This window comes from Halanaerobium saccharolyticum (assembly GCF_003053565.1).
In the GTDB taxonomy this organism is placed as follows: Bacteria; Bacillota; Halanaerobiia; order Halanaerobiales; family Halanaerobiaceae; genus Halanaerobium; species Halanaerobium saccharolyticum_B.
On sequence record NZ_QAXS01000014.1, the window covers coordinates 1 to 57,671 of the forward strand.

Annotated in this window: 41 protein-coding genes and 1 pseudogene (1 of these 42 running past the window's edge); 2 read left to right on the top strand and 40 right to left on the bottom strand. The window is 36.1% G+C overall.

Annotated features, from left to right (window positions below; genetic code table 11):
- Window positions 1–352: 352 nt before the first annotated feature.
- The 3 genes and pseudogenes from C8C76_RS07040 to C8C76_RS15490 all read right to left on the bottom strand — a co-directional run bounded on the left by C8C76_RS07040 (window position 353) and on the right by C8C76_RS15490 (window position 4,308).
- Window positions 353–1,384: a LacI family DNA-binding transcriptional regulator gene (locus tag C8C76_RS07040; RefSeq protein WP_108140024.1), complete on the bottom strand. Its 1,032-nt coding sequence runs from the start codon at window positions 1,382–1,384 to the stop codon at window positions 353–355.
- Window positions 1,385–1,534: 150 nt separating this feature from the next.
- Window positions 1,535–4,096 (bottom strand): annotated as a pseudogene (locus C8C76_RS07045) (pullulanase); the annotation flags it as partial.
- Window positions 4,006–4,308 (bottom strand): pullulanase-associated domain-containing protein, encoded by a 303-nt coding sequence (locus tag C8C76_RS15490; protein ID WP_108140108.1) that lies wholly within the window; start codon window positions 4,306–4,308, stop codon window positions 4,006–4,008. The pseudogene C8C76_RS07045 and the gene C8C76_RS15490, both read right to left, overlap by 91 nt.
- A 407-nt stretch (window positions 4,309–4,715) precedes the next feature.
- On the opposite strand from C8C76_RS15490, the gene C8C76_RS07055 reads away from it, so the two are divergent.
- On the top strand, window positions 4,716–4,871 hold the full coding sequence (locus C8C76_RS07055; protein ID WP_108140028.1) for a XapX domain-containing protein: 156 nt from the start codon (window positions 4,716–4,718) through the stop codon (window positions 4,869–4,871).
- 60 nt (window positions 4,872–4,931) lie between these two features.
- Here C8C76_RS07055 and C8C76_RS07060 read toward each other — a convergent pair whose 3' ends face one another.
- On the bottom strand, window positions 4,932–5,477 hold the full coding sequence (locus tag C8C76_RS07060; RefSeq protein ID WP_108140031.1) for an outer membrane beta-barrel protein: 546 nt from the start codon (window positions 5,475–5,477) through the stop codon (window positions 4,932–4,934).
- Between the two features lie 243 nt (window positions 5,478–5,720).
- On the opposite strand from C8C76_RS07060, the gene C8C76_RS07065 reads away from it, so the two are divergent.
- Window positions 5,721–6,941, top strand: a complete 1,221-nt coding sequence (locus C8C76_RS07065; RefSeq protein WP_108140033.1) for an EAL and HDOD domain-containing protein — start codon at window positions 5,721–5,723, stop codon at window positions 6,939–6,941.
- A 111-nt stretch (window positions 6,942–7,052) separates the two neighbouring features.
- Here C8C76_RS07065 and C8C76_RS07070 read toward each other — a convergent pair whose 3' ends face one another.
- The 36 genes from C8C76_RS07070 to C8C76_RS07245 form a co-directional block, all read right to left on the bottom strand.
- Window positions 7,053–9,041 carry a methyl-accepting chemotaxis protein gene (locus C8C76_RS07070; protein WP_258222440.1) on the bottom strand — a complete coding sequence of 663 codons (1,989 nt, stop codon included), beginning with the start codon at window positions 9,039–9,041 and terminating at the stop codon, window positions 7,053–7,055.
- A gap of 288 nt (window positions 9,042–9,329) precedes the next feature.
- Window positions 9,330–10,412 carry an aldose epimerase family protein gene (locus C8C76_RS07075; RefSeq protein ID WP_108140037.1) on the bottom strand — a complete coding sequence of 361 codons (1,083 nt, stop codon included), beginning with the start codon at window positions 10,410–10,412 and terminating at the stop codon, window positions 9,330–9,332.
- Window positions 10,413–10,538: 126 nt separating this feature from the next.
- Window positions 10,539–12,722, bottom strand: a complete 2,184-nt coding sequence (locus C8C76_RS07080) for a glycoside hydrolase family 3 C-terminal domain-containing protein (protein WP_108140039.1) — start codon at window positions 12,720–12,722, stop codon at window positions 10,539–10,541.
- Window positions 12,723–12,839: 117 nt separating this feature from the next.
- Complete coding sequence (locus C8C76_RS07085) at window positions 12,840–14,924, bottom strand: alpha-glucuronidase family glycosyl hydrolase (protein WP_108140110.1); 2,085 nt, start codon at window positions 14,922–14,924, stop codon at window positions 12,840–12,842.
- Window positions 14,925–14,974: 50 nt separating this feature from the next.
- A complete protein-coding gene (gene uxuA / locus C8C76_RS07090) occupies window positions 14,975–16,042 on the bottom strand; it encodes a mannonate dehydratase (RefSeq protein ID WP_108140041.1) in 1,068 nt (355 codons plus the stop codon).
- Between the two features lie 45 nt (window positions 16,043–16,087).
- Window positions 16,088–17,104 (bottom strand): ABC transporter ATP-binding protein, encoded by a 1,017-nt coding sequence (locus C8C76_RS07095; protein WP_108140043.1) that lies wholly within the window; start codon window positions 17,102–17,104, stop codon window positions 16,088–16,090.
- Entirely contained in the window at window positions 17,104–18,111 is a 1,008-nt protein-coding gene (locus C8C76_RS07100) for an ABC transporter ATP-binding protein (RefSeq protein WP_108140045.1), read from the bottom strand. The genes C8C76_RS07095 and C8C76_RS07100 overlap by 1 nt, the downstream gene beginning before the upstream one ends.
- Window positions 18,112–18,143: 32 nt before the next feature.
- On the bottom strand, window positions 18,144–19,268 hold the full coding sequence (locus tag C8C76_RS07105) for an ABC transporter permease (RefSeq protein ID WP_108140047.1): 1,125 nt from the start codon (window positions 19,266–19,268) through the stop codon (window positions 18,144–18,146).
- 13 nt (window positions 19,269–19,281) lie between these two features.
- Window positions 19,282–20,265, bottom strand: a complete 984-nt coding sequence (locus tag C8C76_RS07110; protein ID WP_108140049.1) for an ABC transporter permease — start codon at window positions 20,263–20,265, stop codon at window positions 19,282–19,284.
- Window positions 20,266–20,332: 67 nt separating this feature from the next.
- On the bottom strand, window positions 20,333–22,321 hold the full coding sequence (locus C8C76_RS07115; RefSeq protein WP_108140051.1) for an ABC transporter substrate-binding protein: 1,989 nt from the start codon (window positions 22,319–22,321) through the stop codon (window positions 20,333–20,335).
- 308 nt (window positions 22,322–22,629) lie between these two features.
- Window positions 22,630–23,313 carry a GntR family transcriptional regulator gene (locus tag C8C76_RS07120; RefSeq protein ID WP_108140053.1) on the bottom strand — a complete coding sequence of 228 codons (684 nt, stop codon included), beginning with the start codon at window positions 23,311–23,313 and terminating at the stop codon, window positions 22,630–22,632.
- Window positions 23,314–23,387: 74 nt separating this feature from the next.
- The gene (locus C8C76_RS07125) at window positions 23,388–25,265 is read right to left on the bottom strand and encodes a sialate O-acetylesterase (RefSeq protein WP_108140055.1); all 1,878 of its coding nucleotides are present in this window, start codon (window positions 25,263–25,265) and stop codon (window positions 23,388–23,390) included.
- Window positions 25,266–25,334: 69 nt separating this feature from the next.
- Window positions 25,335–26,279, bottom strand: coding sequence for an aldo/keto reductase (locus C8C76_RS07130; RefSeq protein ID WP_108140057.1), 945 nt, complete (start codon window positions 26,277–26,279; stop codon window positions 25,335–25,337).
- Between the two features lie 107 nt (window positions 26,280–26,386).
- Window positions 26,387–29,011, bottom strand: a complete 2,625-nt coding sequence (locus tag C8C76_RS07135) for an endo-1,4-beta-xylanase (protein ID WP_108140059.1) — start codon at window positions 29,009–29,011, stop codon at window positions 26,387–26,389.
- Window positions 29,012–29,165: 154 nt separating this feature from the next.
- Complete coding sequence (locus C8C76_RS07140) at window positions 29,166–30,065, bottom strand: carbohydrate ABC transporter permease (RefSeq protein WP_108140061.1); 900 nt, start codon at window positions 30,063–30,065, stop codon at window positions 29,166–29,168.
- Between the two features lie 19 nt (window positions 30,066–30,084).
- A complete protein-coding gene (locus tag C8C76_RS07145; RefSeq protein ID WP_219909373.1) occupies window positions 30,085–31,008 on the bottom strand; it encodes an ABC transporter permease in 924 nt (307 codons plus the stop codon).
- Between the two features lie 117 nt (window positions 31,009–31,125).
- Window positions 31,126–32,742, bottom strand: coding sequence for an extracellular solute-binding protein (locus tag C8C76_RS07150; RefSeq protein ID WP_108140063.1), 1,617 nt, complete (start codon window positions 32,740–32,742; stop codon window positions 31,126–31,128).
- Between the two features lie 78 nt (window positions 32,743–32,820).
- Window positions 32,821–33,942, bottom strand: a complete 1,122-nt coding sequence (locus C8C76_RS07155; protein ID WP_108140065.1) for a glycosyl hydrolase family 8 — start codon at window positions 33,940–33,942, stop codon at window positions 32,821–32,823.
- Window positions 33,943–34,047: 105 nt separating this feature from the next.
- Entirely contained in the window at window positions 34,048–35,043 is a 996-nt protein-coding gene (locus tag C8C76_RS07160) for a LacI family DNA-binding transcriptional regulator (RefSeq protein WP_108140067.1), read from the bottom strand.
- Between the two features lie 189 nt (window positions 35,044–35,232).
- Window positions 35,233–36,552: a xylose isomerase gene (gene xylA, locus C8C76_RS07165; protein ID WP_108140069.1), complete on the bottom strand. Its 1,320-nt coding sequence runs from the start codon at window positions 36,550–36,552 to the stop codon at window positions 35,233–35,235.
- Between the two features lie 156 nt (window positions 36,553–36,708).
- Window positions 36,709–37,848, bottom strand: a complete 1,140-nt coding sequence (locus C8C76_RS07170) for a sugar ABC transporter permease (RefSeq protein WP_108140071.1) — start codon at window positions 37,846–37,848, stop codon at window positions 36,709–36,711.
- The gene (locus C8C76_RS07175; protein ID WP_108140073.1) at window positions 37,841–39,370 is read right to left on the bottom strand and encodes a xylose ABC transporter ATP-binding protein; all 1,530 of its coding nucleotides are present in this window, start codon (window positions 39,368–39,370) and stop codon (window positions 37,841–37,843) included. Before C8C76_RS07175 ends, C8C76_RS07170 begins: the two co-directional genes overlap by 8 nt.
- Before the next feature lie 68 nt (window positions 39,371–39,438).
- Complete coding sequence (gene xylF, locus C8C76_RS07180) at window positions 39,439–40,473, bottom strand: D-xylose ABC transporter substrate-binding protein (protein ID WP_108140075.1); 1,035 nt, start codon at window positions 40,471–40,473, stop codon at window positions 39,439–39,441.
- A 216-nt stretch (window positions 40,474–40,689) separates the two neighbouring features.
- Entirely contained in the window at window positions 40,690–43,041 is a 2,352-nt protein-coding gene (locus C8C76_RS07185) for a glycoside hydrolase family 3 N-terminal domain-containing protein (RefSeq protein ID WP_108140077.1), read from the bottom strand.
- Between the two features lie 39 nt (window positions 43,042–43,080).
- Entirely contained in the window at window positions 43,081–43,908 is an 828-nt protein-coding gene (locus C8C76_RS07190) for a carbohydrate ABC transporter permease (RefSeq protein WP_108140079.1), read from the bottom strand.
- Window positions 43,909–43,915: 7 nt separating this feature from the next.
- A complete protein-coding gene (locus C8C76_RS07195; protein ID WP_108140081.1) occupies window positions 43,916–44,806 on the bottom strand; it encodes a carbohydrate ABC transporter permease in 891 nt (296 codons plus the stop codon).
- 63 nt (window positions 44,807–44,869) lie between these two features.
- Window positions 44,870–46,147: an extracellular solute-binding protein gene (locus C8C76_RS07200; RefSeq protein ID WP_108140083.1), complete on the bottom strand. Its 1,278-nt coding sequence runs from the start codon at window positions 46,145–46,147 to the stop codon at window positions 44,870–44,872.
- Between the two features lie 293 nt (window positions 46,148–46,440).
- A complete protein-coding gene (gene dapA, locus C8C76_RS07205) occupies window positions 46,441–47,331 on the bottom strand; it encodes a 4-hydroxy-tetrahydrodipicolinate synthase (RefSeq protein ID WP_108140085.1) in 891 nt (296 codons plus the stop codon).
- Window positions 47,332–47,358: 27 nt separating this feature from the next.
- Window positions 47,359–49,113: a dihydroxy-acid dehydratase gene (gene ilvD / locus C8C76_RS07210; RefSeq protein ID WP_108140087.1), complete on the bottom strand. Its 1,755-nt coding sequence runs from the start codon at window positions 49,111–49,113 to the stop codon at window positions 47,359–47,361.
- A complete protein-coding gene (locus C8C76_RS07215; protein WP_108140089.1) occupies window positions 49,113–51,083 on the bottom strand; it encodes a right-handed parallel beta-helix repeat-containing protein in 1,971 nt (656 codons plus the stop codon). The genes ilvD and C8C76_RS07215 overlap by 1 nt, the downstream gene beginning before the upstream one ends.
- Window positions 51,084–51,151: 68 nt before the next feature.
- Window positions 51,152–52,570 carry a family 43 glycosylhydrolase gene (locus tag C8C76_RS07220; RefSeq protein ID WP_108140091.1) on the bottom strand — a complete coding sequence of 473 codons (1,419 nt, stop codon included), beginning with the start codon at window positions 52,568–52,570 and terminating at the stop codon, window positions 51,152–51,154.
- Window positions 52,571–52,920: 350 nt separating this feature from the next.
- A complete protein-coding gene (locus tag C8C76_RS07225; RefSeq protein WP_308812583.1) occupies window positions 52,921–54,156 on the bottom strand; it encodes a transposase in 1,236 nt (411 codons plus the stop codon).
- A 147-nt stretch (window positions 54,157–54,303) separates the two neighbouring features.
- The gene (locus tag C8C76_RS07230; protein ID WP_181248163.1) at window positions 54,304–54,774 is read right to left on the bottom strand and encodes a helix-turn-helix domain-containing protein; all 471 of its coding nucleotides are present in this window, start codon (window positions 54,772–54,774) and stop codon (window positions 54,304–54,306) included.
- Between the two features lie 133 nt (window positions 54,775–54,907).
- A complete protein-coding gene (locus tag C8C76_RS07235) occupies window positions 54,908–56,113 on the bottom strand; it encodes an ISL3 family transposase (protein ID WP_108140098.1) in 1,206 nt (401 codons plus the stop codon).
- 117 nt (window positions 56,114–56,230) lie between these two features.
- On the bottom strand, window positions 56,231–56,629 hold the full coding sequence (locus C8C76_RS07240; RefSeq protein ID WP_108140100.1) for a cupin domain-containing protein: 399 nt from the start codon (window positions 56,627–56,629) through the stop codon (window positions 56,231–56,233).
- Between the two features lie 259 nt (window positions 56,630–56,888).
- A protein-coding gene (locus C8C76_RS07245; protein WP_108140102.1) for a response regulator transcription factor crosses the window boundary here: on the bottom strand, window positions 56,889–57,671 show its final stretch. It continues 831 nt past the right edge of the window; the window shows 783 of its 1,614 coding nt (coding positions 832–1,614); its start codon lies beyond the right edge, outside the window — the gene reads right to left on this strand; its stop codon occupies window positions 56,889–56,891.

Below are 57,671 nucleotides of genomic sequence, written 5' to 3' on the forward strand. Positions count from 1 at the left end.
CAAATAATTAATTCAACGGAGCCAGGCAGATGCCTTTTTTTATTTAGATATTTTTAGATTTACATTTTTTTCTTCACAACATTAATTATACAACCAAAAATATTAACGGTGCTTTTTTAAATTAATATTTAATAAGGAGTTATTACTAATCTAAACTTTTCCAAAAATGTAATAATCGAACTTTAGGAAAACAATTTCCATAACGAGAATAAAAAAAGCAATAACTTTTATTCACTATCTATATTATAAATAATCGTCTGTTAATTGTCAAACAATTTTTAAATATTTTTTTAAAAAAACCAATTCAATCTCCACAGATTAAAACTGTGAAGACTGATATAACAGGCTTTATCTAGCCTATATTTTTTACTGAATTTCTTTCAATTAATTTTAATTCTATATTTGAAAAGTCAGAATTTTTCTTCTCCTTTAGATTTTCCAGTAAATACTTTCCAATATTTGTGCCCAGCTGATGGATGGGTAGGGAAACCGTTGTAAGTGGTGGATAAGAGTATTTTGCTTCCGGTAGATCATCAATTCCAACCACTGAAATATCATCTGGAACCTTAATCCCCTGATTATTTAATTCCCAGATTAAACCTAAAGCCGTAGCATCATTGGCAGCAAATACAGCAGTAAACTGATCTATTTTATCTATTAATTCAAGCGCAGCTTTCCGACCACCCTCAAAACTAAAATCTCCGGCAAAAATAAGTTCATCTGGCAGCTCAAGCCCATTTTCTTTTAGCTTATCTTTTAAACCTTCTCTTCTTAAGAAACTTGTATAAAGTTTTTCCGGGCCATCAACAAATGCAATCTCCCGATGCCCATTTTCCAGTAAATATTCAGTAATAGTCTCGGCTGCTTTTTTGTTGCCCAGATTTATATTATTAATTTCAAAGGGGTGAGGTGTAATTCCTAACAAAATAGTTCCCTGAGCTTTTAGCTGCTCAATCAGGGTATACATCTGCTGTTCATATTCTTTATCCATTAAAGCTCCCCCGGCTAAGACTATGGCGTCAGCTCGATTTGCTTTTAACATCTTTACAGCATGAACTTCTTTTTCCACACTGCGGCTGGTATTATAAATATTAACAATATATTCATGCCCGGAGATAAATTCTTCTATCCCCTTTACCATCTCGGCAAAATAGGAGTCACAGATATCATGGACAATAACTCCAATGATATTTGACTTATCACTTTTTAAACCCTGGGCAATTCTATTTGGTGAAAAATTTAACTTCTCAATAGCTGCCTTTACTTTGTCTTCTGTATCTTTGCTGACAGGATGATCACTATTATTAATTACTCGTGAGACCGTAGTTGGTGAACATTCTGCCAGTTTCGCTACATCTTTAATAGTTACTTCTTTATTTGCCATGATAAACTCCTTCCAAATTCTATCAGTTGTCAGAATAATTTTATCATAGTTTAATTTAGCTTTCAATAAATATGGAAAACGTTTTTCTTTTTTCAAAAAAGAAAGGGCAGTTTTTAGTTTTTAACTGCCCTTTTTAGAATAAATCTATTTTTATTTGTTTTCTAACCTAATAACTGTTCCAGTCAGAGCTTTCAGCTCAATCTGGTCGTTATTTATCCTGACACCGACTGGATTTTCTATCTTTTCTAACCTGGCCTGCTTCTGGTCCACAAGAATTTCAGCCTCACTTAAATTTAGGGGTATTGAAAATTCTCGTTTTACCTGATCTGCATTAACAATTACATAGTAGTTATCTTTTTCTCCTTTCAGCTGGTAGGCAGCTGCCAGATCCTGATCTTCAATTTCTTCTGCAGAAAGGGCCTGAACCTTTGCTTCGATTGATTCCATTTCTCCCAGCCTAAAAACTTCGTCTGACTGACGGAGTTTAATTAAACCTCTGGTATAATCAATAGTCTGCTGGTGCAGCTTGCTCTCATTTATTTTATCCCACTCAATCATATTAACTGCATCTGTGGAGTCATAACTGTCATCAATAAAATATGGATATTTAAATTCTTTCCCCTTTTGGTTAACGCCAACAAAGGAAGAAGGTGGTGCTTCTTCTGTCTCAGTTCTAAACTGCTTTGTTCTGCCATATTCCTGACCGGCATGCAGAAAAATTCTGCCCTGAGAAGTTAAAACCATCAGATTTGCCAGCCGCAAACGCTGCTGAATTTCTGCTTCTTCACTGTCAGGATCACTTTCAGTGGCAATGGCAATTACATCATGAACAGTCATATTATCATGAGATTCAATATAGGTAACCACATCTCCCGGATCATCAGCTTTAAAGTTGAGGGGCTGGGCCTTAATATTACTGATAATTCGATCTGTACTAACCTCACCACCAGTCACAAAACGGGGTTCTGCCTCTGCTCCAAAGCCTGACTTGATCATATTTCTGTAATCATCAGAAAAACTGGCTACTGAATCTGTATGCTGCATCCAGTCCTGATCAGCAGGCTGCACATTTGGATAAAGGTCATCTCCCTCATAGGTTCTCCAGCCTTCACCAATCATTAAGATATTTGGATTTATTTCTTTTGCCTTCTGATAGGACAGCTCAATACTTTCTGCATCGTGATCTCCCATCATATCAAAGCGGAAACCATCCACTTTAAATTCATCCACCCAGTAAGAAATTGAATCCAGCATCAGCTTTCTAGTCATCTGATGAGTAGTTGCCAGTCTGCCGCCGCCAAAACTGGTTTTGGCTGAACCATCGAGCTTCATAAAATGATAGTAGTCAGGCTGCAGATCTTCAAATAAATGTACTCTCGCTGTGTGGTTAAATACTACATCCAGAATTACTCCCATATCTCTTTTGTGAATTTCTGCAATTAGTTCTTTAAATTCTTTAATTCTCCGGGCCGGGTCTTCCGGCTTTTCTGAGTACATTCCACTCAGAGAAAAGTAACTGTGGGGATCATAACCCCAGTTGTAGTTATTATTGGCCGAAGAATATTCTAAAAGCCGCTCATCATTTGCAGTTTCATCGCCAAAATAATAGCTCATTACAGGCAGCAGTTGAATGTGAGTTACACCCAGGTCTTCAATATAGTCCAACTTTTCTTTAAAAGCTGCAAAAGTTCCAAACTGTGCCTCAAGCTCATCGGCAATCTCAGGATCAGAGGTTAAATCTCTGACATGAACTTCGTAAATTACTGCATCTTCTCTTTTGGCAAAATTATCGATCTCAGGAAACTCCAGTTCCGGACCAATATCTGCTGGATCGACAATTGCAGCTTTTCCGGCCTTATATTCCGGGCCTTTATCTTCAGGGTGATATTTCCAGGCTGCCATAGAAGGTGCATAGGGATCTAAAGCAATATTAGTTTCTCCATCATGCTCAATTAAATAGTGATAATAGTATCCTTCCAGATTTTCAAGCCCTGTATTCTCTTTCGTCAAAGTTAGTTCCCAGACTCCATTTTCAGTTTTAGACATTTCTAAATTATCTTTTACTACCTGATACTGGTCATTTTTATCATATAATCTAAGCTTTACACTCTCAGCTTCTGGTGACCAGAGCTTTAAGACTGCAGTTCCATCTTCTTTTAATTCAGGTCCTAAATCACCCTCATAACTGTATTTTTCGTCGATAAGGCGCCAGCTTCTAATTACATCATAATTATTTTCCCCAATTGTTATCTCATAGGGTGCATCTTCTAAATGAAAGGCTCCATAAACTTCTACCTTATTTTGATCAATAATTTTTATCCGATCAATTTTAGGCTGGAGCTTCCATTTGTTCTTTACAGTTATCAGTTCCTCCAGTTCTTCTGCTGTCAGTCCATCTGTGGTAGAAAATCGCAGATCAATTTTTGAATCTAATAACCTCGCAGTTATTAAGCTTGATTCGGAACTGTAATAAGGATTTTTATAAACTTTTTCTAAATCCTGATGAATAAATAGCTGTCTAGCTTCTAAGTTTGAAATATTCATATCTGCTGTCTGCTCTCCTGTTTCGGTATTTACTGCTAAAAAGTTAATCTGTTCTGCATCTTCTTTAATCTTAATATCTAAATAAGCTCCATAATCAGAAATCTGATCTTCGGGAAAAGGTGCGGCAGCAGTGGGCCACTCGCCCTGATCTTCTGAAATCTGAGCAACATCTCCCCACTTAAGTTTTCACCCTGAGTATTGTTGATTAAAAAACCAACTTCTTCAGGATTCTCAGTAAGTTCAACATCTAGATAAGGCCCATAGTCATTCTGAGGCGCTTCTTCGATGTTTTCTGCACCCTCCGGCCAGGCCCCTTTAGCTTCCGACCACTCCGCTACATCCTGCCAGAACCAGAGACCTAAATCCCCTAATTTTGAAATATTAAAATAAAAAAAGCTACTCCCCCTTTTTGAGAAAAGTAACTTAAGTTATATTAATTATAAAGTTATAGTTTAAATTGTATTAAAAGAATAGATTAGATAAATTAAAACAAAGCTGGACTAATAATCCATTTAGATAAGTAGTATTGTGCAGAGAAATTTCCACTTGTATTAGTTATTGAATTATAAAAACAGCTTCCGAATAATTGGAAATTTTTAGTGTTCAAACGTTTGCACAAATACTAATATTAAATAAATATTAACATTTTCAATTAATAAAGTCAAAATTATCTAGAAAATTTACATTATCCTTTGACAAATCAAGCTAAATATATTAAAATAGATGATGGTGTTAGTTGTCTGACGTCTAACGAAACTATGAAATTTTATATAAAGGAGAATCAATTATGAATCAAGCATTTTTAGCAGCGATTTCGGGTTTAATTGTAGGAGGTCTTTTTTCTTTTCTAAAATTACCTATTCCTGCTCCACCAACTCTATCCGGAGTAATGGGAATTGTAGGGATCTATGTTGGCTTTATGATCACAAAAACAATATTTTAATCAGAAAAAAGGCCCTCTTCGCTTAAGAAGAAGGCCTTTACTTTATTTGTTTTAATTTATTTAGAATCTCATACCTACAGAAACTGTAAATTTAGAATAATCTGCATCACTAGTTTCACCATCGGCATATTCAATTTCTCCACTATTATTAGTGTATAGGATATCTGCTGTATACTGATCTGTTACATACATACCAGCACCTAAAGCATAATACAAACCACCACTACTGTCCTCAACCTCAGGATATTCAAGTCTAAAAGAAGCAAATCCCAGATGACCGATAAAATAAAGAGGGCCATTGTCCATAGTATACTCGGCCAGTCCATAAATTGGAGTGAAGCCAAAGTTACCATCATAATTTTCAAAATCTCTATCCAGCTGTAGTGTTATTCCAGCTCCAAGGTCAAATCCATTGCGATAAGGCATAATATATTCACCAGTTACACTATATCCCATTTCAGTATCATATGATTCTTCGTCAACATCCATTTCCGAAGCAAAATCAATTCCAAGCTTAACTGACCAGCTGCTCTGTGCCTGTGCAAAAACATTGAAAGAGAATAAAAACATTACCATTACAAGTAAAACCACCATAGTTTTTTTCATTAAAAAATCCCCCTTCTTAATTTATAATCTGTTTTCTATTTAATATATTCAATACCTGTAGAGATTTTCCTTCTTTATTTGGGCGAAAAAGTTAATTTATTTTCAATTTTTGTAATTTTAGCAAAGATATTGTCGAAAATCTTTATTTTTAAAATTTATTGAAGTTAAAAAAAGGGTTTTGAGCCTTTTTTGTGTAATAGATAATAGATAGTAAATTATATTTTTAAGAAAGCAGGCTGATCAATGATGCAGAATTCAATAGTCGCCAGACAGCCAATTTTAAATAGAAAAAAAGAAACAGTGGCCTATGAGCTGCTTTTTAGGTCTCTAAGCAAAGATGAATTTGACGGCAGCCAGGCCACAGCTGAAGTCTTAACCAGCAGCCTCGATTTAATTGGACTTGATAACTTAACCCGGGGCAAACAGGCTTTTATTAATTTCACAGCAGAGCTGATTAAATCAGAAATTGCTGAACTGCTGCCCCAGCAAAAAATTGGAATTGAAATTTTAGAAGATGTAAGTGTTGACCACGAAATTATTAAATGTTCAAAAAACATAAAAGCCGCAGGTCATATTCTACTCTTAGATGATTTTGTCTATCAAAAAGAATTGATACCGCTGATTGAAATTGCAGATATAATAAAAATTGATTTTCTGCAGACCACAGGTAGAGAAAGAAAATATATTATGGAGTTAATTAAAAAGAAACACAATCCTGAGGCAAAATTTCTGGCAGAAAAAATTGAAAATTATGAGGAATTTAAAACTGCCTATGAGATGGGTTATGATTATTTTCAGGGCTACTTTTTTACCAGACCGGACACTATCTCAACCCGCAAAATACCTTCCTATAAATTTAATTATCTGGAAGTAATTAATGAGCTGAATTCTCTCGAACCTGACTTTAAAAAGCTTTCAAAGATTATTAAAAATGACCTTTCTATGTCCTACAGTCTTTTAAGAACGATTAATGCAGCAATCTATGGCTATCAGGTCTCTTCAATTCAGCAGGCTGCTGCTTTACTGGGGATTAATAAATTAAAAAAATGGGCTCTACTATATTTTATTAAAGGCTTAAGTGAAGATAAACCGGGTGCATTATTTACCAATACTTTAATCAGAGCTAAGATGGCAGAGCTGCTTGCTAAAAATATTAATCAGGCTGATAAATCTTCTGAATATTATACTGTCGGAATGCTTTCCATGCTTGATGCTTATCTAGACCGGCCACTGGAAAATATAGTTAAGGAATTATCTTTAACAGATGAGGTTAAAAAGGCAGTGCTGAATCTGGATGGAAAAATGGGAGAAATTCTGAAATTAATTATTCTTTATGAACAGGCCAGATGGAGCGAATTAGAAAAAATTGAAATAAAATATCACCTGGATAACGAATTATTAGCTGGCGTCTATCAGGAAGCAATTGACAGTGCTTCTGAAACAGTTGAAAAGATAATTAGATAAATTAATCCCCGCCAATTTTTAAACTGACGGGGATTTTTTAGTTCTGCAGATATTTAGATAGTTTTTAAAACTAAATAATTATTTTCAGCAGATAGTATTATTTGCTGATCCTTAAACATCAAACTTTTCTATTAAAGTTTCTAAATGAGCAGCTCTGGCTGCAAGTTCATCAGCAATTGAAGCAACTTCCTCAACTGAAGCAGTCTGTTCTTCACTGGCTGCTGCCACCTCTTCTGCAGAAGCAGAGGTTTCTTCGGAAATTCCAGCAATATTCTGAGCGTTCTCTGAAATCTCTTTGCTGAACTTATTGGTATCCTCTACAATATCAGCAGATTTCTGCATTCCCTGATTAATCTTAGCGAGGGTTTCTCTGATATCTTTAAAGGTTGCATTAGCAGAATCCACAAGTTCTTCTCCATTAAGTATTTCTTTTTCACTTGTTTTCATTTCTTTACCAACCGAATCAGTTGTTCTGGTAACTTCATCAATTAATTTTTTGATCTTATCAGCAGAACTTGATGATTCTTCTGCCAGTTCTCTAATTTCATCTGCAACTACCGAAAATCCGCGGCCTGCTTCTCCTGCTCTCGCGGCTTCAATGGCAGCATTTAAAGCCAGCAGATTGGTCTGATCAGAAATATTATTAATTATATCAATTATACTTCCAATTTCCTGAGAGATAGATTCTAAATCAGAAATATCAGCTGCAACTTCGCGCATGGCACTGACTATTTCTCTCATCTGAGAACTTAACTGCTCCATTTTTTCAGATCCGGCTTCAGTTACCTGATTCATGTTTTCTGTTAACTCTTCCACTTCATCATTGGTTGCTTCTAGCTCATCAATTCCTTCGGAAAGCTGCTGAATATTAAATGAGACATCTTCTACACTTTTAGCCTGTTCATCAGCTCCGGTTGCTACCTCCTGAATTGAAACTGCAACCTGTTCGGAAGTACTTCCCACTTCTCTAGAACTTTCCTCAAGATGATTTGATGTTTCCGTTACCTGATCTGAAGTTTCCTTTATATTCTGGACCAGATTTTTGAGATCTTTAACCATCTGATTAAAAATATTACCAAGATGGCCCAGCTCATCTTTACGGTTAATTTCAAGCTCCACATCCAGATTACCTTTTGAGACTTTCTGCATCTGATCACCATAGTGAACAATAGGACGCACAACATTTTTAGTTACATAAAAGATAATCACAATAATCAGGGCCAATAATACAATTATAGAAAGAGTAATTATCTGTCTTAAAACCTCTCTGTTGGCACTATAGGCCTCTGCCACTGGAATCTGAGCAAAAATGGCACCATCAATTTCTTCTATCGGCATGTAGGAGGCGAGTCTCTCTTCTCCTTCAAATTCATATTCGATAAAACCCGATTCTCCAGCAATAGCCCGGGAAGTATCAAAAAGCTGACTGGCATCAAATCTATCCTCAACCATTTGAGAATCCGGATGGGCTAAGACCTTAGAACTCGAGTCAATCAGAAAAGTATAACCTGTTTCTCCAACTTTTGTTGTACTGACAAGTTCACTGATCCCTGCCAGAGAAATATCTCCTGCCAGAACTCCTACCAGATTACCATTTTGATCCAGTACCCTTCTGGCTACAGAAATAACTAAGCTTCCACTTCCTGCATCCACATATGTCTCTGTCCAGACCGCCTGATCGGTGTTTTCAGCATTTTGAAACCACGGTCTTTCTCGGGGATCAAAATCTGAAGGCAAATTCTGATCGGGAACAATAATCATTTCTCCCTCAGCACTACCTAAATATAGATTTAAAAACTGATCATAATTATCTGAAACTGAATTCAGTAAATTTCTAATTCCTTCTTCATCTTTTTCTATTACTACTGGCTGATCAGCAAGCAGAGTTACTAAATCTTTACTTTCAACCAGAAATGAATCAATCTCTGACTGCATTTCAGCAGCAATCCCATTATTTCTTTCTCTGGCCAGTCCTGTTATTTCATCTGTTACAGTATTATTAATTAAATACCCCAGTCCTCCCATACCTAAAATTATTACAAGAGAAATTATTGCAATAATTTTTGTGCTGAGACTCTGACTGAGGTTAATCTTTTTCATAAAAGATAAAAACCCCTTCTTATTTTCCAAGTTAACCACTCCCTGTTATCTTTAAGTATTATAACTCCTTATTTGTGATAAAATTATCTATTTCGACAAAATTTTCAAGTATGTTTATATTTTATTAAATTATGATGTTAAAAGCAAATTTTTTGAAATAAAAGTAATTATCAATAAATTGAAAAGAAAGAGTCAGGATGCAAATTTTCACTTAAAAAGATAAATCCCCTTAAGTGAGAGCTGCAGTTAAAGCAAACTCTATTAAGGGGACTTTATAAATTATATATTTTAAATTATATCAAAATGAAACTCTGTAACTGTATGATATTTTTCTCCCGGTTTTAATACAGTTGAAGGGAAATTATCATGATTTGGCGAATCAGGATAGTGCTGAGTTTCTAAACAGAGAGCTCCTCTTTTAGGATATTCCTTATTTTCTTTTCCGGGTCCATTGGTATCAATTCCATTACCACTGTAGAACTGAACTCCAGGTTCTGTTGTCCAGACCTCCATTTGTCTGCCGGAGTGAGTTTCGATCACTCTGGCTGCCAGCTCCAGCTCATCTTCTTTTTCATTATTTAAGACCCAGTTATGGTCATAACCACCTGTAAACTCTAACTGCTCAAAATCAGCATCAATTTCTTTACCCAGTTCTCCAATAGCAGTAAAATCAAAGGGAGTATCGTGGACTTCTTTAATTTCACCCGTTGGAATCATCCCCTCATTTACCGGATTAAAATGATCCGCATTGATATATAAGAGGTGGTCTTCTACAGTCCCTTCTCCATGACCCTTTAAATTAAAATAGCTGTGCTGAGTTAAATTAACAACGGTTTTTTGATCAGTTTCTGCCCGGTAGTCAACTCTTAATTTATTATCTTCAGTTAGAGTGTAATAAACAACTGCCTTTAAATTTCCAGGAAAGCCGCCTTCCCCATCTTCACTTAAGTGGGCTAATTTTAAAGACTTTTCGCCATTGATAATTGCTGTCTCGGCTGTCCAGAGTTGAGCGTTAAATCCTTTTTTCCCTCCGTGCAGACAGCAGGGATGTCCGGCAGGTTTTTCATTGATCTCCAGCTGATATGTATTTCCATCAAGTTCAAATTTTCCCTCAGCAATTCGGTTTCCATAACGTCCAATGAGAGCTCCAAAATAATTGGGGTCATTAAAATACTGTTCAAGCTTATCATAACCAAGAACAATATCATCAAGCTGACCATCACGGTTTGGCACAAATAACCTGACAATTATCCCACCAAAATTTGTTATTTCAACTTTCATCCCGTTTTCATTTTCTAAAGTATATAAATCTGCTGTTCTTCCATCTTCTAATTTTCCAAATTCTTTTTTTGAAATATTAATTTCACTCATAAAGATACCTCCGTCTTAAAATATTAAACTCCTTATTTTTTAAAATAACTCCTTATAACTATATTAGTGTTAAAAGTCAAAAATCCTGCCAGAAACTAAAACTGGCAGGAAATTAATTAACAAATATTAATATTCAAACTCAACATTTTTTCCCTTAACAGTAATTTGAGACTTAAGAGTTTCTTTACCTGTAAGCTGCTGACTGTAGCTGTCAGGCTGGCTGCCGCCAAGATAAACTTCAAACTCTCCCGTTTCTAATACCGCTTTTCCATCTTCATTGATTAAAGCAAAATCACGTGGTTTAAGTTTGAATTCAACTGTTTTGGCTTCATTAGGTGTTAATTCGACTCTTTCAACACCTCTAAGCTCATATTTAGGAACCGAAACACTGCTTTCTAAGTCTTTTAAATATAACTGAACTACTTCAGTTCCCTTAACCTTACCAGTATTTTTAATTTTGGCAGTAAGCGTAATTTCTGCTTCCTCATCTGCAGCAAAAGAGTCTGCAGATAATTTAAGTTCACTGTATTCAAAATCAGTATAGCTCAAACCAAAACCAAATGGGTATAACGGATCGGATTCCATAAATCTATAAGTTCTATTCTGCATCGAATAATCTCTAAAGTCTGGCAGCTGATCCATTGATCTAACAAAAGTAACCGGTAATTTAGCAGATGGATTGTAATCGCCAAATAAAATATCGGCAACAGCATTGCCACCTTCTTCACCTGGATACCAGGCTTCTAAAACTGCTTCTGCTTTTTGGTCAACAGAATTCAATTCAACCGGACTACCATTAGTAATCACTGCAATAATTGGTTTACCTGTTTCAGCAACCGCCGCCAGCAGTTCTTCCTGCATACCAGGTAGGGCAATATCGATTTTATCACCACCACCATCTGAGTTGGCAACTGCACCTTCTTCTCCTTCCAATTCAGGAGAAATACCCAAACACATAATTACTACGTCAGATTTTTCCGCAATAGAAACTGCTTCTGCAAAACCTGCATCAGGCTGATTTCCCCAGTAAGAAGGCTCAGTCGTTCTTAAATCACAGCCTTCTGCATAAAAAACACGGGTCTGATCATCGACAGCATTGTGAATTCCATCAACTAAGGTGACATATTTAGAAGCTTTACCACTGTAGTTTCCAATCAGTACCGGCTGGCTGTCAGCATTGGGACCAATAACTGCTACAGAATCGAGTTCTTCTTTATTTAGCGGCAGAATATCATTCTGGTTTTTAAGCATTACAATTGACTGTCTTGCTGTCTCCCGGGCCAGCTCTCTATTTTCTGGACTATCATTAACTTCAAAAGGAATTTTATTAAAAGGAACCTCTCCTTTTGGATCAAACATTCCTAATTTAAATCTAGTTTTCATCAGTCTTTTAACTGACTTATCAATAGTTTCTTCAGTCAGCAGTCCCTTTTCTACAGCAATTTTCATACTCTCATAAACCCGGCCACAATTTAAGTCACAGCCCTTATTGACTGCCATTGCTGCAGCTGCTTCGGGACTGTCCTGGACTTCATGCCTTAAATAAATATCCTCTATTGCACCACAGTCTGATACATAGTGACCGTCAAAGTTCCATTCTCCGCGCAGGATATTTTCCATTAATTCTTCACTGGCACAGGCTGGCTCACCATTAACTCTGTTGTAAGCGCCCATTACTGCCTCAACTTTTCCTTCTTTAACTGCATCCCTAAAGGCGGGGAGATATGTTTCGCGCAGATCTTTTTTATTAACTACCGCATCAAAATGATGACGCTCACTTTCCGGTCCACTGTGAACTGCAAAGTGTTTGGCACAGGCAGCAGCTTTTAAGTATTTAGGATGATCTCCCTGCAGACCTTTAATAAAAGCAACACCCAGACGACCGGTTAAATAAGGATCTTCTCCATAAGTTTCCTGCCCTCTGCCCCAGCGTGGATCTCTAAAAATATTGATGTTGGGAGTCCAGAAAGTTAAACCCTTATAAATTCCGTAGTCGCTCTTTTTCTGAGCCTGATTGTATTTTGCTCTGGCTTCATCAGCAATAGTATCTGCTACATCATGCAGCAGTTCTTCATTAAAAGAAGCTGCCATTCCTATTGCCTGGGGAAAAACAGTTGCTGTTCCTGCTCTGGCTACTCCGTGCAGGCATTCATTCCACCAGTTATATTTTTTAATATCCAGTCTTTCAACTGCCGCTGCATCGTAAATCATCTGCGACATTTTTTCTTCTAAAGTCATCCTTGAGACTAAGTCCTCCACCCTTGCTTCTAAAGGCAGGGAAGGATCTTTATATTTCATTTCTTCAGTCATGGTAAAATTCCTTTCTTATAATATAATAAGTAATATCAAAAATTATAATTTAGTAATTTGTTGATAATTATACTTTTTATTCTCAGATTTTTATTAATTACATTAAATTAATTAGCCTTAATATATTGCCCGATCAAATTGATCATCAATCCCGGAGATCCTGTGGAAATAAGTATTTACCTGATCGCGCCATTCAACTGCATTATCAAGCTGCATTTCTAATCTGTTTTTTACATTTTTATAAATAGTCTGATCCACTTTTCCTTCAAGTTTTTCCCAGTGGCCCTGCAGTTCTTTAACTGCTGCTACACCTCTAAAGTGGCTGTCATAGATATGCTGAATTACAGTTTTCCCGGAATCCAGCTCATGGGTATAGGGCACATGGTGGAAGAACAGCAGTAATTCATCCGGACAGCTTTCTATTGTCTCATATTTTTCTGCATTTTCTTTAAAGTACTGCCCTGCATAACCGGTTCCAGTTGCCAGACTGCGGTCAACACCGATCCCCTCATGGTCAGCTCGATGATAGGTTCCCCAGCGAGAATATTCATAACCATTAACATTTACTCCATAGTGGTGGCCGGGATTTACCATCCAGCCAATACCCAGGGGAGATGTATAATCTTCGTAAATTGTCCAGGAGTATAATAACATTCTGAGCAGGCTCTCCATCACTTCCTGATCCAGACCAAAGGTAATTTTAATCCACTCTTCTGTGATTTCAACCGCAGATAAATCTGGGTTCCAGGCCAGACGACCGTAACCATAAAGATTAGCCTGTGCTAAATGATGTCCGGTCCAGTTCTGGTCATTACCCACATTAACTACAGCTGCAAAGCCAGTATTAGTTTGATCATATAATGAACCGTCAACTATTCTCTTAACCGGTGTATCTTCTCCTTCAGCATAAGTATCAAAATCAGTAATCTTTTTCCACTGCGGAATTAAATAACACAGGTCTTTCTGCTGACCTGTATATTCCTGAGTCACCTGCAGTTCAAGCACCTGATTGGTCTTCGGCATTGCTCCAAATAAAGGGGTAACAGGTTCTCTTACCTGAAAGTCCATTGGTCCATTTTTAATCTGTAAAAGTACATTTTCTTTAAATTCACCATCTAAATCTTTAAAATTATCATAGGCTGCCCGAGCCCGATCGGTTTCTTTGTCCCGCCAGTCCTGCTGACAGTTGTAAACAAAGCAGCGCCAGATTAGTAAGCCTCCGTAAGGCTCAAGTGCTTCTGCCAGCATATTAGCTCCATCAGCATGGCTGCGGCCGTAAGTAAAGGGACCCGGTCTACCTTCAGAATCTGCCTTAACTACAAAACCACCAAAGTCAGGAATCTGTTTATATATTTCAGCAGCCTTTTCCTTCCACCAGAGCCTAACCTTCTCATCCAGTGGGTCAGCAGTATCAATGCTGCTCAGCTGCATTGGAGAAGCATAGTTGGCACTTAAATAGGTAGTAATTCCATAATCTCTTAAAATATCAGCAATAGTAATTACCATCTCTATTTTATCATCAATAAGTCTGGTTTCCTCATAAGATACATTAACATTATTAATTGAAAGGGCGTTTATTCCAATCGAAGCCAGCATTCGAGCATAGTCTTTAATCCTATTTAAATCGTTTACCAGATGATTATCCTGATAAAAAATTGATTTGCCTGCATAACCGCGCTCAATGCTGCCATCTAAATTATCCCAGTGATTAAGCATTCTGAGAGTATTTTTAGGGTTAGATAGAAGATCAAGCTGCTCTAAGTTATTTTCCTGCTGAATTTCTCTTAAGAGTGCAAAAGCACCGTATAAAAGGCCCTGATCACTTTTTGCAGTGAGCAGGAGTAGATCTTCCTCTTTAAAATATTTAATTAAATAGCCCTCATCATTTAACTCAGCAAAATCAATACTTTTTAATAATAAATCTAGTTTTTCATTATCAGCTGCAATTTCTTTAAGTTCTTTTTCTGCAGCAATTAAAATATTATTCTGAAACTGCTGATTAAAATTCAACTCAAAATCTGCACTTGAAAATTTCGCTAAAGCCCTATTTATTTCTTCCTTGATTGAAGCATTTAAATTAGTCTTTCCATAAACAGAAATGTTACTCAGTAAGTCTTTATATTCTTTTAAATAACTATCACTCAGTTTTTCATAGCTGAGCCAGGCCTGATAGGCCTTAGAATTTTTATTAACTACTTTCATTTCGGACATTTTTGGCCTCCATTCAGAATTAAAAAGTTAAAGTATAAAATTTAGCTGTCCATTTTTGTAATTGCTTCCCATAAACCATTAATATATGTAGCTCCCAGGGCTCGATCATAAAGTCCATAACCAGGTCTTGCCTTTTCTCCCCAGATCATGCGGCCGTGGTCAGGTCTGAGATAACCATCAAAACCGGAATCATAATAAGCCTTCATTATTTCAAATAAATCCAGGGAGCCATCTTTTGACAGATGAGAAGTCTCATGAAATTTACCTTCTCCATCAAATTTTAGGTTTCTAACATGGGCAAAATGAACTCTACTGCCAAACTCTCTGATTAGTGCCGGTACATCATTGGCTGGGTTGGATCCTAAAGAACCGCTGCAGAGTGTTAGGCCATTATAAGGGTTATCAACCATCCGCAGAATTGTTCTCAAATTTTCTTGGCCAGTTACAACTCTGGGCAGACCATAAATTGGCCAGGGTGGATCATCGGGATGAATTGCCATTTTAATATCATTTTCTTCACATGTCGGCATAACTGCTTCCAGAAAATATTTCAAATTATTGAGTAAGTCTTTTTCTGAAATGTTTTCATACTGCTTAATAATATCTTTTAATTCAGCCAGCCTCTCTGGCTCCCACCCCGGCAGAGAAAACCCTTCTGAGCTTTCATCAAATTCCTCTACCAGTTTAACAGGATCTGTGCTGTTAATCCAGTCTTCATCATAGGACATGGTAGTTGAGCCATCTTCTAATTCGCGGGCCAGATCTGACCTCAGCCAGTCAAAAACCGGCATAAAATTATAGCAGACAACTTTTATTCCCTCAGCTGCCAGATTTTTAAGAGTTTTTTTGTAGTTTTCTATATATTTATCTCTACTCTCAAGACCCAATTTTATATCTTCATGGATATTAACACTTTCTATAACTTCGAGTTCCAGTCCAGCCTGGTTGATCTTATTTTTTAATTCTTTTATTTTATCTCGAGGCCAGACCTCACCTACCGGAATATCCTGGAGGGCGCTAACCACTCCAGTCATCCCTGGTATCTGTTTTATTTCTTCTAAGCTTACACTATCATCATTTTCGCCAAACCAGCGAAATACCATTTTCATTTAAATCACCTTTTCCCTTACTCTTCTCCTTTTTCTATAATCATATTATTTTACACCTGTCAAGTCAATCTCTTCTTTCCTATGACATGAAACCCAGTGGTTATCTCCAATATTCACTAATTCAGGTTCCTTATTTTCGCAAATGTCTTTGGCATAAGGACAACGAGAAGCAAAATTACAGCCTTTTATCTCAGCTGAAGGATCGGGAACTTCTCCTTTTAGATTTTCACCCAGCCATTCCACATGAGGATCTGCTTCCGGAACAGCAGTCAATAGTGAAGCTGTATAGGGATGTTTGGGGTTGGTATAAAGCTCTTCTGTATCTGCAATTTCAACCAGCTTACCAAGGTACATAACAGCAACTTTATCACAGATATAGCGTATTACACTGAGATCATGTGCGACCATTAATAAGGTTAAATTCATTCTTTCTTTTAAATCATCTAATAGATTTAAAATCTGAGCCTGAACTGAAACATCAAGGGCAGATACCGGTTCATCAGCAACAACCAGTTCCGGTTCTAAAGCCAGGGCTCTGGCAATACCAATTCTCTGTCTTTGACCACCACTAAAAGCATGTGGATAACGAGTCATATATTTTTTATCCAGTCCTACCAGATCAAGTAATTCTTCGACTCGTGCCTTATATTTCTCTTTTGGCCAGCCCTGAACAACCAGAGGTTCGGCAATTATATCAAGTACAGACATCCTGGGATTTAGAGAGGAAAATGGATCCTGAAAAATCATCTGAATCTCACTTCTAACATCTTTCAACTTATTATAATCAAGCTCTGCTAAATCAACAACATTTCCATTTTTCCTTCTAAAAAGAACTTCTCCTTCAGTTGGATCAATTGCTCTTAAAATGGAACGGGAGGCAGTTGTTTTTCCACAGCCTGATTCTCCAACCAATCCCATTGTTTCACCTTTATTTAAAGTAAAACTAATATCATTTACAGCTTTTACATCTCCAACATGTTTATTAAAAAAACCTTGAGTAATAGGAAAGTATTTCTTTAAACCATCAACTTTTAAGATTTCATTTTCAGCTAACTTTGCCATTATTTATCACCTAAATCCTGATGCAGATAACAATTTACATAATGATCTGCTGATATTTCCTGTCTCTCTGGATAAGCGCTTTCACAAACCTCTCCAATTTTTTTCCGACAGCGGGTATGAAAAGGACATCCTTTTGGTAGAGAATAAGCATCGGGAACTGCCCCTTCAATAGAAGCAAGTTTCCCTTCATTTCCAGTCATCCTCGGAATAGACTTTAATAAATCCTGAGTATAGGGATGAGCAGGGTTATCAAATATCTCTTCTACAGGACCTGATTCTACAACTCTTCCCAAATACATAACATTAACATAATCAACCATGTGGGCTATTACTCCTAAATCATGGGTAATTAAAATTAGAGAAAGGTTGTAGTCTGCCTGCATCTTTTTGATCAGTTTTAGAACCTGAGCCTGAATTGTAACATCTAAAGCTGTTGTTGGCTCATCAGCAATTAATAGCTGCGGCTCACAGGCCAATCCCATTGCAATCATTGCTCTCTGTCTCATTCCACCACTGTACTGAAATGGATATTCGTCAATTCTCTGCTCTGGTTTTGAAATACCAACTTTTTTTAATAATTCTAAGGCTTTTCTTCGTGCCTCATCTTTATCTATATCTTCATGATAGAGCAGTTTTTCTATAATCTGATTACCGATTGTATGAACAGGACTAAAAGCCGTCATCGGCTCCTGAAAAATCATTGACATTTCTGGTCCTCTAATAGAGCGCATATGCTCTCCATCAGCTTTTAAATTAATTATATCATGCTGTTTTTTATTTTTATCATAATATTTAATTGTCCCAGCTGCAATTTCTCCCACACCTGGCAGTAGACGCATCACCGAAGTTGAAGTAACTGATTTTCCACAGCCTGATTCTCCAACTATTCCAACCGCTTCTCCTCTTTCAACTTTAAAATCAACCCCATTTAAGGCGCGAACAATTCCTTCATCCGTATGAAAATGAACATTTAAATTTTCAACTTCCAATATATTATTATTTGCCATTATATTCACCCTGTCTTTCAATAAAAATTTCCTTACTTAGAATATGGATCTGCTGCATCTCTGATACCATCTCCTAAAAAGTTAAATGCCAGAACTGTGATAATTACAAATAAACCGGGCAGCATTAACCAGGGAGCATTTGCGATTGTATAAAGATTCTGCGCTTTCTGTAATAGAACACCCCAACTAATAACAGGAGCCTGTAATCCAATACCAAGGAAACTTAAAGCTGTTTCTCCTAAAATCATTCCTGGAATAGCAAGAGTTAACGAAGCAATAATATGACTTAAAAAAGAAGGAAGCATGTGAATAAAAATAATTTCTAAAGGACTTCTCCCCATCAAACGGGCAGCTATTACAAATTCTTCTTCTCTCAATGATAAAAATCTTCCTCTTACTACTCGGGCCAGACTTGTCCAGCTCATTAAAGATAAAATTATTGTAATCGCAAGATAGACCTGAATTGCAGACCAGCTTGAGGGTAAAGCAGCACTCAAACCCATCCAGAGAGGTAACTGGGGAATAGACCTTACTAACTCAATCATCCTCTGAATAAATAGATCAATTTTGCCACCAAAATAGCCACCAATTCCTCCAATTAAAATTCCTAAAAATAAACTTACAGCAACACCAATTAAACCTATCGAAAGTGAAATCCGAGCCCCATAAATAATTCTGGCAAATAAATCTCTTCCTAATGAATCAGCCCCAAAAATAAAGACCGGTCTGTTTTCATCACCTGTACCAAAAAGATGAATATCAGTTTCAAAAAGACCGAGAACTTCGTACTCAAAACCTTCCACAAAAAACTTTATCGGAGTTGGTTTTGATTCATCTTCTGTATAAATATCTTCAAAAGTCTCCATATCAACTTCTTTGTTGTAAGGATAAATCATTGGCCTTAAACTGAAATTACCCTCTGCATCTTCAAAATGCAATTGATGAGGTGGAGCCTCCTTGTAGGAAACTCTTCTCTGATGTGGGTCTTGAGCAGAAAAGAAAGGTGCAAATATTGCCAGCGCATACATTATAATAAGTACTATTCCTGCTGCCATTGCCAGTTTATGTTTTTTAAAACGCATCCAGATTAATTCTTTTTGTGAGGCAGCATAGATGTCATCTTCATAATTTCCGTTTTGGTTATTTTCTTTTGCCATTTACTCACACCTCCTAAACATATCTAATTCTGGGATCTACCAGAGCTAATAAAATATCCGAAATAAATGTACCAATAACTGTTAAAACACTTAAGAGCATAATAAAACTACCGGCTAAATACATATCCTGACTTTTTAAAGCATCTAATAATAATGGACCTGTAGTTGGCAGGCTTAAAACAACAGCAGTAATTGTTGAGCCTGAAATTAATTTTGGTAACTGCCAGCCTAAAGTTGAAATAAATGGATTTAAAGCAATTCGAACAGGATACTTTAAAATAACCTTATAATTTGGGATTCCTTTGGACTTAGCAGTAGTAACATATGGTTTTCCAAGCTCATCTAAAAGGTTAGCTCTCATAATTCTTACTAGACCAGCTGTTCCTGCCGTTCCGACAACCACTACCGGAATCCATAAATGCTGCAGTAGATCTGTAATTTTACCTATTCCCCAGGCTGCATCAGCATATTCTGGAGAAAATAATCCACCAACATTAATCCCGAAATATTTAAAACTAACATACATTAAAACAAGGGCCAATAAAAAGTTTGGTGTAGCTACACCAATAAAACTTAAAAAAGTAAAAAAGTAATCACTGAGCGAATTCTGTCTTAATGCAGTATAAATTCCGATTGGGAAGGCAACTATCCAGGTAAATAAAAGTGAAGATATTGAAATTACCAGGGTTAATCCCAGTCTCTCCCAAACAAGTTCATTAACGGGACGATTCCAGGAAAAAGAAAAGCCCATATCTCCTGTTAAAAAGTTACCGATCCATTTAAAATATTGAACATATACCGGATCATCAAGACCATACTGTTCCCGCAAATATTCTATCTGTTCATCCGAAACATCTGTACCCATTGATCTTAACTGAGTAATATAAGATGTTAAATAATCACCTGGGGGAAGCTGAATAATAATAAATGATAATATTGAAATAATTACAAGGGTGACAACCATAAATAATAATCTGTGCATAATGAATTTAGACATCAGATGACCTCCTTTATTTAAAGCTGTACTGCAGTTTTAAAACCACAGTACAGCTTTATAAAATTACTTACTTAGTTGTAAACCACTGTTCTGGTTTTGTAATCTGCCATGCACCTGTTGCATTAGAATAAGGAGCAGTTTCTGGTACATTGTGCAGAGTATCAGCTACAATGGCAGGAGCCATTGGACGAGCTACAGTACCAATTACATAAGTCTGATCCATATAATACTGCCAGATATCTCCGAGCATCTTATTCATTGCTTCCTGACTTGGAGCAGATGAATATTCATGGATTCTTCTTAACTGTTCTTTAGCATGTTCTGGTGGTTCCATACCCTTTGGTGGTTCTTCACCTTCGCGTCCGGTTTCATCCCACATTCTCCAGGTATCCCACTGAGCCCACTGTGTAGCATAACGTGTTCCATCAGAATCAAAGCCAAATGCATTAATATCACGAGTTACATTTACCGGCCAGACACCAATATCATGATCTCCTGCATCAGCACGCTGCTGATATAGTTCACGTGATAGAGTTTTTAAATTAACTTTTACTCCAACATCTTCCCAGTAAGCCTTAACTAATTCTGCTACCTGACCAAGCTGGGCAGTACCACCAACAGAACCGGGAGCAGGAATTTCTAAGTCAATAATTAATGTTTCACCATTTGGTAAAACTCTAAATCCTTCACCATCTTTTTCATCCAGACCAATTTCGTTTAATAATTTTTTTGCCAGTTCTGTATCATACTGTGCATAATGATCCAGCCATTCTTCTTTAAAGTAAGAAGCACCTGGTTTTGCAGTCGCCTGTGCAGGTTCGGCTAAACCACGATAGGCAAATTCATTAATTTCATTTCTATTAAGTGCAACTGACATTGCCTGTCTGAATTTTTTGTTGGAATATACTTCTCTTTTAGCCTCTTCAGGATGATTAACATTAAAGGTTAAACCAATTTGAGCCTGAACAGGATTACTGTAAGCATATGTGGTGTAGTTACCAACTTCTTCATTTTGCTTGTACATTGGGAATTCACTTGGACTTAAAATACGTGCTGCAAAATCAACATTACCCTGAAGGGCATCTACTTTTGCAACCTCAGCGTCAGATTTAATTGTTATTTCCCATTCATCAACATATGGCAGCTGATTTCCTTCACTATCAACTTTGTAATAATATGGATTACGAACAAATCGTTTTCTGGATGAGTTGATATCTTCTAAAACCCAGGCACCCATTGTTGGTAATTCTGTATTTGTCTGAACTGGTCCAACTTCCATTTTATTAGTAAAGTACTGTACCCAGTTACCAAAGCCTTCTTCTTCAGCTATTTCTTTTACCTCAGGATTATAATCAGCATGGAACTGCTTTAAATAGTGCTTAGGAGAAAAGAAGAAACTCTGCTGACTTCTCCACCAGGTTAAGGTAGTATCAACAATTGTTGGGTTGGATCTTGGAAATTCAATTCTTAAAGTGTAGTCATCAACAGCTGTAAATTCTGGAGCAACACCGTCCATTTTCCAGTTCCACTGTGTCCAGTGATTAACTTCTTCGTGCATAGCAACATCTTCCCACCAGAAAATAATATCTTCTGTGGTAAAAGGATGGCCATCAGACCATTTAAGTCCTTCACGCAGTTTAATTGTTAGAGTTTTTGCTTCATTTGTTAACTCAAAACTCTTTGCAATATCTGGTACAGCATTTGCCATTGATTTATCCAGTTGGAACATCCAGGGTCGCATAACTGTCCCATCTGATTCAGTACTTGGTCCAATAGCTGTAGAAACAACCTTTCCACCATACTGACCTACTTCTTCAACCGGTTCAAGTACCTGCAGATCTTCTGGTACAGGCAGTCTTTCTTCTACAGGTGGTAGTTCACCGTTCTCAACTCTTTGATCAAGCATTGGAGATTGATTAAATTCGGTGATTCCTGCTTCTGCAGCTGTCTCTGGCTCAGACCAGCTTTCTGGAATTTCTGCAGCACCTGCTGCAACAGTCATTAAGGCAATAATCATAACTACTAGTGAAAAAACAAACTTTTTTGATTTAAACATTATTTTCCTCCCTCATAGTGTTAATATATTACCTATATTTTATAGACTTATATCTTTAAAGATTATTATTATAGATTTTATATTTTTTAAAATTTAAATTTTTTTCTATCAAAATGAATTATAACTTTCTTCACCTCCTGTTTAGGATTTTCATCTGTTATAAAGTTATAATTAAATAAGACAAACTTTATAGAAACCGGTTTTTATAAAGCTAAAAAATTATTAGTACCCGGTTTTTAGTAACTCTAATTATACTAACATGTTAGTGTAAACGATAAAAAATATCAGTTTTACAATTAAAATCTACTCTAAACAAAATAATCTGGATAATCTCTCTTCAATTTTTCCTGGTCAAACTGAATTCGGCTAATATGAGATTCCATTGTCTTTTTTGCCTTTTTGGGATCTCTATTTTCAATTGCATTAATAATTTTCTGATGATCTCCAATAACATCAGATCGGTTAAAGTCAGCTGATAAACTGAGCATTCTCATCCTATTTAAATGGGTACTCAACTGTTCAATTGCTGTCCAGATATTGGCCATATTACAGCCTGCAAAAAGCATTTCGTGAAACTCATTATCGTATTCAAAAAGTTTTTGATAATTATTTTGTTTTAAACTTACCTTTTGAATCTGTAAATTTGCTTCTAAATCAAACATTTTTTCCTCTGGGAAAATATCACAGGCAAGTTCAACTATTTTGATTTCTAGAGCTTCCCGCATAAACTTTGCTTCCTGTACCTTGTCTAAATCTATATATGAGACAAAAGTACCTTTCTGAGGATAAACATCAATTAAACCTTCTTCTTTTAACTTTACAAATGCTTCCCGAATTGGAGTCCGGCTGACTCCAAACTCCTTTGCTATCTCTTTTTTGCGCAGAGGTGTTCCAGGCTTCAAAGAAAGGTTCATAATATTTTCCTTTAAAACATTATAGACATAATCTTTCATATTCAAATTTTTGTATTCATCATGTTTAGCTAAATTCATAAACTCACCGCCAATCAGTATATTAATAATACTAACATACCAGTTTAGAATTGTCAAACAATTAACAAATATTTTTACAGCTTTTCTAAAAAAGTGCCTGCTGGCAAATCAAGCTGATTATATAAATTGGCTTCGCTGGGATTATCCTTCCAGGCATAGCGGAGATATTTAGGGTGCTCTACTTCTTTAGTATCGATAATAACCTGATTATTATTTAATTTTGCTTTTACTGTTTTAAATTTTTCATCTGCTGCTGCCAGTTCAAAGCCCTTTAACTGCTCACCTTTAACTTTTAAGCCTCCAGCAAGATTATTGAATTCCAAAATTAATTGGCTCTCTTTTTTAGTTAACTTTTTTAATTCCGGACCACTGTAGACCACATCTTCTCCATAGGCCAGTTTGCGGGCTGCTAAATAAAATCTGTGAGCCACATCTTTTTTATTTAGAGGATGAAGATCATTCCACTCTCCTAAGTCAAGGTTAACAGTCATTGCGGTATTTTCAAGCTTTAAAGCATCACGCTGTGCATTACGGAAAGCTGCCCAGATTTCTCTTTCATTTTCCTCAGGTGGCTCAAAGTTTGGCAGTTGAGCATAGATAAAGGGAAACTTAGCCTGGTTAAATCTATGGCGCCAGAGTTTGATCATTTTAGTAAATAAGTCTTTATATTCCTCTTCCCGGCCGGTATTCGATTCACCCTGATACCAGCAGACTCCTTTTATCTTATAATTAAGCAGTGGAGCAATCATTGCATTAAATAAACCGGTAGGCTGCCACTGAATAAAAATCTCTTCATTTTTATCTTCTTTAATCACAGCAGCAACTTTATATTTCCATTCGCCCTTCAGATCAATTTCATTTTCTCCGAGGAAGAGCTTATATGGTTTATCAGCTACAAATTCTCCCTGACCGTCATTAACAACAACTCTGACTGCTATTAAATTCTTGCCCGCCTTTAAAATCCCTTTTTTCAGCTTATATTTACGGGGGGGATATTTGTAGGTTACTGCTCCTACTCTTTTACCATTAACATAGGCTGTATCTGCATCTACAATCCTCCCCAGCCAGAGTCGAGCTTCATTTTCTGCCTCAGCTTTAGTCAATTCAATTTCTTTTCTAAACCAGACAACACCATTTTTGTTGGCAAAGTTGAGCCGGTCAAATTTAGTTGGAATCCTAACTGTCTGCCAGTCAGAGTCATTATAAGCTGGGTCAAAATAGTGTGGCTTGTTATTTAAGCCCCGATCATTTTCATAAACTCTTTTTGCCCATTCTTTATTAACTTCAAGATTATGTGCTTCAGCTGCTTTAATCTTTTCCGGCTGAGCAAATTCAGCTGCCACTTTTAAATATTCCGGATATTCTGCCAGTGAGCTTCTGCTCATCCAGGCTTCAACAGGTGAACCACCTACACTTGCATTTAAAATGCCCACAGGAACTTCATATTTTTTATTTAATTTTTTGGCAAAGAAATAAGCTAAAGCTGAAAAATCATTGATAGTGTTCTGAGAAACTTTTTTCCAACTGGCTCCCTTAATATCTTTGTTTTCTTCTTTAAAATTATAGGTGATTGGTAATTTAAACTCTCTAATTTGATCATTTCCTGCCGCTTTTATTTCCTCAGCATAGCGATCTTTAACCCGCTGCATCGGTAGTTCCATATTTGACTGTCCTGAACAGAGCCAGACTTCGCCGATTAAAATATCACTGACGGTAATTTCTTCTGCAGCAGTAATAATTTTCATTTCAAAAGGGCCACCAGCTTTTTGAACCGGTAAAAACAGAGACCATTCCCCCTCAGTATTGGCTGCTGTCAGATATTCTTCTTCCTTAAAAATAACTTTAACTTCCTCTTGAGGCAGAGTCCAGCCCCAGATTTTAATTTCTTTATTATGCTGTAAGACCATACCATCATTAATTAAAGAAGGTAATTTTAAATTTATATTCTGCATCTATTTATACTCCTTAAGTTTATGTATTAAGAGCAGAATAGGAAACTATCCTGCCTGATTCAATCTTTATTAAAATTTTGCTTCAGTCATTGCTCTTAACATATCTTCACTTAATTCAAGTTCCAGGCTGCCTAGAGCTTCTTTAAACTGCTCATCTGTAGTTGCTGCAATCAGGGGAATAGCATTTGGCTTTCTATTCATCAACCAGTAATAGACAAGCTGATTGCGGGTTGCTCCTGTTTCGGCAGCAATTTCATCTAAAACTGCCAGCCTTTTATCTGTATCCGGACCCTGATACTGATCTTTAAATTCTTTATTCGGGTTTGTATAAGCACCCTGAAGCAGGGGAGAATAGGCTACTAAAGAAATACCGGTATTTTCTACAAATTCAAATAAATCCTGGTTTGCTGCCACCTGATCCCCAAAACCCCAGCCGCTTTTGGGCCTTAAATAAGAATAGCGCTGCTGAACTGCACTGTAGCTTTGCCAGTTATTTCTGATGGCAATCTGTCGTGCCCGTTCCAGCCTCCAGGCTTTAAAATTACTGGCACCAATTGCTCTAACTTTACCCTCTGTAATCAATTCATTAAAGGCTTCCAGTGTTTCTTCCATTGGCGTATTAAAATCATCAGTATGAGCATAATATAAGTCAATATAATCAGTACCCAGTCTTTCTAAACTTTTATGAAATTCTTCTTTGATCTGCTTTTTACTGCACCCATATTCGGTGCCGGGATAGGGAAAACCAACTTTAGAAGCAATGATTACCTCAGAACGGTTATTTCTTTCCTTAAGCCATTTACCGATCATTTTTTCACTTTCTCCACCCTGAGTCTGATCACTTATCCAGTGAGAATACATATTGGCGGTGTCCAAAAAGTTTCCTCCAGCAGCAAGATACTGATCCATTCTTCTAAAGGATTTCTCCTTGCTGTCTCGGGCGCCAAAGTATAAACAGCCTAATCCCATCTGACTGACCTGAAATCCTGTCTTTCCTAGCTGAACTTTTTTCATGCTGAAGTCCCTCCTTTTACATCTATTATATTATATGTTTGTACCTGGTTCAAAAAGGTGTTTTTGAACCAGGTACAAGTGAATTAATGAACATAATCATATTTATTTTACTTTACAAATTTCAGATTTCCAAGACCGGACATATTTCTCCAGCCTTCTCCACTCTGATCATTCCAGATAGCTACTCCATCTCTAGTGCCATCACCATTTCCGTCATCATTTACCTGAAAATCAAAACCGATAATTTGACCTTCTTCGGCAGTGATTTCCACAAAAGGAACAGCAGCTTCGACAATATAGCCGGTTTCAGTTACTCGGGTAGCTGTTTTCAGGCCTTCTCGCTCTGGGTTAAATGACTGCTGATTTAAATAGTTAATTCTATACTGAGTATCATCTGACTGATATTCAGTACTTTTATCATTATTTTCGTCGACAAATATCTCAACAGAATCCTCTTCGTGTACCTGCTCACCAGCCAGGCTGAGCGCTGAATCTTTTACTTCTGCAAAGATGTATAAAGTATTTTCATCCCACATAGTCTTAACTTCAGCAGTAGCTGGATTTTCACCGGAAATTATTTTCTCCGTTTTGATTGTATTGGCCTTCTCCCAGCTCTCATCCATTTCCGCATCAATTTCTGCTTGACCGTAAACTGCTTCTGTAATTACTGGTTCTTCTTTTAAATTTAAAGTCCCATAATTCTCTGCACTTTCAGTCTGCTTTTTAGTAAAGTCATTCCAGATAATAGAGGTTTCAGATTCTGCATCATTAATTTTAAGATCAAATCCAACTTGATCTCCAACCTTTAAATTCCGACTTTCTACCGGTATAACTGCTTCAATCAAATACGAATTATCTTTTTCTACTGCTGCAGTTTTTAAATTGGATTCTCCACTTCTTTTAATCTGGTAATGTTTTATTGCTTCAGAATCAGCAGTTTTTGCATTTGCTTCATCTACAAATATTTCTAGAGCATCTTCAGCATTTTTACTCTCATCTTCAATCTGAGCATAAAGATAAATATTGTTTTCATCCCAGCTCAACTTAACTTCTCCACCAAGATATTCATTTTCTTCTAAATCCAAAGTGTCTCCGCTATTCTGCCAGATCAAATCACTTTCAGCATCAATCTCTGGGCTTCCTTGAGAAATATCGAATTCTTTGGTGATTACAGGTAGTCTATCTGGATTAACAACTCCCCAGAAAGCTGGTTTGGCTTTTAATGACTGGTCAAATAAAAGCGGCCAGTTATTTCTTTCTACCGGGAAACCTGTTAACCAGGTGTGGTCATCTGCAATTCCCCAGAGAGTAACATTAGTAATTGAATCAGAATACTGTTTAAAGAGATTAAAAATCTCACGGTAGCGGTGTCCCTGCTTAACAGCTAGCTCCTCACTAAAGCTGTCATAACTCTGACTATTATTTGTATAGACACTTAGGTCTAGCTCAGTTATCTGGAGATCCACTCCCAGAGAAGCAAATTTGTCTAAAGTCTTCTCCATTGCAGCAATTGAAGGTGATTCAATATTAATGTGGCCCTGCATTCCAATTCCATCAACCGGAATATCTTCTGCCAGCAGCTCTTTAACAACTCTGTACATAATATCTCTTTTAGCCGGATCTGATAAAAGACTGTAATCATTGATATATAGTTTTGCCTCCGGGTCAATTTTATTAGCATGGATGAAGGCTTCTTTAATATAATCAATTCCCGCTATTTGATACCACTTACTATTTCTGAGTCCATTGGTTTCAGTTGAAGCAGGATCAATCGCTTCATTTACAACATCCCAGCTATCGATATCACCCTTATAATGCTCCATTGTTTTTTCAATATGCTTTCTCATTCTATCTAAGAGAACTTCCTTAGAAACTAATTCTCCCTCTTCATCTTCAAAAAACCAGTCGGGAACCTGACTGTGCCAGACTAAGGTATGACCTCGCATTACCATCTCATTTTCTTTAGTAAATTCACGAATCTTATCCCCACCAGTAAAATTAAATTCGCCTTCTTCTGGCTGAACTGTCTCTGGTTTCATTACATTTTCTGCAGTTAGACTGTTAAAATGCTTTTTTAAAATTTTGCCATGTTCTCCTTCTAGCTGATAGGGCTCAATGGCTGCTCCAATCTTAAAATGATCTGCATAAGCCGCTTTTAGAGAAGGAATATCTGCTTCCATTTTCTGCACGATTTCACCTTCCTTTTTAATAACAAGATCGTCAATTAAAAATTCTAATTCGGCATTAGCTGATTCCGCATACAGGGTAATTCTGTCCATACCGGAATTAATAGTATAATTTCCATTCAGTTCAACCCAATCAGAGGCAGAAGCTTCAACACTGGTAACATTATCCCAGGAATTGCTGCCATCCTTATTATTTTCTGTACTTAAAGTAATTGTTGAGTTCTCAGAACCTTCCACAAGTTTAACCATCATTGAAAAATTATATTCTTTGTTTCCTTCAACAAATTCATCAATATTCAGACTGGGTCCATTCCAATTTTGAGATCTGCCTTTAATCAGCAGACTCTGGCTGCCACTGACTGCTGTTGAATCAACAACTTCTAGCTCAACACCCTCACCTCGGGGCTGCCAGTTACCAGCGCCATCTTCAAAATCAGTTTGATAGACTACTTCGGCAGCTACTGAAGCCGAAAAAAATGTAGCAAAAATAACTATTAAAGCTGTTAATAAAATCATGTTTACTGTACTTTTCTTTTGTAAAATCATTATACTCCCCCTATTTAATTAAAATTCTTTCTTAACATAATCTTCGCACTATTTTTATATATAAAAAGAGAAAACTCCTAAAAGATTATTTTTAAAATATCCCTTATAAGCTTTCTCTTAAGTTGTTAAGAAAATATTGAACTTTAAGCAGTTATTACTCTTTGACTCCACCAAGGGTTAAGCCATGAACAAAGTACCGCTGTAGAAATGGATAAACTACGGCTATTGGAACAGTAACAATAATAGTCATGGTAGCTCTAATTGCCCGTGGGGTAATCTGGGCGGCTTGAGCTGAGTTTGATAAAGCCTGCTGCATTGAGCCAGACATTGAATTGGCACTCGCTAATACTTTCATTAACTCATACTGCAGGGTTGAAAGGGCTGGATTGGATGAGTTATAGAGAAAAACATCCCACCAGGCACTCCAGTGATAAACTGCTGTAAAAATTGCAATTGTTGCCAGCACAGGTTTACTTAAAGGCATAATAATTTTTAAGAAAATAGTAAACTCTGAAGCTCCATCAATTTTAGCTGATTCTATTAAACTTTCTGGTAAACCATTGATATATGTTCTAACAATAATTAAGTTAAAGGCTGCTACCAGTCCAGGCAGTACATAAACCCAGAAGTTATTGGTTAATCCAAGGCGCTGGTAAAGGAAGTAAGTTGGTATCAAACCACCTTGAACATACATTGTTAAGACATAAATAAAGGTGATAAATTTCCTTAAGACAAAATCCTTACGACTGATTACATAAGCCAGCATTGCGGTTAAAAAAGTTCCGAAAACTGTTGTCAAAACAGTTCTTGCAATTGAAACTCCTGCTGCATGGAAAATCTGAGGATCAGTCAATAATGATTCATAATTAAAAGTTGTAAATTCACGCGGCCAGAGATAAATCCCACCTTTGATACTGTCTCTACCTTCATTAAGAGAAATTGCAAATGTATTTAAAAACGGATACAGGGTTACAATAATCAAAGCTATCAAAAATGTATAAACAAATATATCTAATAAAATATCATCCCAGCCTCTTTTTTTTGCTCTGAGCATAAGAATCTATTCCTCCTTTTTAAATTAATCTTTCTTCTCCCATCATTTTAGCTATTTGATTGGCACTAAAGACTAAAACAATACTGACTAAACTTCTAAATATACCCGCCGTAGTGGCAAAAGAATATCGCATCATCTTGAGTCCATAATCAAGCTCAAAGATTCTAAAAATCCTCGAATATTCAATTACTCGACCATTACTTAATAGATATATCTGCTCAAAGCCCATATTCATTAATCTACCAACATTAATAATCAATAAAATTATAATAACAGGTTTTAAAGCCGGTAAAGTAATATATCGTATTCTCTGTAATCTACTAGCACCGTCAATAACTGCAGCCTCGTATAAACTGGGACTAATCGAAACTATTGAGGCCAGATATAAAATCGCACCAAACCCAACTGTTTTCCAGACATGAGAGGCCCCAACTATCCACCAGAAAAGTTTAGGGATTCCCATAAACATAATCGGAGAATCTATAATTCCTATACTTAATAAAACATCATTTACAATTCCACCATCAGTTGAAAGAGCATTCATTACCAGGTTAGCTCCTACAACCCAGGAAATAAAGTGAGGCAGATAAGATATTGTCTGAGTGATTTTTTTAAATTTAGCAAAGCGCACTTCATTTAAGGCCAGGGCAAGTATAATTGAAAAAAACATACCTGATAATAATTTAATAATACTCATGGCCAAGGTGTTTCTTAAGACCTCAAAAAATACCGGATCTGATAAGAGCAGTCTGAAATTTTCTAAGCCAACCCAGGTCTGCTCAAAAAATGAATTTCCAGGCCAGTAATTTTGAAAAGCCATTAACCAGCCCCACAAGGGAACATATTTAAATATAATAACATAAATTATAAATGGAAGTGACATTAAAACTAAGGCTTTCTGCTTCCAGAGTTTCTGCCAGAAAGTGTCGCCAGTGTTTTTCACAAATATTCCTCCTTTGGAATTTTAAATATTAATACAAAAAATAAGAAAAATTTTATTTAGGAGCAGGAAGCCATGCTTCCCGCCCCTATCAATAATGATAAAAGTGTTAACTGATTTTTACCAGTTTTCCATTCTCCAGTCAATCTGCTTTTGATATGCTTCAATTTGAGCATCCATTAAGCCATTAATCTGTTCAGTATAAGAATCCCAGTTAGCTTCGAACTTCTCTGTTGAATCCATTACCAGAGTAGGAATATGCTGTACTAAAGCATCAGTCATTCTTGTAGACTCGATCTGTGCTTCAGAGTTAGTTGGTAAGGTTATTGTCCAGAGTGGGAAGTATTTTCTGTCTTCAAATGGCTGGTTGTATAAACCTGTAAATGATTTAACACCATAAGCATCCATTACTTCCTTTTCTGCAGCTGAACTATTTGCATAAATAGCACTTGGCTGTCTGCTGGGCATGTAACTGTTACCATTAGAGTCAAGACCGGTTAAACTTGGGAAGGCATTATAGAAATAATGACGACCAAATTCATCTCTAACCCAGGATGGATCCTGGAACATTGCTAACTGTTCTTCTGTACGATAGTACATACCATCTTCATCTACATGGTAGTGCTCACCTTCAATACCCCACTGCAGTAAGTGCTGAGTTTCTTCCTTAACCAGATAATCTAAGTACTTAATTGCTGCTACTGGATCTTCACAGGCAGTTGTAATTCCCATACCCTGAGTAGTTTGAACATATGGCTTATCTCTTACATGTTCTTCAACAATTGGATCATAAGTTACAGGGAAAGGAACCATAATACTGTCAGGGTGCTCATCAATTAGAACTTCCTGAGCCTGCTGCAGCTGCCAGTACTGGTTATGTGTTCCTAAAACTCGGCCAGAGCTTAACTTTTCTAAATACTGGTCAAAGTTAGAAACAAATGCTTCCTGGTCTACAACACCTTTATTGTACATTTCATTTAATTTTTCATAGTAATATTTCTCAGTATTACTTCCATAATATGGTCTTACTACATATTCGCCGCCCTCTTTAACAGGTACAAATCCACCTTCATTTGGATAACCCATTAAGTGCATAGGACCATTGGTAGTTGCGAATCTTCTCCAACCATCAAATAGTGTAGTATATCCGATTGTGCTTTGTCCATTATACTCAGGATTTTCTTTTTGATAGTTCTCAATTAACTCAAAATACTGATCAAATGATTTAATTACAGGGTAATCATTTGCTTCCAGTACTCTTTTGTTAATGAAAAATCCTACTGCTGGATATCTTCTTTCAGCAGGCTCAAAAGGAATAGCTAACTGCGGCAGGTAATAAATATTACCATCATCTTTTTTCAGAGATTCCAGGTGATTTGAATAATATTTTTTGATGTTTGGAGCATGTTCATCAATTAAATCATTCAGGGGAATTAAAGCACCTGCTTCCACAAATTTGTCAGTAAAATGAGCTGCTACCAGCATATCAGGATAATCCTGACTGGCAATCATTAAACCAACTTTCTGCTCTAAATCTCCAACAAGATATTCTCTGTTCAGCTTAACACCAGTTTCTTCCTGAATAATGTCACCAACAATTGAGGAGCCGGAATAATCAGGTAAGGAAACAGAAATGAAAACATCGAATTCCTTTAAATCATCCTGGGCTGCTGTTACTGCTGTAGAAGCTAGAGACAGAACCAACATTAAAATTAAAATACTTAAACCTTTCTTCAAAATAAACCCTCCTTATAATTTTGATGTATATTTGATAAAATTGAATGAATTTTATCCGAAAATTAAGAATCATTTAGACTAATAAATTCTAAAATTGCCGCTTAAAACTAGTAAAGCAAATAAATAAAGGAAATTGTCATAATAGCGGCGCTCATCTTTTCTCAGCTCGGCTTCCCAAAAATCTTTTAGATACTTTTCTGTATATTCATTTTCTCCAGCCAGTGATGCTGCTGCATTGGCAGCTTTAAGCCCAAGATAATGTAAATAATCAGGTTTTTCTAATTCCTGTCCGTCAATTGAGTATTTTGTATATTCATCTTTATCAGCAAAAAATTTCTGTAATTTATAAGCTTCTTCCTGCTGCCAGGGATCTTTATTAAACCAGACTGAATCAACTCCAATATTAAAAGCTACCCGGTAGGCATCACTGTAAAAATCTCCATGTCCCTCTTCAAAACGAGGGCTGCCGTCATATTCAGCATATTCTGCTGATAAACCGGTTTCAGGATGACAGGACTGCTGCAAATATTTGCGGCTCGCCGCTGCAGCTTTAAGCCAAAAATCCTGATCTTTTTCATTTCCCCAGCGGGCAAAGAGTTCATAAAAATGAGGCAAATGATAGGAAGGATCTGAAAACTCAACTTCTGGAACAAATTTAATTAAATAATTGTCGGGGTTCCACATTGGATCCCCAGGAGAATTTTCTCCTTTATGGACAACTTCAGCTAAAATTTCTTTTGCCTGCTTGGAATAATTTAAAGGGTCTTTACCGTCTCCCCATCTTCTGGAAGCTAAAAGTAAAGCCATTGCAAAATACTCTTCTCCATCTGGAGCAGGTCCATCAAAATTTTTATTCCCTTTACGGTCACAGGACCAGGCAAAATAACCTTTATATTTTCCTGCAGGATGATACATATATTTTTTGGTCCAGCGCCAGAGCCTGTCAAAAACTTCTTTTTGATCAAGTTGAACGGCTGCCATCATTCCATAAGACATTCCTTCAGTTCGAACATCATTATTCCCAGTATCAGTAATATAGGCCATCTGATCTTCAGTTTGATGATAAAACTTTAAGTCCTGGTCGAAAAATAGAGATTCCCAGGTCTTTTCAATTTTTGCTTCTATCTCCTTCTCGGAATAACCATATTTTTTCAGCAAGTTCTGATACTCGTCTGAATAAAAAGCTCCTTTTTCTCCCAAACAATCCCCTCCTTTATAATTTTAGAAACCGGTTTAAAATTTGAAAATTAAAAAAATAAACTTGGTTTTTCTTTAGAAACCGGTTTAAGTTATCATAAAAAATTATTAAATTTCTCTGCAGGTTTCTCCAATAATTAATCTGGTAGGTAAAATAATCGGCGAAAATGATTTCTGATCTATGATATTTAAAAGCAGCTTTGATGCTGCCTCACCCAGTCCAATCTGATCCTGAGCAATGGTAGTCAGATGGTAATGTCTTCCCACTTCAATACTATCAAAGCCGATAACTGAATAATCTTCGGGGACATTCAAACCTGCCTCCCGGATTGCTTTAATAGCACCAATTGCAATCAAATCTTCGGCAAATATTGCTGTCGGCTGTTCTTCTAAGCGGAGAATTTTCTTCATTGACTGATAGCCGGTTTCCATACTATAATCACCGTCAAACATCCACTTGGAATTATAAGGGAGGTTTAGAGCTTTTATAGACTGCTGAAAACCAACAAATCTATCTGTAGAAACTTTGAAACCATTAAGACCTCTGATCATTGCTATCTTTTTGTGCCCTAATTTTGCTAAATATTCTACAGCTTTGCGGGCTCCACCGGTATTATCAGAAGTCACATAAGAAGTGTTAGATCCAACAAGATCTAAATCAATAAATACAGAAGGTATCTCAGACTTTAAAAGCCTGTCAAACTGAGCTATATTAACCTTTCCATAACCCATCATGATAACTCCATCAACATTTCTGTTTTCACACTTCTCTTTGTAGCTGTAGTCAACCCAGGATTCATCCCACTGCTTATTGGTAAAGTACAGGAGATCATAACCTTTATCTCCCATAACAGCTTCGATTCCTTCAAAAACTTCTCTAAAAAAGAAGTTATTTAAAATTTGAGGACCAAAAATACCAATTGTATAGGATTTTTTGGTTGAAAGACTTCTGGCTACGGAATTAGGCCAGTAGTTATTTTCTTTCATAATTTTTAATACCTTTTCTTTGGTATCATCACCAACACCTGCATAATTATTGATTACTTTAGAAACTGTTGATTTTGATACTTTTGCTTTTTTGGCTATATCATTGATTGTTACCATTTTGTCACTTCCTTCGAAACCGGTTTATTTAATTATACTAAAAATATTGTCTGATTTCAATAGGAAATGATAAATTTTTCTTGTTTTTTTAAATTTTTTGAATCTTAGCTCAAGTTTGTGAAACTTTTTTTATTTGAGTGGGCGATAATTTAACCGCCCACTCAGCTTTTAGCAGGTAAAATTTTATACTTAATTATTTAAAATATACTGATTTAATCTTGCTTCCAGCATTTCCTGATGTCCGGAAGAGTTTTCAACTTCACCAAGTTCTATAGCATATTCTGCTAATTCTTCCAGGCCAACTTCTTTATTGACAATTTTCTTACCAATTCCACTTTCATAGCTTGCATATCTTTCAGCTACAAAATCTTCTAAGACTCTATCTTCTAATAGTTTATTAGCAATCTTTAGACCTTTAGCAAAAGCATCCATTCCTGCAATGTGACCGTAGAATAGATCTTTCATTTTAAAGGACGGACGGCGAACTTTGGCATCGAAGTTTAAGCCACCTTTACCGAGACCATTGTTTTTAAGAATCTCATACATAGCCAGAGTTGTTGTATAAATATTAGTTGGGAACTGATCTGTATCCCAGCCGAGTAATAAATCTCCCTGGTTGGCATCAACACTACCGAGCATATCATTAATTCTGGCATAGTGAAGCTCATGCTCAAAAGTATGACCGGCTAAGGTTGCGTGGTTTGCCTCGAGATTAACTTTAAAGTGATCATCTAAGTTATATTTTCTTAAGAAAGCAATTACATTAGCTGCATCAAAGTCATACTGATGCTTGGTAGGCTCTTTTGGTTTTGGTTCAATTAATAACTGGCCATCAAACCCAATTTTCTCTTTATAATCTACTGCCATTTCTAAGAAGCGAGCCAGGTTATCCTGCTCTAAAGCCATATTTGTATTGAGCAGAGTTTCGTAACCTTCGCGGCCGCCCCAGAATACATAGTTTTGTCCGCCAAGTCTTTTGGTTGCTTCCATTGCCTTTTTAACTTGAGCAGCAGCAAAAGCAAATACATCTGCATTAGGAGAAGTAGAGGCACCATTCATAAAACGGGGATTGGTAAACATATTTGCTGTTCCCCAGAGCAGCTTAATTCCAGTCTCATCCATCTTTTCTTCAATTAAATCAACAATAGTATCTAAGTTTTTGTAGCTTTCAGCAACTGTTTTTCCCTCAGGAGCAACATCGCGATCGTGGAAGCAGAAATAGGGAGCTCCCAGCTTATCCATAAAAGTAAAGGCACCTTCAACTTTAGCCTTTGCTCTTTCTAGTGGGTCACTAATGTCTGCCCAGGGATAAACTCTGGTTCCTGCGCCAAATGGATCTTCACCGGTGTCAGCAAAAGTGTGCCAGTAAGCAATTGAAAATCTTAAGTGTTCCTCCATTGTTTTGCCGGCAATTTTTTCCTCCGGGTTGTAATACTTAAATGCCATTGGATTGTCTGATTCCGGCCCTTCATACTTTACCTTTTTAAAATCTTTAAAAACATTTTTCATAATTTGATTACCTCCGTTTTGTTAGAAATATAAGTTTGAGACATTAAGAGCAATATTAATTTAGGTATTAATTTAAGTGTTAAATTAACTCTCTAATTATATTATTCAAGACTAATTAAAAATCTCCTGCTTTTATTTTTATTTTTTTGAAATTAATTATGCTGTTTCTTTATTTTTAGTGTAAATATCAACCCAGACAGCTAATATTAAAATTAAACCTTTAATTATTGACTGCCAGAAATTTTCTACATTCATTAAACTCATCCCATTATCCAGACTTGCCATAACTATAGCTCCAACTACTGCTCCGCCAACTTTACCAATACCACCTGATAGACTTGCTCCACCGATAACACAGGCTGCAATTGCATCCAGCTCTGCTCCATCACCAGCGGCAACAGAGGCAGCATTTAAACGAGATGTTAAGAAAATCCCTCCAATTGAAGCCATTAATCCATTGATCATAAAAACGACAAGAGTTATTTTTTTAATGTCAATACCTGATAGTTTGGCTGCATCAGCATTACCACCAATTGCATAAATATGACGGCCAAAGGTTGTATTATTTGTTATAAAAATAAAGAAAGCTAAAAATACAGTCAGTATTAAAAGTGGAATCGGTATTCCTCGATAAGCATTTAAAACTAGAATAAATACTACAAGTAAAGAAACGGAAAAGATAATTTTCAAAATTGCCAGATGAAGTGGTAAAACATCAAAATTATATTTCAATCTATTTTTTCTGCTCCGCCACTGTACAAAGACCAGAAATACCCCAACTACTGCGGCAAAAATTATTCCTACTTCCTGGCTTAAATAGCCCTTACCTAAATAATAGAATAAATCACTCATTGGACCAATCGTAGTACCACGAGTAATACCAACTAAAACACCTCTAAAAATCAGTAATCCACCCAGGGTCACAATAAAAGAGGGAACTTTACGATAGGCAGCCCACCATCCGTTCCAGAGACCGAGAATTAACCCAAGCAGCAGTGTAATTACAATAGATACAATTGGATTCATTCCCTGCCAGACATCCAAAATTGCCACTACCCCCCCAGCCAGTCCAACAATAGAACCCACTGAAAGATCAATATGGCCCATAATAATAACCATAACCATACCTATAGCTAACATTGAAGTAAATACTGACTGTCTAAAAAGGTTTGAAATATTTCTTGGAGTCAAAAATGAACCATCAGTTGTAAAAGAGAAAATTATCCAGATTGATACTAAGGCAATAATCATCATATATGTTCTAAGATCAAATTTTATTTTTTTGTTATCAGCCATCTATCTTCCCTCCTGTTGCATAAACCATAATTTCTTCCTGACTAATTTCTTTATTTCTATTATCAAATTCTTTTGTTATCTCCCCTTCATGCATAACCAGGATCCTATCGCTCATCCCTAATATTTCAGGAAGTTCAGAAGAAATCATAATTATTCCCATATTATCTTCAGCAAATTGATTCATTAACTCGTATATTTCCTGTTTGGCTCCGACATCAATACCTCTTGTCGGCTCATCTAGAATTAAAACTTTTGGAGTTTCCAATAAATTTTTAGCTAAAATAACCTTCTGCTGATTTCCTCCACTTAAATTGATAATCTTTTCATTCAGGGAAGAAGTTTTTATTCTAAGTTGATCAACTAACTCTGAAGTCTTTACAATTTCCTTATTTTGATCAATAACCAGCTTCTTTTTAAATTTTTCTAAAAAAGATATTGATATATTTTCTTTGACACTCATTGGAGGAATAATACCAAATCTTTTTCTATCCTCAGATACAAGGGCTATCCCCTGATGAAGAGCTTCTTTAGGAGAACGAATATCAACCTCTTTTTCTTTCAGGTATACCTCTCCTTCTTTTTTCCCCTGTAAGTAACCAAATAAAGTGTTGGCAATTTCAGTTCTACCTGCACCAATTAGTCCAAATAAACCTAAAATTTCTCCTTCAGCTAAATCAAAAGAAATATTCTTTAGAAGCTGATCGCCCTCGTTATTGGTTAAATTTAAATTGTTAACTTTTAAAATTTCCTTACCTGCTTTTTTTGTTTTCTTAGGATGCATTTGCTCAATTGAGCGGCCGACCATCATATTAACTACTTCTCTTTCAGTTAGATTTTCCTTCTGATCACCGCCTATATATTCGCCATCTCTTAAGACTGAAATATAGTCTGCTATCTCAAAAACCTCTTTTAATTTATGAGAAATATAAATACAGGTAACACCTTCGGCTCTCAAATCTCTTAAAATATCCATTAAGAGCTCAACTTCATTATCTGTAAGAGAAGCAGTTGGCTCGTCAAGAATTAAAAGCTTAGAATTCTTCACCAGTGCTTTAGCAATTTCTATTAACTGCTGTTTTCCCACTCCTAAATCACCAACTTTAGTTGTTGGCTTGACACCGGCTAATTTAAGTTTTTTTAGCCACTTATTTGTTTCCTGGTACATCTCATTCCAGTCTACAAATCCTTTATTAGAAATTTCATTTCCCATAAACATATTTTCAGCAACATTTAGTTCTTCAAAAAGAGTCAGCTCCTGATGAATTACAGCTATTCCATCTCTCTCAGCCTGATGAATGTTTTCAAAACTCTTTTCTTCTCCATTAAAAATTATTTTTCCCTCATAACTTCCGGTGGGATAAACTCCACTTAAGACTTTAATTAAAGTAGATTTACCGGCACCATTTTCTCCACAGAGGGCATGGATATCATTTTCTTTAACCTTAAAAGAAACATTATCTAAAGCCCTAACTCCAGGGAATTCTTTGATTATATCCTGTGTTTCTAAGAGAATTTCTGCCAAATCACTCAACTCCCTTCTTAATGAAAGAAAGGGGCATTTAAGCCCCTTATTATTCATTTAATTCGTAATTATTGTTCTGGCCATTCTGACTCAGGTACATTTTTGTAGACTTCTTCCATCTCATGGAAGCCATCTTCAATTACAGTATCCACCATGTTGTCTTTATGAACCTGAATAGGTGTTAATAGAACTGATGGAACATCATATTCACCATTATTAATAGCACCATTTGTCTCTACTTCTTCACCTTTAGCCATTTTTACAGCTATTTCTGCTCCTCTAGTGGCTAATTTTTGAATTGGTTTGTAAATTGTCATTGTCTGTGTGCCCTCAACTATTCTCTGGCAGGCAGCAAGGTCTGCATCCTGACCGGAAACTAATACCTCTCCCGCTAAGCCCTGTTCTTCCAGAGCCTGAATTGCTCCACCGGCAGTACTATCGTTTGAGGCAACAATTACATCAATGTCATTATCATTAGCTGTTAAAGCATTTTCAATAATACCTAATGCTTCCTGTGGTAACCAGTCTTTTGCCCACTGGTCTCCAACAATTTCAATTTCTCCTTCATCAACATAAGGCTGAATAATATTCATTTGACCTTCTCTGAATAATTTAGCATTATTATCTGTTGGGGAACCACCTAATAAGAAATATTTACCTGAAGGCTGCTTATCAACTAAGTATTCTGCCTGCAGTTCTCCGACTCGAACATTATCAAAAGAAAGATAATAATCAACCTCAGCGTCCATTAACATTCTGTCATAAGCAAGTACAGGTACATCATTAGCATGTGCTTCTCTAACAATACTTCCCATTACTTTACCATTATGAGGGACAACAACCAGTACGTCAATTCCCTGGGTAATTAAATTTTCTGCCTGTGAAAGCTGAACCATATCATCACCATTGGCTGACTGAACTAATACTTCTGCTCCCATTTCTTCTGCTCTTTCCACAAAAATATCGCGGTCATGCTGCCATCTCTCTAGTCTAAGATTATCCATTGAAAGACCAATAGTAATACCATCCTGAGCCATAACACCAAGAGATCCTAAAAACAAAGCAACTACTAATAATGTTGAAATAATGATACTTTTTCGCATTAATTTACTCCCCCTTAATTTTTAATAAATTCACACTCAAAATTGAAAGGTTTTATCCCCCCTTTTTAATAAAGTTTAGTTTAATTTAAGGTTTAATTTAACTTTTAAATTAACTCTTGTTATATAATTAGATACTTTTAAACAAAATCCTGCATCAAAGCACTATTTTTCTGTTTTTTTAACAAATAATCTATCATCAATTTCAAAAATTAATCTTTAGCTGACTTCAACCTCAGTAAAGTAACTTCTCTCTGCTGTCAATTCTACCTTATCTCCTTTTAACTCAATTAGATCTTCAAGGCGGATATCAGTGGAAGAACTGCCGAGCATAATCTCAAACTCTCCCGGCTCAACAACAAGATTCATATCCTTATCATAAAATGCCAGCTGTTCAGCTTTTAATTTAAATTCAACAGTTTTGCTCTCTCCTGCCTTGAGCTCAACTCGCTTAAAGCCTTTGAGAGATTTGATTGGTCTGGTTAGAGAAGCAATTTTATCGTGAATATAAAGCTGCACTACCTCTGCTCCAGCAAGCTGGCCAGTATTTTTAATGTCTGCCTTAATTGAAATTGTTTTATTCCCTGCAAATTCTTTGGGGCTGATCTCCAGATTTGAATACTCAAAGTCTGTATAACTTAAGCCGAAACCAAATGGATATAGAGGTCTGTTACCTGTAAATACATAATCACGATAATGTGACATATGGCGTCGGTTATAATGAATAGGAGTCTGACCTACATTTTTAGGGATTGAAACTGGCAGTTTTCCAGCCGGATTATAGTCTCCAAATAGTACATCTGCTACCCCGTTTCCACCTTCTTCTCCCGGTAACCAGGCTTCTAAGATTGCATCTGCATTTTCTGCGGTCCATTCAATTGATAGAGGGCGGCCATTGACAAGCACAACCACAACTGGAGTTCCCGTTTTAACAATTTCCTTGATTAATTCTTTTTGAACTCCCGGCAGATCCAGAGATGTGCGGTCATGGTGTTCTCCAGTAGTATCAGTTGTATTCTGAAGTTCACTTAAGAAGGCTCCACCTTCAAAATCTACCACATCATCATCACTGTTTTCATTTTCTCCCATACCTGAAAGTCCTGATTTACCGCCAACAACAACCAGAGCAACCTCTGATTCTTTAGCAGCCATAACTGCTTCAGCAAAACCTTCCTTACTGCTGTCCATGATGCCACAGCCATAGGCGTAATTTATTTGTGTCTGATCTGAAATCTTAGCTTTGATTCCATCTAGAATGCTGATAACTTCTACTGCATCTTCTTTGCTGTCCACATGAGCACTGTAGGCATAGTCACCAAGCAGATTACGGGTGCTGTCTGCAGAAGGACCAATTACAGCCAGTGAGGAAAGTTCTTTAACTAAAGGCAGTAAATCATTTTCATTTTTAAGCAAAACCATAGATTTTCTGGCTGATTCTCGGGCCAGCTCTCTCTGTTCATCAGTCTCAAAAAGATCGGCAATTTTATCGAGATCAACGTAACGCTGATCAAAAGCATTGACCTTAAATTTGTAGCGGAGATGTCTTCTTACTCCCTGGTCAATAACGGCTTCAGAAATCAGTCCATCATTTACTGCATCAACTAATTCCTGTCCGTAGCATTCAGTTTCCGGCAGCTCGATATCAAGCCCTGCTTCTAGAGCTTTAATTCCTGCTTCCTGCATTGAGCGGGCAACCTTATGTTCATTATGCAGCATCTTAATACTCCAGTAATCAGAAACTACAACCCCGTCAAAACCCCATTCTCCTCGTAAAATATCTGTTAATAATTTTCTGGAAGAAGCACAGGGGATTCCATCGATATCATGGTAGGCATTCATTACTGAACCGGCTCCCGCAGTTTTAATTGCGGCTTCAAAAGGGAATAGGAAGCTTTCTCTAAGTTCTCTTTCCGAAAGATTTACCGGAGCATGGTTGCGACCACCCTCAGAATAGCTGTGGCCGGCAAAATGTTTAAGTGTTGCCACAATACCTTCTGATAGTTTATCTCCCTGCAGGCCTTTAACATAAGAAGTCACCATTTCTGCTGCCAGATAGGGATCTTCACCAAAAGTCTCTTCTACTCTACCCCAGCGTAAATCTCTTGCTACATCTGCAACAGGTGATAGTGCCAGGTGAGCTCCGATTGAGCGCAGCTGTTTTCTGATTACATCAGTCTGTCTTTCCAGTAGTTCCGGTTCCCAGGAACTGGCAACTCCAATTGATTGAGGAAAAGTTGTTCCACCTTTACCCATATAGCCGCTCAAACATTCTTCGTGGACAATTGCTGGAATTCCAAGCCGGGTATTTTCTGCGATATATTTCTGCATCTTATTTGCCGCTTCAGCTGCAGCTTCTGGTTCTAAAGCACTGGCTCCGGCAATTCTTGTGATCTGTCCGATACCATTTTTTAGGTATTTAGCCGCCTTTGCCTCTGAAAACTTTCCGTTTTCTAAAATTTTGTCAGGTCCAATTGATCCCAGCTGCGCTACTTTTTCTTCTAAAGTCATTTCTGCTAATAATTTATCTACTTTTTCTTCTAATGAATAATTATCTAAATTTAATTCCGTCATTAATTATCTCTCCTTCTTCTTGAATTAGTATTTATACTTTTATCCCTTTAAGGCTCCAGCTGTCATTCCTTTAATAATATGCTCCTGCAGGAATACATAGAGCAAAATCAGTGGTAAAACTGAAAGAAATAAAGCAGTTAGGGTTAAGGGAATATTGATTCCGTGCTGGCCCTGGAATTCAAATAAGCCGAGGGTCAAAATCCTTTTACTCGGACTTGAGGTTAAAACTAAGGCATAGGCAAACTGGTTCCAGAGCAAAGTTAAATTGTAAATAGCAACTGTAGCAATTGCCGGTTTAACAAGTGGTAAAATAATATCTCTAAAAATTCTAAACCTGCTGGCTCCATCTATAATTGCCGCTTCTTCCAGCTCATAAGGAATATCATTGATAAATCCTGTCAGAATAAAAACTGAAATCGGAAGGCTGAAGGCAACATAGGGGCCAATTAAAGCTGAGAGTCTGTCATATAATCCCATCGAAAGTGTTAATTTATAGATAGGAATCAAAGTTGAATGAATTGGGATCATCATCCCGGCCAGAAATAAGATATAGACAATTTTATTAAACTTAAAGTCTATTCTAGAAATCGCATAACTTGCCAGGGCAGAAACAATAATGATAATTGCAACTGAGATGAAACAGACAATAATACTGTTAATAAAATACATATAAAAACCTGATTCCATTACCTCAATGTAATTTTGAAAAGTAAAGCTTTCCGGTAAAGACCAGACTGGATTTCTAAAAAACTCCATTCTGATTTTAAAACTATTCTGAACCAAAAAGACCAGCGGATAGCCAGTTATCAGCAGCCAAATCAATAAAAATAAATAAATAACCAACTGTTTTAATTTATTAATCATCATCTCTCACCTAATTCCTGACATCTTTTTTGCTGAAATTCAAAAATACAACTGATACTATAAGTGCAACTAAAAATAGTGCCACAGAGATTGTACTTCCATAGCCCATATTCATTTCTGTAAACGATTTTGTGTAAAGATAAGTGGCCATTAATTCGGAGGCATGATTTGGTCCCCCACCTGTTAGAGCAAAGATCATAGCAAAATATTTAAGTGAACCAACTATTATTAAAACCGAAGCATTAACAACTGTTGAGCGCAGCATCGGCAGAGTAACATAGAAAAATGACTGCCAGTTATTAGCTCCATCAATCTCTGCTGCTTCATAAAGCTGTTTAGGAATATTAGAAATAGCGGCCATAAAAATAATCATATATAGTGGAATAAATCGCCACTGAATCGGGGCTGAAGCTGAATAAAAAGCTATATTGGAATCTCCAAGCCAGCTTCTGGTCAGCTGTTCTAAGCCGACTAAATTTAAAAAGCCATTAATTAAACCAAAAGTTGGGTCATACATATAGCGCCAGAGAAAGGCTACAGCAATTGATGATAACAACATAGGAACAAAAAATATTGTTTTGAAAAAATTAGCTCCTTTAATTTTTCTGGTCAAAAGTACTGCTAAAAATAATGCAATCGGAATCTGAACTACCAGAGAAATCAGCACTAACTTAAAGTTATTTGCCATCGAAGACCAGAATATTGGATCACTCAATAATTTTGACCAGTTTTCAAGGCCTAAAAATTCCATTGCTCCTATACCATCCCACTTAAAAAAGGAATAATAAGTTGAGAGTGGAATCGGAATAATTAAGTAAACTAAAGAAAAAATAACTGCCGGCAGTAAAAACAAAGCTGCAATAAAATATTTATTATTCATTAATTCTTTTTTATTCATCATTTCAACACCTCTTAAATTAGAGCAGAGAGGATTAAATCCCCTCTGCCTATTAAATTACTTATTTTATTCACCATAATATTCTTGAGCTGCTTCTTCCATCTGATTAGCTGCTTCTTCTGGTGTCATCTCCATACCAAATAAAGCCTGAGTTGTATTTAAATGAACCTGGGCAATTTCCAGCGGCAGTGTCTGATCATACCAGAGCTGAATATGATTTGCTTCCTGACTGGAGTTATAAATTTTCTCCATGATTGGATCGTCAATCTTTTCTGATATACCTGTAAATGGAGGAATATTACCGATATTAATTAATTCTTCACCCATTTTAGCATCAGTTAAATACTTTAAGAACTCAACAGCAACCTCTTTGTTTCCTGCTTTTGTAGAAACTGAATAATAGTTATCTCCCGGTGTACCAACTAAGTTAGAAGGATCGCCTTTTCCAGATTCAACTTCAGGAAAGTTAAAGAAACTAAACTGATCTAACATATCAGGAGCTTCATTTTTAAAGGAAGAATAAGCCCAGCTTCCCATTAGATACATTGCTGCCCGGTCAGTATATAATAATGTTCTGGACTGACCTGCATCTTCATCCAAACCATTAACACCATCAGGGAAGGCACCCATTTCTACTAATTCCTGAATTCTTCTACCTGCTTCAATAAATGCTTCATCATTAAATGAACCTTCTCTGCTGATTGCCTGCTGCAGAGCTTCTGGTCCACCAATTCTATCTGCTAGATACATAAAGTACATTGAACCTGTCCATTTGTTTTTATTAGCTAAAGCAAAAGGTGTAATTCCATTGTCGGTAAATGTTTTGACAACATTTTTCAAGTCTTCATATGTTTCTGGGACTTCAAGACCGTATTCTTCAAATAAGTCAGTTCTGTACCAGACAAGTGCAGGAGAAACATTTGTTACTGGAACACCATACATCTCTCCATCTACTCGGCCTAAGTCCATAGCTGCTGGCATAAAGTTGCTTTCCCAGTCTTCAGTCATATGTGATTCTAAAGAATAAACCTTATCTGCATCAACATATCTTTCCAGGCTGGCACTACCCCAGGTCATAAATAGATCTGGTGCATTATCAGCTGACATGGCTGTTCTCAGCTTAGTTTTGTAATTATCATTTTGAGTTGGAACATGCTCAATATTTACATTTGGATTATCAGCTTCAAATCTTTCGATAGCATTCTCTAAAGCTGGAGTAACCTGGTCAGAAGCAGTACGAATATCCCATAAAGTTAAATTAACCTCATCCTGAGCCATAACTGTAACTGAAAATAAAGAAATGACCATTAATAAAGCAAGTGATAAAATTGAAAATTTCTTCATAAAATTATTCCTCCCTTTTAATTTTAAATCAAGACTTTTCAACCTAACTTGAAATTTCAAACAAAGAAAGTACTTTTTGCTGATCCCTCCTTTTTAATTATTTTAAACAAAAGACAAAATTTTCATTAATTTAAGCATTAATTTAAGAAGTAAATTAACTCTCTATAATTATTATTCAACACTCGGTCAAAAATTCCTGCAAGAAATTTCAGATTTTTTGTGGTTTTTTTAACTAAAAAAGAAAAAACCACCTTTTTTCTGGTGGTTTTTTCTATAAATAGATTATTTTATATTTATTTAACTTTTTCTAGTATTTTTTTAATATTGATTATCTGTTCATCTGTCAGCAGACCAACCGGCTCTTTGCAGACTGCATTTAAATTGCTGCCGCTGAGAGAAACTGCCTTTTTAATTGCCGGGAAAAAGGGATCAGAAATACTGTAGATATCCATCATTAGATTGATTTTATTGACTAATTCTTTTATTTTATTAAAATCTCCTTTTTGATAAGAGCTGTAAAAATCTGAAAATAGTCCAGGAGCTACATTAGATAATCCACCGATTAAACCATCTCCTCCATTCAATAAATTAGGCAGAAAATATTCATCAAATCCAGAATAGACAGCAAAATCTTTTTCCAGTGGCTTTTTCACTTGTTGAATTAGTTCTCTGGTGTGGCTGATTGTATCCATTGTATCTTTAATTCCCACAATATTTTCGTAGTCCCGGGCCAGCTCAAAAACTGTTTCCGGAGAAATATTAACTCCACTCCGGGCCGGAAAATTATAAATATAGAGATCTAGATCTGTATTCTGAGCAATATGGCTGTAGTAATTATAAAGAGTCTGCTGATTAAACTGAAAGAAATAGGGAGTAATTACAGCTGCCCCATCTGCTCCTTCAGCGCCAGCAAAATTAGTTAATTCTATTACATCCTCTGCAGCTGTTCCTCCAGTACCAACTAAAACCGGCACTCGCTTGTTTACAGTTTTTACAGCAAAAGAAATCAGTTTCTTTTTTTCTGCTGAAGTCATGGCGAAAAACTCTCCAATACTGCCTAAAAATAAAATGCCATTTACTCCCGCCTCTATTAATTTTTCTATATGTTCTTCTGTAGTCTTAAAATCAATCTTCTGATCCTGATCAAAGACTGTAATCGTTGGGGTAATTATTCCTTTAATCAATTTTATCCTCCTCAGATTTTCAAATTACTATTTTATACTATTATTTATTAATTCAGTTAAATATTCGGTGTCAATATAGGCACCCTTCATGGGAGAGGCAGCAAGCTGGCTGAAAATACCCAGGGCACCATTTAGAAAGTTTGGCTCTGGTTTTTCCCACTCTTTAGAGCGCTCTTTTAAAATCTGCTTAATTTCTTCTTCACTCTTTTCTTTACCATCAACACCAACTATATTTAGACCTCTTTTTTCTATATTAATTTCTATTAAGTCGTTTTCTTTAACTAAAGCAATTGGTCCTCCGGAGGCAGCTTCTGGTGAAACATGGCCAATTGCTGGTCCGCGGGTAGCACCAGAAAATCTGCCGTCAGTTATTAGAGCGGTAGTTTTATTTAATTTTGGGTCAGAAGCGATAGCCTCTGTTGTATAATACATCTCCGGCATTCCAGTACCTTTGGGGCCTTCATAACGGATAATTACAGCATCACCGGAAACTATATCTCCATTTAATACAGCTTCCATTGCTTCTTCTTCCCTGTCAAAGACTCGGGCTCGGCCAACAAAGTTTTTCATTTCCTCAGGTAGAGCTGAATGCTTGACCACTGAACCTTCTGGAGCCAGATTACCTTTTAGAATTGCAATCGCTCCCTGAGCATTAATTGGAGAATCAACCGGAAAAATCACTTTTTCTTCTGCTGGCATAAGATTCGGTTTGACTTCCATTCCTTTGAGGTAAGAAAAGTTGTTTAATTCATTTAAATTTTCACCAAGAGTTTTTCCTGTAATTGTTAAAACATCAAGGTGAAGCTGATCTTTAATTCTTTTCATAATTTCTGGCACCGCACCTGCATACCAAAAATACTGAGTTGGATAATCTCCACTCGGAATTGTATTCACCAAAAATGGAACTTTACGGTTAATCTCATCAAATAAGTTGCCGTCAATTTCTATTCCCAGTTCATGAGCAAAAGCCGGCAGATGCAGCAGCGCATTGCTCGAGCCGCCTATGGCAGCATGAACTGTAATTGCATTTTCAATTGACTCTTTAGTTACTATATCTTTAACTTTAAGATCGTTTTTTACAGCTTCAGTTAAATATGAGGAGGCTAGCTCGGTCATTTCTTTTAAGTAGGAACCATTGGCAGGAATTAAAGCCGCCCCGGGTAATGCCAGACCAAGCGCCTCAGCCATAACCTGCATTGTAGAAGCTGTACCCATAAACTGACAGGCTCCACAGGATGGACAGGCCAGCTTTTGAGTTTCTAAATATTTTTCTTTGCTGATTTCTCCTCTTTTATATTTCGCATAATCACTGGCTGTCATATCGACAGTAGTATTTTTCTTACCCAGAGCCATTGAGCCACCTGGTACATGAACTGTCGGCAAATTCAATCTGGCTGCTGCCAGTAAATGAGCTGGAATTGCCTTATCACAGGCTGAGATCATCAGCATGCCGTCATAAGGGGCGGCTTTCGCCTGAACTTCTACCATATTTGCAATCATTTCTCTGGAAACCAGAGAATAATTCATTCCATCATGCCCCTGGGCAATCCCATCACAGATGTCACTGACTATCATTGAAGCCCCTTTTGCTCCCTCATTTTTTAAACTCTGCAGGGCCTGCTCAACCAGTTGATCAAGGTGAAAACTACCTGGATGACCGTAACCATAAGTACTGCTGACTAAAATTTGAGACTTAGCTAAATCATCTTCTTCCCAGTCCATCCCCATTTTTAAAGCGTCAAGTTCAGGACTACTTTTGCGTATTTTTTGACTTTTAAGCATTAAGATCTCTCCCAGACTTTAATCTTATTTATTCCCTTTTTAAACTTCATTAAAGGACCAACTGGACTCTCAGCAGCAATAGTTTCTCCAAGATAATCTTGATTAATCTTTAAACTGCTGCCATCTTTATTTTCAAAGTCAGCATCAGCCAGTCTAACTTTAGCCAGACTTTCTGTACTCTGAACTTGAGATTTCATTTCAGTAAATTCTTCCGGGAGCTTACAGTTTAAATAAACCTGACCATCCTCTTCTTCCAGCTTCAATTCCGGATCAAAATTATCCAGTAATACATTATTCTCTTCTCTCTCAAAAGGAAGTGCTCCATTTAAATAAACATTATTATTTATATAAACGGGCTGCTTGGTATCCATAAATATTTCCACATCTCCTGGTTTTTGATGAACTTTTTCAAAATATTCTTCTAAGGAAGTCGGAGAGCTGTCAAAATGAGCAGTTCCTACACCTTCTTTAGAATCATTTTCCCCGGTTATAATACCATTACTATCATCCAGACCTATAAATAGATTATTATAAAAACGATCATCTCCACCTAGAATTACAGTAAATCCTTTAATTTTAGTACTGTGGGGCTGATGATAAGGTGTTGAGCGCTTTAAGACTTTCCTCTGCACCATTTTGCCTGCTATTAAGTTATTAACATAGGCTCCACCCTGAGAAAAGTTATCCAGTGCGTAATCAGAAGCCAGAATATTATTGTCAACAATATAAGGTCCGTGGCTGACTTCAATAAATAAATCGCGGTTGTTATTATAATAAAGGTTGCTGCTGATTCTGGTTCCCTGGGTCTGCCAGTCCATCCAGGTACCTAAGGAGCAGTCATGAATTCGGTTATCATGAATTTCTACATCAATAGGTGCATGCAGCTTGATTCCGGCAATTTCATGACCATAGAATTCTCTTTTTAAAGCAATATTATAGATATGGTTGTTGTAGATTTCACTAAAAATACAGCCTAAATGCCCAACAACTCCATTCTGACCACTATCATGAATGTTATTATTTCTGATAATATGAGACCCAATATTATCTTTATTCCAGCCGTAATCTTCTGCTTCAAAAACTGATTCAATCTGATATTTATAACCTGGTTTATCCTGTCTTTTACTGCGGAAATTATCTCCAGTTGCTGCAGTTTTACCAATACTAACTGCACTGCATTTTGCATCGTGGATATCATTGTCTTCAATAATCCAACCTTTACTCCAGTTAGGACCAATTAAACCTGGTTGATCTGCTGTTGGAGGTGTCCAGGGAGTAGCTGCCTGAGCCATCTCAAAACCTTTAACAGTAATATAATCAATACCAGTTGTTTCAGGATAAAAGCAGGCTTTGCGGAAATTTATCTCAACTAACTCCTCAGTTGGATCAGCCTGATGAAAGTTAGCATAAATAGTTGTTTTTTCGTCGCCAACTTCTACATACCAGAGATATTTTGTCTGTTCAGGGTTTCTAACTGCACCAATTTCTCCAGTCCAGTCATCTTTAATTTCAGTTTTAACTTCTGGATCAACTAATTTATCATATGAATCGACTTCGTAAAAAGACATTCCATTTAGGTAAACATCTCCTAAGTGTTTAGTTTCCTGACCACCAGTATGGATCAGCCAGTCACCAAAAATTTCTTCCTGATAGGGATTATAGTCACCGAAAATTTGATTATCAATTTCAGTTTTCCAGATTGAAGCTTCAACATTTTCCCAGTCTTTAATTCTTTCCGAGCCTTTAATCACAACTTTCTCATTTTCGGCCGCTTGATAAGTAATCCTTCTCTTATCACTTAAACCTCTATTTTGTGGCTTAACCCATTCTCTGTATGTACCCTCATGAACAACAACTGTATCTCCAGCCTGTGCAATTTGTGCAGCCTTATTAATTGTTAAAAATGGCTCTTCTTTAGTTCCTTGATTAAAATCTGACCCTTTTTTTGAAACATGATATTTCCTATTCATTAAAATTCCTCCTAAGTTCTGTAATTAATTTCAAAAATCAATTAGAAAATATTTTTGTACTTAATAATTTATGGCAGCAGAGTAAACGAAGCTAAACTGGCACTTCCTTCTCCTCTATAGGTAAAATATAAAGGCTTTACTCCATCTGGAATTTCAATATCTGTTGAATATTCCTGCCAGATATTCGAAAATCCAACCGGTATTTCTGCTAAAACTTCCCCATCCCAGGCTGTCTTAACTTCAAACCTGCCGCTGCAGTAGCCACGAACTTTAATTTTAACTTGATTGATATTATTAAACTCAAAATATTTAAAACCAGCTGTTGCAGAGTCTTTCATATTCTGAATATAACCTGTCTCTTTATCTCCATCTTTACCGTCCTGAGTTATTTTAGGAAACTGTTTATCCATCCAGGCTCCGGTAAAATCTGTATAAACTGATTCTTCATCAGTAAATAAATTACAGGCAAGATAGGCTGGATATTCTCCCACCCCAATTAACGGATTATCTTTTGAACCAGTAGAAGTAATCTCTACCTGGGGAATTTTCCCCTCGTCTGTAAATTTAATTTTTTCCAGACAGGCCTGACGGCTGAAATTAGTCCCGTTGGTATGTCGGTGATAAAAGATATACCACTGATTATTTATTTCAACAATGCTGACGTGATTATTTCCGCCATAATACATTGGTTTAGAAGCTGCTTTATAACTGTCAATACCAATATCAGCATTGCTGACAATAGTTCCCTGATATTCAAAACCTTCGGTTGGCTTCTTGCTCGTAGCATAGCATAATTCATGCATTAAAATTGAAGAATAAATTAAATAATATGTATCTCCTCTTTTTCTAATCGATGGAGCTTCAAAAAATTCATGACCTTCAAAGCCTGTTCCTTCACTATAAGGTTCACTTGGGATTACAAAATTAGGTTCTTCAATTATTGTCAGCATATCCGAATCTAAAACTGTGGCCATCGCTCCATTTCTTGATTTATCACCTTTCTGACAGAAGCCGGTATACAAATATGTTTTCTCACCTTCATTAATTACACCTGGATCAAATTGAGGCTGGTCTTCCTCTTTTTCGCCCAGACGCGTACCATCTGCATAATGTACATATCCATAAAACTCAAATTTTCCAGCTGGGGTATCAGAAACAGCCACCGAGACTATAGATAGCTTATCAAGAACATAGTAAAGGTAATAGCGACCATCAGGTCCAACAGTCACATCCGGAGCATACAGGCACATACTGGCATCCGGATTAAGTGGATCACCTGTTTTTTTGAAAATTTCTCCTTCATAACGCCAGTCCGAAAGATCATCAACAGGTGCTGACCAACATACATAATCATTTAAGCAATAAGCATGACCATTAAAGCGGTCATGAGAACCATAAATATATACTCTATCATTAAAAACATACGGTTCCGCATCAGGGATATACTCCCATGATGGTAAATATGGATTCAATTGTTGTTTTTTCATACTTTCATTCCTTTAATTTTTTTTGGTGAATATATATTATTTTATTATACTGTAATATTAATACTACAATTAAATTATACTATATTTAAAATATTTAGACTATAATGCAATTTGCTGAATTTTTGTCTTATTTTGCTCATTTTAGCTCAAAAGTAGATTTATTAATAAAAATAAATAAGCGAATTTCATAATACACTTAATTTAGTTTAATTCAAAAAAATATTGTCTGCGAATCATAAAAATAAGCCTTTTAACTTGAAATTGTAGATTTTAATGATTTACCATAGATTTACTGCTAAATTCAGACGCACTTAGCTTGGGTAACTTAAAATCATGAATTTAGAAGCTATTTAAGCAGCTAAAACCTGATTTTGCAGTTTGATTTTCTCTGCTGCAATTCTTGCAGCTATCAAACTGATAGAACTTAATAGCAAATGGGTCTTAACTTTTTTAGTTCCCATTACAGTTAAGTTTTCTAAATTAAGATGCTCTTTTAGTCTGGAAAAAGTTCTTTCAACACTGGTTCTTTTGTTGTAGATCTTTCTCCAGGTTCTAGAATCTCTATGCGGAGTTGATATATATCTTGGATTCTCTTTTGGTCTGGTTTTAGTTACTCGACCATAATTACTGTTAGAACACCACTTAGTACCATGAATACAATCAACTTTACCACATACATGTGGACATCTAAATTTGTTGACTCCTTTGTAATAACCCCAGTAATACATTTTGTGGCCTCCACTGCAGACTGGTGTTCCTTTAAAATCATAGAATCCAGCTGGTGGCTGTTTAGCATTACGCTTGTTAATTGGAATAATGGCCTGAGACTCCTGCTCAAAGAGAATATGTTCATAGATATCAGTGTAATCATAGCCTGAATCCATAGTCCAGTATTTGGGTTTAGTTAAATCTCTTTCAGCTAAAAAGTCATTAACCTTTTCAACTAGGGGTATTGCCTGAGTTTTATCTGCATGATTGGCTGGAGTTAGAGTTAAAGCTATTGGTAATTCTGAGTTAGTTTCAACTGCAGCATGTATCTTCCACCCAAACCAGGTTATCTGATTTTTATGAGAGTCAAATTTAGTACCCCAATCAGGGGTAGAATTATTTTCTTTATCTATCTTTGACCTTGGCTTAGCTCGTTCATAAGCTTCCAGTTTTGAAGCATCAATAGCCATTGTCTCAGTGTCCAATAAGTTAAAATCAATACATTGATCCAAAAGATTATTCATCAGTATTTCCAGTTCATCAGACTCAGATAATTTGCTGTAATATCGGCTAAATGTTGCTTCACTGGGCACCCTACCAGTGGTAGAAAAACCGCAGACATATCTGAGATAAGGACTTCTATCAATTTTGCTTACTAAGTCCGCTCTACTGGGAATCTTTTCAATCTGCTGAACCAGAAAAGCTCTTAAAATAGCTTCTGGATTATATCCAGTTGGTCCTTTATTAGACTTAGGCTTTATCTTTTCAACAACAGGTTTAAGATCAATAGGATCTAAAATACAAATTAATTTGTCAGTTTCCGATAAATTAAGTAATTCTTCAAAGGGAAAGAGACACTCTTGTCGAATATTATTAATAGGGCTTCACCTTCTTTCGTATTTTATGGGTGCTACTATTTAATTCGACAAGATGGGGTGAAGCCCTTTTTATATCATTAAAATCTTTGTTATATCAAGGCTTATTTTTATGAAATTCGCTTAAATAACTAAAATCTAATAATTATTTTATTTTCTTACATATTTGTTTCTATATTCAGAAGGATTCATCTTATTAATTTTTTTAAAAATTCTGTTGAAATAACTAATGTTGCCAAAATTTAATAAAGATGCGATTTCGGTTATTGATTTACTGGTTCCATGTAAGAGCTCTTCAGCATATCTAATTCGTAGTAAGTTTTTATAATTTACAAAACTATAACCTAATAAACGCTTGAAAGTTCGGGAAAAATTATAATAACTCATATTAGCAATTTCCGCTCCTTTTTCCATTGAAATATTTTCCTCAGGCTGATTTATCATATGTTGCAATACTGGTTGTATACATGACAGTTCGTTTAAATCTTCAAATTTATCGTTATTTGTTGAAAAGTGAATTATTTCATCTTCAAGTAAGTAAGAAAATAACTCAAAAACAAGGCCCTTTAACTTCCATACATTTTCAACTTTATTTTTGTCATAGGTATAATCTTGTCCCATAAAACTATCCTGAACGATGATATCTTCAGAGATATGCTGCATTTTTAATAAGATTTTGGTTCTTTGACAAATGTTGTGAAATCTAAATAGCACCGTTTGAATCATGTTATCTCTTTTTTTTTTTGAATTACTCTTAAATACTTAGCAATGATAAAAATACTCGGCGTTTTAAGTTTTCAACTTTGGGAACACCGTAGCCAATTCTTTTGATTAATTTGATTTTGTTGTTTAATCCTTCAGCAAATCCGTTGGTTATTCTAGTTTTAAAATAGTTAATAATGTGTTGTTCCCAGCGTTTTACTGTTCCTTTAGCTCTATAGAAAAGATTTAATTTAGACTGACTAACATTTTCATACCAGTTATTTAAAGCTTGAATAGACTCTTTAACATCAGGAATCTGTAGTAAATCACGAAATTCTTCTTTTAGCTCCCATGCTTTTTCTAAAGCAGGAGATAGTTTGAAGATCTCTATCAGCCTCTGATGACTGTCTTCATCAAGGTCTTCACCGGCCATTAGAAGGGTGAGTCTTGATTTATAGAACTTCTTTCTATTGGCAGCAGTCTGTTTATCCTGTTCCTCTATTCTCAGCTTATCCAGAGCATTATTGATAGCTGTAACCAGATGGAACTTATCAACCACTATCTTAGCATTGGGAAAGACAGTTTTAGCAACAGCCTTGTAGGGACTCCACATATCCATGGAGAAGTATTTGATCTGCTCCCTCAGTTTCTTAGGCCAGGTATTGAAGTACTCGATTAGATCTTTCTTTTTACGGGAAGATAAGATATCAATTAACTTACCGTTAATCGGATCAGTTAGAGCAACTGCGTATTTATGTTTTTTCTTGATTGCAAATTCATCTATACTGATAGCTTCAACCTCATCTAAGATTGCAATTTGAGCTTCTTCAATCAGAGTGTCTAATTTGCTGTGTACCGAGTTTTTAATGCTTGTATAGCTTAGGTCATTTTCTCTGGCCACTCTTGAGTAATCACGGCTATCAGTTTGCTTTAAAAGATGTATTTTAAAACGCTCTGTTTTCCGTGAATATTTAGTAACGCTTTCTATTCTCTTGGGTATTGCTCTTTTGCCACAATGATCGCAGCTATAGCGTTTCTTTTCAAGTCTAATAACTGTTTTTTTATCTCGAAGAGAAGTATCCTGAATCATTTGAGTTTTTCTATCATGAATCTTTTCTGCTTTTTTGCCGCAGACAGGACATTTAACATGATCTATTTTATAGTCAGCTACAAAAACTAAATATTCCTCCGTTTTAATTAAATCTGTTGCAACTAGGTCTGGTAAATCCATTAAATCTGTGATAAGATTATTATGCATTTGCTTGACTCCTTTATTGAATTTTTGGTGTTGTAACTATTTAATTCAACGGAGCCAGGCAAATGCCTTTTTTATTTAGATATTTTTAGATTTACAGTTTTTTCTTCACAACATTAATTATACAACCAAGATTTTTAATATGTTTTCATTATTAATTTTAACTGAGATTTTACTTTCTATTTTTTCTCCTAAAGATAAAATACTTTGATCAGTAAAATCAGTATTATCTTTAAGAAGTTCTGGACTAACCTGTAGTATTATATGTTTCGAGGATAAATGATTAAAATCAGAAATAGCATGAGGCTTTAACATTGGTATGAATACTAAATCGCCTTTCTGACACATTTTTGATTTACCATCAATAAAGATTTCTATTTTTCCTTCAATAATATAAATCAATTCTAAATGCGTATGACAATGATTTGGAAAACCAGGTTTGATAGTATCATAGACAAAACAACTTATTTTCTTCTTATTTTCTTTGTCTTTTTCTTGCAAATTTTCTTCATAAAACATTATAACTAATCCCTTCTTGAACTATTAACTCAATAAATTAAACCATATAGTCAAATAAAATAAAAATAAATTTTAAGCTAAGATAAAAATAACTCAATTCACTTAATTTAAGTATTAATTTAAGTTTTAAATCAACCCTTATAACTATTATTCACCACTCATTCAGAAATACCTGCAGGAATTTTAAAAATTTTGTTTTTTAACCAAATTAAAAAAAGACCCCCATTTTACTGGCAGCCTTTTAAAATATCAGTAACACCTATTTGTTTTTTTCCTCATATTCACTGGGAGTCATTCCTTCTAAATCTTTAAATACCTTAAAAAAATAATTGTAATTATTAAATCCAACCAGGTTAACTATTTCTTTAATATTTTTATCTCCAGATCGAATCATTTCTTTTGCTTTTTTAATCCTCAGCTGATTTAAATAATCACTAAAACCCAGTCCACACTCTTCTTTAATTTTTCTGCTCAGATAAGAATAACTGACCCCAATCTCTTCAGCAACCTGGCTTAAAGTTAAATCCTTTTGATAATTTCTGTCAAGAAAAAGTAGTGTCTGATTAATTAAAGTCGAATAATTATTTTTCTCTTCTAATTCTCGAAGCAGATTTTTATAAGTTCTAAAAATCCAGACTTTAAATTCTGTCAGTGAACTTAAATTTTCTAATTTCTGATAAGGATTTCCCTTTTCCTCAAAAATTCTTTCAGCATTTAGAGACTTATCTTTGATACTGCTGTTGACAATATTGATCAGAGAAATAAGGGTCATCTTTAAAACTGACAATCCCGGCTTTATTCTTGCTATTTCAGCAAATAAGTCATCCAACTCATTTAAGAGAGCGTCAGTATTTTTTTCTTCAACATATTTAACCAATAATTTTTCTCTTTTTATGTCCAGATTAAATGTCTGATTATCAATTCTATTATTCTGATTTTGATAGACAATCATATCCTGACCCTGGTAAAATTTGTTTTCCAGTAATTCTGCAGTCTGCTGATAATTCTCTGCAATCTCAAGCGGTGTCGGCAAAATTTTACT

Bases quoted from the DNA above. Each gene is read 5' to 3' on its own strand.
- C8C76_RS07040 (WP_108140024.1), bottom strand. From the start codon at position 1,384: ATGGCAAATAAAGAAGTAACTATTAAAGATGTAGCGAAACTGGCAGAA.
- C8C76_RS07055 (WP_108140028.1), top strand. From the start codon at position 4,716: ATGAATCAAGCATTTTTAGCAGCGATTTCGGGTTTAATTGTAGGAGGT.
- C8C76_RS07060 (WP_108140031.1), bottom strand. From the start codon at position 5,477: ATGAAAAAAACTATGGTGGTTTTACTTGTAATGGTAATGTTTTTATTC.
- C8C76_RS07065 (WP_108140033.1), top strand. From the start codon at position 5,721: ATGATGCAGAATTCAATAGTCGCCAGACAGCCAATTTTAAATAGAAAA.
- C8C76_RS07070 (WP_258222440.1), bottom strand. From the start codon at position 9,041: ATGAAAAAGATTAACCTCAGTCAGAGTCTCAGCACAAAAATTATTGCA.
- C8C76_RS07075 (WP_108140037.1), bottom strand. From the start codon at position 10,412: ATGAGTGAAATTAATATTTCAAAAAAAGAATTTGGAAAATTAGAAGAT.
- C8C76_RS07080 (WP_108140039.1), bottom strand. From the start codon at position 12,722: ATGACTGAAGAAATGAAATATAAAGATCCTTCCCTGCCTTTAGAAGCA.
- C8C76_RS07085 (WP_108140110.1), bottom strand. From the start codon at position 14,924: ATGAAAGTAGTTAATAAAAATTCTAAGGCCTATCAGGCCTGGCTCAGC.
- uxuA (WP_108140041.1), bottom strand. From the start codon at position 16,042: ATGAAAATGGTATTTCGCTGGTTTGGCGAAAATGATGATAGTGTAAGC.
- C8C76_RS07095 (WP_108140043.1), bottom strand. From the start codon at position 17,104: ATGGCAAAGTTAGCTGAAAATGAAATCTTAAAAGTTGATGGTTTAAAG.
- C8C76_RS07100 (WP_108140045.1), bottom strand. From the start codon at position 18,111: ATGGCAAATAATAATATATTGGAAGTTGAAAATTTAAATGTTCATTTT.
- C8C76_RS07105 (WP_108140047.1), bottom strand. From the start codon at position 19,268: ATGGCAAAAGAAAATAACCAAAACGGAAATTATGAAGATGACATCTAT.
- C8C76_RS07110 (WP_108140049.1), bottom strand. From the start codon at position 20,265: ATGTCTAAATTCATTATGCACAGATTATTATTTATGGTTGTCACCCTT.
- C8C76_RS07115 (WP_108140051.1), bottom strand. From the start codon at position 22,321: ATGTTTAAATCAAAAAAGTTTGTTTTTTCACTAGTAGTTATGATTATT.
- C8C76_RS07120 (WP_108140053.1), bottom strand. From the start codon at position 23,313: ATGAATTTAGCTAAACATGATGAATACAAAAATTTGAATATGAAAGAT.
- C8C76_RS07125 (WP_108140055.1), bottom strand. From the start codon at position 25,265: ATGCAGAATATAAATTTAAAATTACCTTCTTTAATTAATGATGGTATG.
- C8C76_RS07130 (WP_108140057.1), bottom strand. From the start codon at position 26,279: ATGAAAAAAGTTCAGCTAGGAAAGACAGGATTTCAGGTCAGTCAGATG.
- C8C76_RS07135 (WP_108140059.1), bottom strand. From the start codon at position 29,011: ATGATTTTACAAAAGAAAAGTACAGTAAACATGATTTTATTAACAGCT.
- C8C76_RS07140 (WP_108140061.1), bottom strand. From the start codon at position 30,065: ATGCTCAGAGCAAAAAAAAGAGGCTGGGATGATATTTTATTAGATATA.
- C8C76_RS07160 (WP_108140067.1), bottom strand. From the start codon at position 35,043: ATGGTAACAATCAATGATATAGCCAAAAAAGCAAAAGTATCAAAATCA.
- xylA (WP_108140069.1), bottom strand. From the start codon at position 36,552: ATGAAAAATGTTTTTAAAGATTTTAAAAAGGTAAAGTATGAAGGGCCG.
- C8C76_RS07170 (WP_108140071.1), bottom strand. From the start codon at position 37,848: ATGGCTGATAACAAAAAAATAAAATTTGATCTTAGAACATATATGATG.
- xylF (WP_108140075.1), bottom strand. From the start codon at position 40,473: ATGCGAAAAAGTATCATTATTTCAACATTATTAGTAGTTGCTTTGTTT.
- C8C76_RS07185 (WP_108140077.1), bottom strand. From the start codon at position 43,041: ATGACGGAATTAAATTTAGATAATTATTCATTAGAAGAAAAAGTAGAT.
- C8C76_RS07190 (WP_108140079.1), bottom strand. From the start codon at position 43,908: ATGATGATTAATAAATTAAAACAGTTGGTTATTTATTTATTTTTATTG.
- C8C76_RS07195 (WP_108140081.1), bottom strand. From the start codon at position 44,806: ATGATGAATAAAAAAGAATTAATGAATAATAAATATTTTATTGCAGCT.
- C8C76_RS07200 (WP_108140083.1), bottom strand. From the start codon at position 46,147: ATGAAGAAATTTTCAATTTTATCACTTGCTTTATTAATGGTCATTTCT.
- ilvD (WP_108140087.1), bottom strand. From the start codon at position 49,113: ATGCTTAAAAGTCAAAAAATACGCAAAAGTAGTCCTGAACTTGACGCT.
- C8C76_RS07215 (WP_108140089.1), bottom strand. From the start codon at position 51,083: ATGAATAGGAAATATCATGTTTCAAAAAAAGGGTCAGATTTTAATCAA.
- C8C76_RS07220 (WP_108140091.1), bottom strand. From the start codon at position 52,570: ATGAAAAAACAACAATTGAATCCATATTTACCATCATGGGAGTATATC.
- C8C76_RS07230 (WP_181248163.1), bottom strand. From the start codon at position 54,774: ATGGGACAAGATTATACCTATGACAAAAATAAAGTTGAAAATGTATGG.
- C8C76_RS07235 (WP_108140098.1), bottom strand. From the start codon at position 56,113: ATGCATAATAATCTTATCACAGATTTAATGGATTTACCAGACCTAGTT.
- C8C76_RS07240 (WP_108140100.1), bottom strand. From the start codon at position 56,629: ATGTTTTATGAAGAAAATTTGCAAGAAAAAGACAAAGAAAATAAGAAG.